Source organism: Pseudomonas sp. UBA4617, assembly GCF_002386445.1.
Classification (GTDB): domain Bacteria; phylum Pseudomonadota; class Gammaproteobacteria; order Pseudomonadales; family Pseudomonadaceae; genus Aquipseudomonas.
In genome coordinates this window covers 58,728-106,161 of sequence record NZ_DGIR01000052.1, presented here as the reverse complement: position 1 = coordinate 106,161, position 47,434 = coordinate 58,728, and the positions used below count along the sequence as shown (strand labels likewise).

Here is a 47,434-nt window from a genome sequence, read left to right as displayed (position 1 = left end):
GTGAACGGAACAATCCGCCGGACTTAACTGACTGGCATTACCACAAGTGGGCTTTTTTTATACTCGCGTTTTCCTCACCCGCTCCGCGTACACCGACAGCGTCTGTTTCAGCACGTCCAGCGTTACCGGCTTGGAAAGACAGCTGTCCATCCCCGACTCCAGACAGCGCTGTTTCTCTTCCGCCAGGGCGTTAGCGGTGACGCCCACCACCGGCAGCGTCAGCCCCAGCTGGCGAATGCGTTGGGTCAGGCGATAGCCATCCATGTTCGGCATGTTCACGTCGCTCAGGACGATGTCGATATGGTTTTTACTCAGCACATTCAGCGCATCCACACCATCGTTCGCGGTCTTGCACTGATAGCCCAGCGAGCCAAGCTGGTCAGCCAGCAGGCGGCGGTTAATCGGATGGTCATCCACCACCAGGATCATCATGTCTTCATTCATCGACTGCACCGATTCCGGTGACGGTAGCGCCGTCGTGCCGTCGGCTGTCTCCATCTCCACACGGTAGATCCGCGCCAGCAGCGCAATCAGTTCGTGCGGCGAGGCCACGCTGTTTACCCATTCACCGTGGGCACGCTCCTGGGCAATGCCAATATGGCGACGGCAGAAGATCACCGCCGCTTTACCCTGCCACGGCTGCGTCAGTTCATCGTCGGTGATGAGCATGTCTTCCGCATCCGGCGTTTGGCCTGTGTAGCGTGCCACGCGAATACCGTGTGTCGTCAGCAGGGATTCCAGATAGGCATACAGCGAGGCATTATTGACCGCTAACCAACAGCGTTTATCACTTAATCCCTCTACCAGCACGTTGGCCGGAGACTGCGCGGCATACAGCGGAATGCGAATGGTGAACTGACTACCCATACCGGGTTCGGTATCCACCGAGATATCGCCATCCATCATGCTGATCAGTTTTTCACAGATCGCCAGCCCCAGACCGGTGCCCTGGAAGTTGCGCTGAACCCCGGTCCCCACCTGGAAGAACGGATCGAAGAGTTTGACCACCTCTTTGGCCGGAATACCGACCCCGGTGTCGCGCACGCGAATGCTCAGATAGTCCCCTGCCCTGGAGACATGCATCACAATGCAGCCCATGTCGGTAAACTTAATGGCGTTGCTGAGCAGGTTGGAGATCACCTGCTGCAGGCGCATCGGATCGCCCTGCAGCGATACCGGCACGTCCGGCTCAATAAAGCAGTACAGCCCCAACTGCTTACGTACCACCAGCGGCAGGTAGTTGGCACTGATATGGTTCATCACCTCGCGCGGTGAGAATTCGCGCGGCTCAATTTTCAGCTGCTCGGACTCAATTTTGGAGAAGTCGAGAATATCGCTGATGATTTTCAACAGCAGGCTGGAGGAGTTATTCATCGCCGTCACCAGACGGTCTACGCCCCGGGGCAGCTCTTTGGTCTGCAGCAGATCGAGGTTACCGATAATGCCGTACAGCGGGGTGCGCAGCTCGTGGCTGACCGTCGCAAGGAACATCGATTTCGACTGGCTGGCCTGTTCAGCCGACTGGGCCATATCCTGCAACGACTCTTCCATTTTGACGCGCGCGGAGACATCCACCAGCACGCAGATGGCGACGTTCTCGTTGCGATAGCGCGAGTGCACAAAGCTAATCTGCAAATTGGTGTTGTTGCTGGTGAGCACGTCGACAAAGTTGACCTGCTGTCCGCAGATAATCTGCGTCAGCCGCTGCCGATCCTCGTGGGTCAGCATATTGAGATAGTTATGCGCCAGCTCGTTACTGAGGATGTTAGTCCCATCCAGGGTGCGCAGAATACAGATCCCCACCGGCGCAGAGGCGACAATCTTGCGGTTGAACTGCTCATGCTCCTCGAGGCGCTGAGCATCGATCTCCGCCGGGATAAATATTTTGCGCTCGTACATCCGCGCCAGGGTAAACAGCGCAATCCCCACCAGCACGTTGAGTAGCACCGAGTTGAGGATCAGCATGCGGATACGTTCCAGGACCAGATCCACCGGAACGGAATAGACGATGCTCAGGGACGATGGCGGCAGGCTCTTTTTCAGCACCAGATCGCGGAAACCGGAGGTATAGCCAAACCATGAACGCTCCTGCATCCAGCGAGGGTCGACCTTGAGACGTGTTTCTGGCCCCGCCAGCGAGATAAGGCTGTGGCCATTTTCATCGAGAATGGTTACGCCCATCGGCAGATTGCCGGGGGTGAAAAAGTTCTCCATGCGGATAGTCTGTTCAGTGCCGAGCATCGCCTGCAGGCGGTTTGCCAGATAGACCGGCGTCATGGCATAGAAGTAACCTACCCCTGGACGCGGCCCCTGGCCAATCCAGAACAGGTTGTTGCCGCGCTCATCCTGCGGTGCGTTGCGGTATTTGGTGATCCGTTCGCGCAGGCTTTTCAGGGCGTTTTCGCGATCGACCGGCACGTCACGCAGGCCAAAATTGGCCATACAGAGATTTTCGCTGCCAATCAGAAAGACCCGGTTCAGATCGTACGCTGCCGAGAAGTTATCGCGCCAGTAGCGCATAAACCAGGCCAGTGACGCCAGCGAACCCCGCCATGCCGGCCCCATAACAGAACAGTCAGAATCGGGGAACAGCGGCTCAAAGTTGGGCACCTCGGTTTTACTGTCGCGTCCGCGGGTGGCCAGTACGCCGTTTTCTGCCGTCAGCCGGTTCTCCGCGATGTACTTGAGTTCCTTCATGACGTCTGCGGTGCGCTGAATGTAGCGCTGGGACTGTTCGTAGCTAAGGTTGAACTCCTGGCGGATCTCCGACTCCTTCTGGTGCAGCGCATTGACGATGTAAAACACCGAAAACAGGGCGATCAACACCCAAATCAGGAGCGCCAGCGCCCGGAACAGATAGCGAGAAACTTTCAGCGTGGTTCGAAAGGAGACGAGGTATTTCAAGGGGGCGAGGCTCCGCCATCAGGGTCAAAAGGAATGGGCTTTAAGGTAGCGGTAAACGCGCATAGTCGCAATGTTCGGTTGTCTGCAATTGCGTGTACCGGCAAAAGAAAAGGGCCGGAGACCGGCCCTTTATCGTCAGGAGACATTACTCTTCAGCGTCATCCGCTGCATCGTCGTCAGTATCCGCTTCCGGTGCGATCTCATCGTCACCTTCTGCTACGCTGCCGTCGATGGAGTCGAGCTCTTCGTCATCCACTGGCTCAGCGACGCGCTGCAGACCCACCACGTTCTCATCTTCCGCGGTACGGATGAGGATCACGCCCTGGGTGTTACGGCCTACCACGCTGATCTCGGACACGCGAGTACGCACCAGCGTACCGGCATCGGTGATCATCATGATCTGGTCGGTATCATCAACCTGAACCGCGCCAACCACGGAGCCGTTACGCTCAGTCACTTTGATCGAGATAACGCCCTGGGTGCCGCGGGACTTGGTTGGATACTCGTCCTGGGCGGTACGTTTACCGTAGCCGTTCTGCGTAACGGTCAGGATTGCGCCTTCGCCGCGCGGAACAATCAGGGAGACAACGCTGTCTTCGCCCGCCAGTTTGATGCCGCGAACACCGGTCGCAGTACGACCCATGGCGCGCACTGCGCTCTCTTTGAAGCGCACCACTTTACCGGCGGCAGAGAACAGCATCACTTCGTCGGAACCGGAGGTCAGATCCACACCAATCAGTTCGTCGCCTTCGTTCAGGTTGACGGCGATAATGCCGGCAGAACGTGGACGGCTGAACTCGGTCAGGGCGGTCTTCTTCACCGTACCGCTGGCGGTTGCCATAAAGACGTTCACGCCTTCTGCGTACTCACGAACCGGCAGAATGGCGGTGATACGCTCGTTCTGCTCCAGCGGCAGCAGGTTGACGATTGGACGTCCACGTGCGCCACGGCTCGCTTCCGGCAGCTGATAGACCTTCATCCAGTACAGACGGCCCCGGCTTGAGAAGCAGAGGATGGTGTCGTGGGTGTTGGCCACCAGCAGGCGGTCGATAAAGTCTTCTTCTTTAATACGTGCCGCTGACTTGCCCTTACCGCCACGACGCTGTGCTTCGTAGTCGGTTAACGGCTGGTACTTCACGTAGCCCTGGTGAGACAGGGTCACAACAACGTCTTCCTGGTTGATCAGGTCTTCGATGTTGATATCAGCGGTATTGGCCGTGATTTCAGTGCGACGCTCATCGCCGAACTGATCGCGAACCAGCGCCAGCTCTTCGCGGATCACTTCCATCAGACGATCGGCGCTGCCGAGGATATGCAGCAGCTCGGCAATCTGTTCCAGCAGCTCTTTGTACTCGTCGAGCAGTTTTTCGTGCTCAAGGCCGGTCAGTTTCTGCAGACGCAGATCCAGAATCGCCTGAGCCTGCTGCTCGGTCAGATAGTACTGGCCATCACGCACGCCGAACTCAGGTTCCAGCCACTCTGGACGCGCAGCGTCATCGCCCGCACGTTCCAGCATTGCTGAGACATTACCCAGCGCCCATGGCTGAGCCACTAACGCCGCTTTCGCTTCCGCAGGGGTTGGCGCACGGCGAATTAACTCGATGATCGGATCGATGTTCGCCAGCGCAACGGCCAGCGCTTCAAGGATGTGCGCACGATCGCGGGCTTTACGCAGTTCGAAAATGGTACGGCGAGTCACCACTTCACGGCGGTGACGCACGAACGCGCTCAGAATGTCTTTCAGGTTCATGATCTTCGGCTGACCATGGTGCAGCGCAACCATGTTGATCCCGAAGGAGACCTGAAGCTGAGTCAGGGAGTAGAGGTTGTTCAGTACCACTTCCCCTACCGCGTCACGTTTGATTTCAATCACGATACGCATGCCGTCTTTGTCAGACTCATCACGCAGCGCGCTGATACCTTCAATGCGTTTCTCTTTTACCAGCTCGGCAATCTTCTCGATCAGGCGCGCTTTGTTCACCTGATACGGTATTTCGTGGACGATGATGGTCTCACGGCCGGTTTTGGCGTCGGCTTCGACTTCTGCGCGGGCACGAATATAGATCTTGCCGCGACCGGTACGGTACGCTTCTTCAATGCCGCGACGGCCATTAATGATGGCGGCGGTCGGGAAGTCCGGGCCGGGGATGTGTTCCATCAGCCCTTCAATGCTGATGTCTTCATCGTCGATATAGGCCAGGCAACCGTTGATCACTTCCGTGATGTTGTGCGGCGGAATGTTAGTCGCCATACCTACTGCGATACCGGACGCACCGTTTACCAGCAGGTTAGGGATCTTGGTTGGCATCACATCAGGAATGCGCTCGGTGCCGTCGTAGTTATCGACGAAATCAACGGTCTCTTTTTCCAGGTCGGCCATCAGCTCGTGGGCGATTTTCGACATACGGATTTCCGTATAACGCATCGCCGCCGCGGAGTCACCATCGACCGAACCAAAGTTACCCTGACCATCTACCAGCATGTAACGCAAGGAGAATGGCTGCGCCATACGGACGATAGTGTCGTACACGGCGGTATCACCATGCGGGTGATATTTACCGATTACGTCACCAACGACACGGGCAGATTTTTTGTAGGCTTTATTCCAGTCATTGCCCAATACGTTCATGGCGTATAGTACGCGACGGTGTACCGGCTTAAGTCCATCGCGGACATCCGGCAGCGCACGGCCAACAATGACCGACATCGCATAATCCAGATAGGAGCTCTTCAGCTCTTCCTCGATGTTAACCGGTGTAATTTCTCTCGCAAGGTCGCTCATCTAACCGCTATCCCTCTACTGTATCCCGGATTCAAAGGTCGGAAATTATAACACACCCGCTTAGGTTTAAACTAATTTGCTTTGTTATCCTGATATACTTCCTCGTCTTTAAATTACGGAGTAAAAGCGTCCATGAATGCGGAAAAATCCCCGGTGGCTCCCAACGTTGACCATGAAGAGATCGCCAAATTCGAAGCCGTCGCCTCGCGCTGGTGGGATCTTGAAGGTGAGTTTAAACCCCTGCACCGCATTAACCCCCTGCGCCTGGGCTATATCGCGGAACGCTCCGGCGGCCTGTTCGGTAAAAAGGTGCTCGATGTAGGCTGCGGCGGCGGTATCCTGGCAGAGAGTATGGCGCGCGAAGGCGCTACAGTGACCGGGCTGGATATGGGCTTCGAGCCGCTACAGGTGGCGCGACTGCATGCGCTGGAAAGCGGTATTCAGGTGGAGTACGTGCAGGAAACGGTTGAGGAACACGCCGCGAAGTTTGCCCAACAGTATGACGTCGTCACCTGCATGGAGATGCTGGAGCACGTGCCCGACCCGCAATCGGTGGTAAAAGCCTGTGCAAAACTCGTTAAACCGGGCGGCCAGGTGTTCTTCTCCACCATCAACCGCAACGGCAAGGCGTGGCTGATGGCCGTGGTCGGCGCAGAATACGTGCTGCGGATGGTGCCAAAAGGCACCCACGATGTGAAAAAATTCATCAAACCGGCAGAGTTATTGAGCTGGGTCGATGGCACCTCCCTGAAAGAGCAGCACATGACCGGTCTGCATTACAATCCTCTGACCGACAAGTTCAAACTGGCGCCAGGCGTGGACGTTAACTACATGCTCCATACCACCGCCAAAAAAGACTAAGGTTATCTACTCTTTTTCTAAGAATGCGCAGCAGTTTGTTGCGCATTTTTGACCACCCGTTGAAGAAATCAGCAGTCGATCAATTTTTCATTTTTTTTTCTACATTATTGACATCACGTCCAGGCCTTACGGTACGAGGACTTACGCTTTTTTACTCTTTCACAACCTCAATTTAACCTCAAAATCAACTCTTGTACTGAAAAGAATCCTTACTAGAATACTCACCATCTTGCGTTATCCTTATCGTAAAACCCCTATATGTAGTATTTATCCACAGAGGTCTGTGGATAAGCGGGGGATATTTTCTTTTTTCACGGACAGGTAAAAACCCACATGAATCAGAGTCTGCTGGTGACAAAGCGCGACGGTGCTACCGAGCGTATCAATCTGGACAAAATCCATCGTGTTCTCGACTGGGCAGCAGAAGGACTGAATAACGTATCCATTTCTCAGGTGGAACTGCGCTCCCATATCCAGTTCTATGACGGCATCAAAACGTCTGATATCCACGAAACCATTATCAAAGCCGCGGCGGATCTGATCTCCCGCGAAGCACCGGATTATCAGTACCTCGCAGCCCGTCTGGCCATTTTCCACCTGCGTAAAAAAGCCTACGGCCAGTTTGAGCCGCCAGCGTTGTTCGATCATGTGGTGAAGATGGTAGAGCTGGGCAAATACGACACGCATCTGCTGGAAGACTACACGGAAGAAGAGTTCAAGCAGATGGACGGGTTTATCGATCACTGGCGTGATATGAACTTCTCCTACGCCGCGGTGAAGCAGCTGGAAGGGAAATACCTGGTCCAGAACCGTGTGACCGGTGAAATCTACGAGAGCGCCCAGTTCCTCTACATTCTGGTGGCCGCCTGCCTGTTCTCTAACTATCCGCGTGCTACCCGTCTGGAATACGTGAAGCGTTTCTACGATGCGGTTTCCACCTTCAAGATTTCTCTGCCGACGCCGATCATGTCCGGCGTGCGCACCCCTACCCGTCAGTTCAGCTCCTGCGTACTGATCGAGTGTGGCGATAGCCTGGACTCCATTAACGCCACCTCCAGCGCCATTGTGAAATACGTTTCCCAACGCGCCGGTATCGGTATTAACGCCGGTCGCATCCGTGCGCTGGGCAGCCCGATTCGCGGCGGTGAAGCGTTCCACACCGGCTGTATTCCGTTCTACAAACACTTCCAGACTGCGGTGAAATCCTGCTCTCAGGGCGGCGTACGCGGTGGCGCAGCCACCCTGTTCTACCCGATGTGGCATCTGGAAGTCGAAAGCCTGCTGGTACTGAAAAACAACCGTGGCGTGGAAGGTAACCGCGTGCGTCACATGGATTACGGCGTTCAGATCAACAAGCTGATGTACACCCGTCTGCTGAAAGGCGGCGACATCACCCTGTTCAGCCCATCCGACGTCCCGGGCCTGTACGACGCCTTCTTTGCCGATCAGGATGAGTTCGAGCGTCTGTACGTTCAGTATGAAAACGACGACAGCATCCGTAAGCAGCGTGTGAAAGCGGTTGAACTGTTCTCCCTGATGATGCAGGAACGTGCTTCCACGGGCCGTATCTACATCCAGAACGTTGACCACTGCAACACCCACAGCCCGTTCGATCCGGTCGTTGCACCAGTGCGCCAGTCTAACCTGTGCCTGGAGATCGCCCTGCCGACCAAACCGCTGGAAGATGTGAACGACGAAAACGGCGAGATCGCCCTGTGTACGCTCTCTGCGTTCAACCTGGGTGCGATTAATAGCCTGGACGAGCTGGAAGAGCTGGCAGTGCTGGCGGTTCGCGCGCTGGATGCGCTGCTGGACTACCAGGATTACCCAATCCCGGCGGCAAAACGCGGGGCAATGGGTCGTCGTACTCTCGGCATTGGCGTGATCAACTACGCTTACTGGCTGGCGAAAAACGGCAAACGTTACTCCGACGGCAGCGCCAATAACCTGACGCACCAGACCTTCGAAGCCATTCAGTACTACCTGCTGAAAGCCTCTAACGAACTGGCCATCGAACAAGGCGCCTGCCCGTGGTTCAACGAAACCACCTACGCCAAAGGCATTCTGCCGATCGACACCTACAAGAAAGATCTGGACGGCATCGTCAGCGAGCCGCTGCACCTCAACTGGGAAGGCCTGCGCGAGTCGATTAAAACCCACGGCCTGCGTAACTCTACGCTCTCTGCCCTGATGCCGTCCGAGACCTCCTCGCAGATCTCCAACGCCACCAACGGCATCGAGCCGCCGCGCGGTCACGTGAGCATCAAAGCGTCGAAAGACGGGATCCTGCGCCAGGTGGTGCCAGACTACGAGCTGCTGAAAAACAACTACGAGCTGCTGTGGGAAATGCCAAACAACGACGGCTACCTGCAACTGGTGGGCATCATGCAGAAGTTTATCGACCAGTCGATCTCTGCGAACACCAACTACGATCCATCACGCTTCCCGTCAGGGAAAGTACCGATGCAGCAGCTGCTGAAAGACCTGCTTACCGCCTATAAATTTGGCGTGAAAACCCTGTACTATCAAAACACCCGTGACGGTGCGGAAGATGCGCAGGACGATCTGGTCCCGTCCATTCAGGATGATGGCTGCGAAAGCGGCGCATGTAAGATCTAAGTAATTTTGCCGGGTAGCGTTACGCTTACCCGGCCTACGTTTTTGTAGGCCCGGCCCGCCGGGCAGTACAATCTCAACAGGACACACTCATGGCATACACCACCTTTTCACAGACGAAAAACGACCAGCTCAAAGAGCCGATGTTCTTCGGCCAGCCGGTCAACGTGGCACGCTACGATCAGCAAAAATATGACATCTTCGAAAAGCTGATTGAAAAGCAACTCTCCTTCTTCTGGCGCCCGGAAGAGGTTGACGTTTCCCGCGACCGTATCGATTTCCAGGCTCTGCCGGAACACGAAAAGCACATCTTCCTCAGCAACCTGAAGTATCAGACACTGCTGGACTCCATCCAGGGCCGTAGCCCGAACGTGGCGCTGCTGCCGCTGATCTCTATCCCGGAGCTGGAAACCTGGGTTGAGACCTGGGCGTTCTCCGAGACGATCCACTCCCGCTCTTATACCCATATCATTCGTAACATCGTCAACGATCCGGCGATTGTGTTCGATGATATCGTCACCAACGATCAGATCCTGAAGCGCGCCGAAGGCATTTCTCACTTCTATGACGACCTGATCGAGATGACCAGCTACTGGCATCTGCTGGGTGAAGGCACGCACACCGTGAACGGCAAAACCGTGACCGTGAACCTGCGTGAGCTGAAGAAAAAGCTCTACCTGTGCCTGATGAGCGTGAACGCGCTGGAAGCGATCCGCTTCTACGTCAGTTTTGCCTGCTCCTTCGCCTTCGCAGAACGCGAGTTGATGGAAGGCAACGCCAAAATCATCCGCCTGATCGCCCGCGATGAAGCCCTGCACCTGACCGGCACCCAGCATATGCTGAACTTGCTGCGCAGCGGCGTGGACGATCCCGAGATGGCCGAAATTGCTGAAGAGTGCAAACAGGAAAGTTACGACCTGTTTGTTCAGGCGGCGCAGCAGGAGAAAGAGTGGGCGGAATACCTGTTCCAGGGCGGCTCCATGATCGGCCTGAACAAAGATATTCTCTGCCAGTACGTGGAGTACATCACCAACATCCGTATGCAGGCGGTTGGTCTCGATCTGCCGTTCCAGACCCGCTCCAACCCGATCCCGTGGATCAACACCTGGCTGGTTTCCGATAACGTTCAGGTGGCGCCGCAGGAAGTGGAAGTGAGTTCCTACCTCGTCGGTCAGATTGACTCCGAAGTCAACACTGACGATTTGAGCGATTTCCAGCTCTGATGAGCCGCGTGACGCTTCGTCTTTCTGGCACAGAGCTCCTGTGCCAGGAAGAGCACCCTTCCCTGCTCGTTGCGCTGGAATCTCACCAGATTGAAGTTGAATACCAGTGCCGTGAAGGTTACTGCGGCTCCTGCCGCTGCCGTCTGGTGATAGGCCAGGTCGACTGGATCACCGAGCCGCTGGCCTTCATTAACGAAGGGGAAATTTTGCCCTGCTGCTGCCGGGCAAAAGGGGATATCGAAATCGAAATGTAAGCGCCCTTATCCCCTCTCCCGTGGGAGAGGGTTAAGGTGATGTCTTCGTCTTACCCGACCAACCAAATCTACTTCCGCTGAATAAACTCGACCGCCTTATCCGGGAAGTCGGTAAACAACCCGTCCACACCCGCCTGGTTATACAGCACGTCGTAAAGCTGATTCACGTCCGTCGCATAGTCCGGCAACTGGTCTGCACGCACCGTGTACGGGTGCACCTGCAGCTTGCTGGCATGGGCGTCTTTTACCATCGCCGTCAGCTTAACGTGACCCGGCGTTGAGCCGTCCGCCACCAGCATGTGGTAATCCGGCCCAATACCGTCCGCGTACTGCGCAATTTGCTGCATTGCTCCCGGTTTAAACATCCAGTCGTAGCTGTAGTTGATCCACTTGCCGTCAGGCTGTTTCTCCTGGGTTTCATTCCAGTCGGTATAGGCAATCAGTTGCACCAGATTGAGGTCCATCCCCATCTTCGGCTCCAGCTCGGTTTTGATGCGCTTCAGTTCAGCGGCATCAAAACACTGGAGATAAACCTTGTCCTCTTTGCGGGTGTAGCCGTACTCCTTTAGCACTGCCAGCGTTTTCGCCGCAATATCTTTGCCTTCCTGATGGTGGAACCACGGCGCTTTGATTTCCGGGTAGATACCGATGTTTTTACCGGTGGAGTGGTTCAGCCCCTGAACAAACTCTATTTCCTCTTCGAAAGTGTGAATGCGGAAGTCAGATTTGCCCATCGGGAAACGTCCCGTATAGACCTGCACCTTCTTGCCGTTTTCGATCTCAAAACCTTCGGTAAATTTCAGCGAACGGATTTCCGCCAGCGTAAAGTCGATGGCGTAATAACGGCCATCTTTACGGGCGCGGTCCGGGAAACGTTCCGCCACATCGGTCACGCGATCCAGATAATGATCATGCAGGACAACCAGTTGGTCGTCCTTCGTCATCACCAGATCCTGCTCCAGATAGTCAGCGCCCTGTGCATAGGCCATCGCTTTTGCCGGAAGCGTGTGCTCCGGCAAATAACCGCTCGCGCCACGGTGGGCGATAACAATTTTATCGGCCGCCAGCGCGGAGCCGGTCATCAGCCCCGCCAGCAGCAGGCCAGTCGCTAATTGAGTCAGTTTCAAAGCCCCTCTCCTTATTGACGACGTGCCAGCACTTCAGCGTGGTGACGTTTTTCCCCGATCATGACCACAATCAGCAGCAGTACCGCCAGGACGCTCCCGCCAATCATCACCATAAACCCGCCGTCCCAGCCGAAGAAGTCAACGGTATAGCCAACAATGGCGCTGGCCGCGACCGAACCGCCCAGATAACCAAACAGACCGGTAAAGCCCGCCGCTGTCCCTGCCGCTTTTTTCGGTGCCAGCTCCAGGGCGTGCAGGCCAATCAGCATTACCGGGCCATAGATCAGGAAGCCGATGACGATCATGCACGCCATGTCTACGGATGGATTACCCGGCGGGTTGAGCCAGTAAACGATGGTCGCAATGGTCACCAGAGTCATAAAGAAGACGCCTGTCGCACCACGGTTGCCCCGGAAGACTTTGTCCGACATCCAGCCGCATAGAAGCGTGCCCGGGATCCCTGCATACTCATACAGGAAGTAGGCCCAGGAAGATTTATCCAGCGCGAAGTGCTTCACCTCTTTCAGATAGGTTGGCGACCAGTCCAGAATGCCGTAGCGCAGCAGATAAACAAACACGTTCGCCACCGCGATGTACCACAGCAGTTTGTTTGGCAGCACATATTTCATGAAGATCTGTTTTGCCGACAGCTCTTCTTCGTGCTGCTCGCTGTAATCATCGGGGTAGTCGTTTTTGTACTCTTCGATCGGCGGCAGGCCACAGGACTGCGGTGTATCACGCATCAGGGCAAAAGCGATAATCGCCACCACGATGGCACCAAAGGCAGGCATATAGAGCGCCGCTTTCCAGTCGTTGAACCAGGCCATACCGAGCAGGAACAGCAGTGGCGGAATACCGCCGCCGACGTTATGCGCGCAGTTCCACACCGACACGATGCCGCCACGCTCTTTCTGCGACCACCAGTGCACCATGGTGCGTCCGCACGGCGGCCAGCCCATCCCCTGGAACCAGCCGCAGAGGAACAGCAGCACAAACATGACCGCAATACTGGAGGTCGCCCAGGGAACGAAGCCCATAAAGAGCATCACCGCTGCCGCCAGAATCAGCCCGGCAGGCAGGAACACGCGCGGATTCGAACGATCCGACACCGACCCCATGATGAACTTGGAAAAACCATAGGCAATGGAGATCCCTGACAACGCGAACCCCAGATCGCCGCGCGAAAAGCCCTGCTCCACCAGATAGGGCATGGCAAGCGCAAAGTTCTTACGCACCAGGTAATAAGCCGCATACCCGAAGAAAATCCCCAGGAAGATTTGCCAGCGCAGGCGGCGATAAAGCGGATCTATTTCTGCCTCTGGCAGACGCGCCTGATGCGGCGCAGGTTTAAAGATACTGAGCATGACAGCCTCCGTGGCCTTAGAGAAAGTGAGCAGGTGGCTCGCACCTGATTCCAGAGGCGGGGATGTTAAGAAATCACAGCGATTGTTACTGTGAATCAACGCACAAATTGTTACAGAAATATGACAGAATGCGCATAAAGACGCATGGAATCGTGTTTCATTTTCGTATCAGGCGCGTTTATGTTCGAAATCAAACAAACCACAACTTTCATGTGGCTAAATGATAGAAAAACGAACATAGAGGAAAGACGATGATGCTTCAGGATCCTCGTTACAGCGATGTGATAATCATTGGCGGTGGCGCAACCGGGGCGGGGATTGCCCGGGACTGTGCGCTGCGGGGCTTAAGCGTGACGCTTCTTGAACGCCATGATATCGCGACAGGGGCGACCGGGCGTAATCACGGCCTGCTCCACAGCGGCGCGCGCTATGCGGTCACGGATGCGGAATCCGCACGGGAGTGTATTGCTGAAAACCAGATCCTCAGGCGCATTGCCCGTCACTGCGTTGAACCAACCAATGGTCTGTTTATTACGCTGCCTGAAGATGATCTTTCGTTTCAACAAACCTTTATTTCCGCCTGTACCGCAGCCGGGATCGCTGCTGAAGCGATTGACCCTGCGCAGGCCCGCCGTATAGAACCCGCCGTAAACCCTGCCCTGATCGGCGCAGTTACGGTCCCGGACGGCACGGTGGATCCCTTCCGGCTGACGGCCGCCAATATGCTGGACGCCCGCGAGCACGGCGCGCGTATCCTGACCGGGCATGAGGTCACCGGGCTGATCCGCGAAGGCAACACCGTTCGCGGCGTGCGGGTATTTGATACGCAATACAAAGAACACAGCGACCTGTTTGCCGCCGTCGTGGTGAACGCGGCGGGGATCTGGGGTCAGCGCATCGCGGAATATGCCGACCTCTCCGTTCGTATGTTTCCGGCAAAAGGTTCCCTGCTGATCCTCGATCACCGCATCAACAACCACGTCATTAACCGCTGCCGTAAACCCTCTGATGCCGATATCCTGGTGCCGGGGGATACCATTTCATTGATTGGCACCACCTCAACCCACGTTGACTACAGCGAAATTGATGTCAACCGGGTGACGGCTGACGAGGTGGATACCCTGCTGCGTGAAGGTGAAAAACTGGCACCTGTCATGGCACAAACCCGTATTCTGCGGGCATATGCCGGCGTTCGCCCGCTGGTGGCCAGCGATGACGATCCGAGTGGACGTAACGTTAGCCGCGGCATTGTGCTGCTCGATCACGCCGAACGTGACGGGATGGAGGGCTTTATCACCATTACCGGCGGCAAGCTGATGACCTATCGCCTGATGGCGCAATGGACCACCGATGCCGTGTGCCGCAAACTGGGCAACACCAACGCGTGCGTCACGGCGGAAAAGCCTCTGCCCGGCTCGCGTGAAGCAACCGAAAAAAACCTGCAAAAAATCATCTCGCTCCCCGCCCCGCTGCGCGGCTCTGCCCTCTATCGCCACGGTGACAGAACACCCGCATGGCTTGGCGGAGGGCGGCTTAGCCGCAGCCTGGTGTGCGAGTGTGAGGCGGTGACCGCCGGGGAAGTTCAATACGCCGTGGAGAATCTGACGGTGAACAATCTGCTGGACTTACGCCGCCGTACCCGCGTCGGCATGGGAACCTGTCAGGGCGAACTGTGCGCCTGCCGGGCAGCAGGACTGTTACAGCGCTTTCATGTCACTACCTCAGGCCAGTCACTGACCCAATTGAGTGAATTTTTAAACGAGCGCTGGAAAGGCATTCAGCCTGTCGCCTGGGGCGATGCCCTGCGCGAAAGCGAGTTTACCCGCTGGGTCTACCAGGGGCTTTGTGGTCTGGAGAAGGAGTCGCAGGATGAAATTTGATACCCTGATTGTCGGCGGTGGCCTTGCGGGTTTGCTCTGCGGCATCAAACTCACGACGCACGGGCTTCGCTGCGCCATCGTTACCCGGGGCCAGAGCGCGCTGCATTTCTCGTCCGGCTCGCTGGATCTGTTAGGGCCGATGACCTTTGACGATTTGCCGCCAGCGCACCCCTACCGCCTGACGGGCGTCGAAAACGTTTTACGCTACGCCAGGGAAGCGGAAACGCTGCTGGCACGCAGCGGCGCAGGCTTACAGGGCAACGCGCAGCAAAATCATCAGCGTGTGACCCCGCTTGGCACCCTGCGATCTGCCTGGCTCAGCCCGGAAGAGGTCCCCGTCGCCCCCTTCGACGCGAAGCGTGTGCTGGTGGTCGGGATCAGCGGTTTTCTTGATTTCCAGCCGCACCTGGCCGCCGCCTCGCTGAGCCAGCGGGGGATTAACGTCGATGCCGATGAGATCGACCTTCCTGAACTCGACGTACTGCGTGACAACCCCAGCGAGTTTCGTGCGGTGAATATTGCCCGCCTGCTGGATCATGAAGATAAATGGCCGCAACTGTATGAGGCACTCCGGCCGCTCGGCGAAACCTGCGATGCCCTGTTTATGCCTGCCTGTTTCGGCTTAACGGACAATCGCCTCTGGTGCTGGCTGTCCGATCGCTTGCCCTGCTCTCTGGGTTTACTGCCGACGCTTCCTCCTTCGGTGCCGGGCATTCGTCTGCATAACCAGCTCCAGCGGCAATTTATTGCCCAGGGTGGCGTATGGATGGCAGGCGACGAGGTCAAAAAAATCACGCTGGCGCAGGACGCGGTAAGCGAAATCTGGACCCGTAACCACGGCGATATTCCGTTGCGCGCCCGCCATACGGTGCTCGCCAGCGGCAGTTTCTTCAGCAACGGCTTGTTGAGCAGCCGGGAAGGCATCCGCGAGGCCATCCTCGGGCTGGATGTTCGTCAAAGCGCCTCGCGTGCAGACTGGTACCAGAGTGATTTCTTCACGCCGCAGCCCTGGCAACAGTTCGGGGTGATCGTCGATGAACGTCTGCGTCCACAACTCTCCGGTACACCCGTTGAAAATCTCTACGCCATCGGCTCGATTCTGGGTGGCTACGATCCTATTGCCCAGGGTTGCGGCGGCGGCGTATGCGCGATAACGGCACTGCATGTCGCCGGGCTGATTATCCACAGCATGGAGGCCGAACAATGAACGACACCCGCTTTGAAAGCTGCATTAAATGCACGGTCTGCACTACGGTCTGCCCGGTCAGCGGCGTAAACCCGCAATACCCGGGGCCGAAGCAGGCCGGTCCAGACGGGGAGCGCCTGCGCCTGAAGGACGGCGCGCTGTACGATGAAGCACTGAAATACTGCATCAACTGCAAGCGCTGCGAAGTGGCTTGCCCGTCAGATGTCAAAATCGGCGATATCATTCAGCGTGCCCGCGCGCGTTATAGCACCCAAAAACCGACGTTGCGTGATGCCATCCTCAGCCATACCGACCTGATGGGCAGGGTTTCAACGCCGTTCGCCCCGCTGGTGAACGCTGCGACCTCGCTGAAACCGGTACGCCAGTTGCTGGACGCCACCCTGAAAATCGACCACCGTCGCAGTCTGCCGAAATATTCTCAGGGGACGTTTCGCGGCTGGTACAAATCCGTGGCGGCGGAACAGGCGCAGTTTAGCGATCAGGTGGCTTTCTTCCACGGCTGCTACGTGAATTACAATCACCCTCAGTTGGGAAAAGATCTGCTCAACGTCCTGAATGCGATGGGCACTGGCGTACAGCTACTGAATAAAGAGAAGTGTTGCGGTGTGCCGCTAATTGCCAACGGCTTCACGGATAAAGCGCGCAAGCAGGCGATCAGCAATGTCGCCGCCTTGCGCGAAGCCATTGTCGGAAAAGGGATCCCGGTGCTCGCCACGTCGTCTACCTGCACCTTCACGCTGCGGGATGAATATCCGCATCTTCTGGATGTGGAGAACACCGACCTGCGCGACCATATTGAACTGGCGACTCGCTTCCTGTGGCGCAAGCTGGACAGTGGACAGACCCTGCCACTGAAACCATTGCCATTGAACGTGGTTTATCACACGCCCTGTCATATGGAAAAAATGGGCTGGTCGCTGTATACGCTGGAATTGCTACGGCTGATACCGGGGCTGACGTTGACGGTGCTGGATTCGCGCTGTTGCGGCATCGCGGGCACCTACGGGTTTAAGCGAGAAAACTACCCTACCTCGCAGGCGATTGGCGCGCCGCTGTTCCGTCAGATTGAAGAGAGCGGCGCAGATATCGTGGTGACGGACTGCGAAACCTGCAAATGGCAGATTGAGATGTCCACCCGCAAACGTTGCGAGCATCCCATTACCTTACTGGCAAAGGCACTGGGCTAGAGGTTGCCGGGGTGTCCGCCCCGGCAGATTCATCACTCGACAAACACCGACTCAACAACGTTAATCCAGCCGTGTTCGCTGGCGACCTCTTTCCCGTTCAGCCAGCGGCGCAGCATGTTGAGCGCCATCATGGCGCACACCTCCTGACGCACCGCCACACTGTGACGGGTGATACTCATTTTCACCCGCAGCGCGTGTGTGCCTTCCGGCGTTGCCAGCGCAAAGTTAAGGTGCTCGTCATCCACGCCACCGATAGCCAGCGCCAGTCCGGCAAAATGTTTCACTCTGCGTTCTGATGCCCAGCGAGCGGTCTGCGCCAGGGTTTCCTGCTGGAACGGCACCACTTCACTGGCCAGCAGCGGCGCGCTGGCGCGTGAAAGCTGTAATGCCAGCAATCCACCGGTAAACTGCTCGCTCAGGGTCACGCTCAACTGGCGGGACTGCAACTCACGGGCGATCTGCGCTGGCAGCCCGTCGGTGCCCTCAAAAATCAGGCTTTCACCCGCGACAAGCTGCACTTCCGGCCACAACGCCAGCATGGCGGCTTTCTCTGTTGCCGGGCCGGTGAGCTTAAGCTCGATAATCGGCATCGAGGAGCGATAGCCCATCGACACGCCCGGCGGGAGTTGCAGGTGATCCAGACTCTGGGCCAGATCGCTTTCAGAGCGGCCAAAAGTGGTCAGGCGCAGACACAGCGGCGGCTCCGGCAGGGTAAAACGCTGACGAAGGCGCGGCAGGATCTGCTGCTCAACCATCACTTTAAATTCAGACGGCACGCCCGGCGTGAAGAACATCAGGCAGCGGTTGAGTTGAATGGCAAACCCGCAGGCGGTGCCAACCGGGTTATCAACCAGTTCGGCACTGGCGGGGATCTCAGCCTGTTTGCGGTTGCTCGGGGCCATGACGCGGCCACGATCGGAGAAAAAGCGCTCCATCTGCGCCAGCCACTCTTCATGCATCACCAGCCCTTCGCCTTTCGCTGTCGCGGCGGCCAGAGCACTAAGATCGTCGCTGGTCGGGCCGAGTCCGCCGTTCACAATCAGCACGTCAGCCTGTTCGCTGCGCTCGCGCAGAATGTTCACCAGTGACTCAAGATTGTCGCCCACCGTATTGCGGCGCGTGAGTGGTAATCCCTGCTCAAAGAATAAATCGGCAAGCCAGGCCGCATTGGTATCAATAATTTGCCCATGCAGCACTTCGTCGCCAGTGGATAACATTTCCACGTTAATCATTGTGTTCTCCCACTTCTATGGTCAAAACACTATAGCGCAATGGTGATGGGTGAAAAGAGAAACTGGCGCAGCAGAGCACTGCGCCGAAATAGATTAGAAGCCCGCGCTCACGCCAACATACGGGCCATCGGCCAGGGCGTTATCGCGATTGCCGTCTTTACCGGCCAGGTTCAGATAACGATAACCGGCTTCAATAGTGATTGGACGCATGATGGTCCAGCGCGCACCGGCGTTGGCTTCTTTATAGCTGTTGATGCCGCTGGAGAGCGAGTCTGGAGAGTAATAGTACTCACCAAACAGGCCGAAGCTGTCGCCAATCTTCCACTGCAGACCGCCGCCCACCGCCGCGGCGTAACCTTCGTCGCCGTTGTTTGGGTTGGTGTAGATCCCTTTTCCGCCGACGGTGGCCAGGAATGGACCGAGAGGAACGTTCAGACCGAGACCGAGGCTGGCGGCATCGCCATCATCGTCGTTATGGGTCCAGCCACCGGTCATCGCCAGACCGGACGTCTCGGTGCCAAGGCCAAAGCCCAGGTGGGTATAGTCCTTACCCGCCGAGCCGTTAAAAGAGATTGCGTTTGCCGCTGCTGACGCAAACATCAGGCCTAAGCCCAGTAATGCCACTTTTTTCATTGTCGTGATCCCGCGCAATGTGATTAGAATTATTCAAAACCGCGAGATTTTAACGTGAGTCGGCCTGCGATCAACGCTGAGGCGAGATAATAAAAAAATTAGATTGTAACGAGTTGATACTTACAGGTTTTAACAATGTTAAATTCGGAAAAAGCGTTACCCTGAGGATGCCAGCGACGTCAGTTTAACGGCACGAATGCGTTGAAGGGCAGCGAAGTTAAAAACGAAACAGGAGCCTGGGCTCCCGTTTTTATCGCAGGATGAATGCCTGCGCCCTGCCCTTTACCCGCAGCCGATCACCGGGAAGAGTCGCAATTCAACCTCGTAACGACTGATGAACCCACTGTTGCAGGGCGCGGCGGGCGATTTTAATTCCGCCATTTTTCAGTTCAGCCGGAAGCATGAGCCAGTGCACCGGCTGCTGAAAGCGCGCCAGCTTATCGCTCACCCAGTGGGGTAGCTGGGCGATATCTGTTCCCGCTTCGCACTCGACGACCGCCACCGGCCGTTGACCAAACTCGACATCATCGAAGGGAACCACATACACCTGGTTTACCTGAGGATGGGTGCCGATCACCCGCTCCAGCTCTTCCGGCTGGATCCCCTCCCCGCCGCTGAAAAAGAGATTATCCATCCGACCCAGGATGGTCAGCCGACCGTCGCACAACGCACCGCGATCGCGGGTGGCGAACCAGCCCTGCGCATTGGTCAGCGGGAGCAATGCGCCGTCTCGCCAGTAACCCGCCGCCATGCTGCGTGCCTTGATCCAGACTTCCCCCTCGACGACCTGTATCTCTCGCCCCGGCAAAGGGACACCGACATCCGGTTCTCCGTCCGCCTCTTTGGCGCAGACGGTGGAGGCAAATTCAGTCAGACCGTAACCGCAGAAGGTCCGAATGCCCTGCTCGCGTGCCTTCTCCGTCAGCGCTACAGGAATGGCCGCCCCGCCGAGAAGGACGGCTTTCAGAGCAACGCGATGCTCGCCATTGATCAGGCGCCACAGCTGAGTTGGTACCAGCGAGGCGTGAGTACAGCCCTGCAATGCCTGCTCCAGCGGCTGTTTCTCACGCACGGTCAGGCGTGCCCCGGCATGCAGCCAGCGCCATAAAATGCCCTGCCCGGAGACATGAAAAAGCGGCAGCGAAAGCAGCCAGTCATCGTTGCCGCTAAACGGCATGAGGGCCAGAACGCCCTGCGCGCTGGCAAGGTGGGCCGAACAGGTATGCACCGCCGCTTTGGGTAAACCGGTCGAGCCGGAGGTAAGCGTCATGGAGGCCAGACGTTCTGGTTGCCATGCAACGCTGTAGTGCCCCTTGTCATCGCGTAAAGCCAGTCCAGGCAGCCCGTCGAACACGCTGGTTAACACCAGCGCAAAACGCAGTGTCATTTGCGGCAATAAGACATCCAGCAGCGGACGCGGCAGCTGAGGATTAACGGGCAGAATGCGCGCCCCGCACTGAAGCAGCGCCAGCCACGCCAGCAGGGTGTGCGGATGATTGTGGGCGAGCAGCATTACGCCGTCACCTTCCTGTACGCCCTGACGATGAAAACCCGTCGCCAGGCGATCTACACGATCGCACAGCTGTTGCCAGGTGAGCGTCTCTTCGTTCAGGCGTAGCGCAGGTTTATCAGCCTGCCGCGCGCACCAGTGCCGCCACGGCCAGTCGGTAAAACTCATAGCAGCGGCTCCAGCGCCTCGACGTCGAGTTGCGGCAGCGTACTGTCAGGCCAGGAGCGGATAAGCTGAGCTTGCATCAGGTTTAGCGTGTCCAGGCCGGGGACAGTGTCTGGCGTCAGCCAGGCTGCGATACGTGCCAGCTGTGTCAGCCCAAGACTGGATTCAATGGAGGAGCTTATCACCGCCGTCAGGCCTGCCGCCTGTGCCGCAGAGACCTGCTGGCGCACTTTCTCCAGGCTGCCGGTCAGGGTCGGTTTGATCACCACGGCGCTGACACCCGGCTCGGCAACAAACGCAAAATCATCCTCGCGCAGGCTTTCATCCCAGGCGATGGCAATCCCTGTCTCCCGGGCAAACGCCAGCGAGTCCGCGCGCGTTTTACAGGGTTCCTCCAGAAAGGCGATACGATCCCGATACGCCGGGTTAACGTACTTCGCAAACTGCTGCGCTTTCAACGGTGTCCAGGCACGGTTGGCATCAAGGCGCAGACGCAGATCCGGGATGGCCTCCAGCAGCAGATTCGCCACCATGCCGTCGCGCACCGCTTCGTACAGCCCCACTTTGATCTTCGCCACTTTTTCGCCCGGCATGGCGGCGAGCACGGCAAAGAGTTCGTCAGGATCCCCGGTACAGAGCGGGGCTGCGCGATAATCGGCTTTCTGCGGCAGCGTACCGTCCAGTTCGGCCAGCGCACAGCTGATGCCAAAATCCACCGCAGGCAGACCGGGCAACTGCGGATCTGCGCCGTCGCGCCAGGCCAGGCACCAGGCCCGCAGCGAGGCTTCCGCCTCCTCCAGCGACTCGCGGCTGAAGCCCGGCAGGGGGGCGATTTCGCCCCACCCTTGCCGATCGCCCTGCTGCAGATGAACGAACAGACCGTCGCGCGTTTTTAACCGCCGTTCGCGCAGAACCACACCCGCGTCCATCGGTACCTGCCAGCGGTAGATCTGTACGCTGCGCATTACGGATTCCGTTTGTATTTGCTGAAGTCCGGCTGGCGCTTCTCGTTGAACGCGTTACGCCCTTCCTGACCCTCTTCGGTCATGTAGAACAGCATGGTGGCATTGCCCGCCAGCTCCTGCAGCCCGGCCTGACCATCGCAGTCGGCGTTCAGTGCCGCCTTCAGGCAGCGCAGCGCCATCGGGCTGTTTTGCAGCATTTCACGACACCAGCGCACGGTCTCTTTTTCCAGATCGGCAATCGGCACCACGGTGTTAACCAGCCCCATATCCAGCGCTTCCTGGGCATTGTACTGACGGCACAGGAACCAGATCTCGCGTGCTTTTTTCTGACCCACGATACGGGCCATGTAGGAGGCACCCCAGCCGCCGTCGAAGGAGCCGACTTTCGGGCCGGTCTGGCCGAAGATGGCATTTTCTGCCGCGATTGTCAGGTCGCACATCATGTGCAGCACGTGACCGCCACCGATGGAGTAGCCAGCCACCATCGCAACAACCGGTTTTGGACAGGTGCGGATCTGGCGCTGGAAGTCGAGCACGTTCAGGTGGTGCACGCCAGAGTCATCCTGGTATCCGCCGTAGTCGCCGCGCACTTTCTGATCGCCCCCGGAACAGAACGCTTTTTCGCCTTCCCCGGTAAGGACAATCACGCCGATATTGTCGTCGTAACGGGCATCTGCCAGCGCCTGGATCATCTCTTTAACGGTGACCGGACGAAACGCGTTACGCACCTCGGGACGGTTGATGGTGATTTTGGCGATCCCGTCCGCCGATTTGTGGTAACGAATGTCGGTGTAACCTTCGGAGCAGTCCTGCCATTCCACCGGTGCGTAGAGCATGTTTTCATCAGGGTAGATCATAGAGTGTCCTTTATGGATAAACGGAATATCTGAGCCAGACGCTCGGCCACCGCAACGGGATTTTCCCGATGGGCGTTATGTCCGGCATGGGAAATTTGATGGCCGATCGCGGGAAGCTCCCGGGCAATCGCCCTGAACTTGTCGTCCCGCTCGCCATACAGATAGAAAAAGGGAACTGCGCACTCAGCGAGCGCAGCCCTTAAATCGGGTTGTTCAGCCAGGGAGGTCGCCTGCAACATGGCGGCCAGGGTCGCGCCGTTGTTACGGCTGCGCAGGGCAACCAGCGCCCGACGCTGCGCGTCAGTTAATGAGGCAAAGACCGGCTGTTGATACCAGTCTGCAAACACCGCCTCTAAGGGTTCATGGCGAAAACGCGCAGCCCAGTGAGCATCAGAGGCGCGGCGCCTTGCCCGTTCGTCATCATCACGCAACCCCGGATGCGCCCCTTCAACAATCAATCCCTGTAGCCCTTTCGGGCGCTGGCAGGCGTGATACATCGCAATGCGGCCGCCGAGGGAGTACCCCACCAGCCAGTACTTTAGTATGTTGTAACTAAGAAGGGTGCGATTCAGCAATGTATGCATGTCGCTGAAATCGTGCACCGCAACGTGCGCCGATTCGCCGTGTCCCGGCAAATCAAGATATAAGCGGGGATAATCACCCAGGCACGCCTCGGGCAACTGCCATTCACGGCGATCGCCGGAAAAGCCGTGCAGGAAAACCAGCCAGGGTTTTCCTGCCGCGCCGGTGCAGTGCGTGCCTTGCAGGATCATAGATGGCTTACCTGCGCCAGCAGGTTTTGCAGCATCTGCGCGCCATCGCTGTCGTTAACCACCACTTCGATAAGCGTGGCGCGAGGTTTGCTCCACGCCGTATTCAGGGCGCTCTCCAACTCCCCCCAGCTTGTAGGGCGCTGATAACGGAGGCTGAACATGGCTGCCGCGTGTTCAAACTGCACGTTTTGCGGCATCAGATAGAAGCGCTCACGCTCACTCTGCGGCGTCGGCAGCAGGGAGAAAATCTGCCCGCCGTTATTGTTGATCACCAGCAGCACAAAGGGCGCCGAAGCCTGACGTAACAAGGCCAGCGCGTTGAGATCGTACAACGCCGACAGATCGCCAACAATCGCCAGCGTCGGGCGTGCGTTGGCACGCTGGACCCCGGCTGCGGTGGAGAGCAGCCCGTCAATGCCGCTGGCGCCACGGTTACTGAACACCGGATAGCCTGCCGGCAGGCGGGAAAAGGCATCAATCAGACGCACCACCAGGCTGTTGCCGACAAACAGCTGCCCCTGCTCGGGCAGATAGTGGCGAATACGGTGCGCCAGCTGCGCCTCGCCAAACGCCTCGCTGTGTTGCGCTGTCAGCTGCCAGGCCTGGCGGGAGAGTTCCGGGATCGCCGTGGCCCAGGGGCCGCGTTTTTCCGCCGGATGCAGTTCCAGCCAGTCGGCGACATTCGAGACCAGCCGACGACCGCAATGGTGCGCCGGATCCAGCCGCCCTTCCCGCGGATCGACCAGCCAGTACTCTTCCGGCGTGCAGGTTGCCTGCCACTGCAGCAGCCGTTTCCCCGTCAGACTGCCGCCCAGCTGGACCACAATCTGCGCCTGCTCCAGTTCGGTAACGGCCTTCGCATTGCCCAGCCACAGATCCGCACACGGCAGCGGCTGCCCGGTCTGGGAGAGTACGTCGCCAATCAGCGGCCAGCCCAGAGTTTGCGCCCACTCTGCCACCTTTTTTCCTTCCGCCGCGCTCATTCTGCCCGCCAGCACCACGCCGCGTTTTTGCCGCCAGAAGAACCAGTCGCGCTGTTCAGGGCTTGAAAGCGCTGCGGGGGCGCGCAGCCAGGGTTTATCGCTCTGCCACCAGTCACCCAGCGCCTGGTGCCAGGCAAGATCGGTATCATCCATTTCGCCATACAGCGGCTCGGCAAACGGACAGTTAATGTGCAGCGCCCCCGCGCGAAGTGCGCCCATGGCGTTATCCACCGTGGAGACCAGCCAGCGGGCGGGAATATCCCGGGTCGGACGCGGCAGGGATAGCGTTTCCGAGGGATGTGAGGCGAAGAGACCCGGCTGACGAATGGCCTGGTTTGCGCCACAGTCGATCAGCTCCGGGGGACGATCCGCCGTTAGCAGCACCAGCTTTTCGCCGGTCAGACCGGCTTCAATCAGCGCCGGATAGAGGTTAGCCACCGCGGTACCGGAAGTTACAATAACCGCCACCGGGGTATTACTGGCTTTGGCCAGCCCCAGCGCCAGATGCCCGAGACCGCGTTCATCAAAATGGGTGTGATGAATAAAAGCACGGTTCTCTGCGGCAGCCAGGGTCAACGGCGTTGAACGCGAGCCGGGTGCGATGCAAACGTGCCTGACGCCATGGCGGGTCAGGGCTTCAAGGATCACCGCCGCCCAGCGCCGGTTAAAGGAACTCACTGACATGGAATTGTCCGGTATCAATATTGCGACTAAGTATAAATAATAGGAAAAGATGTAATTTTGATATGAATCGGGTAAGTACGACTCAGTATTAATCCTTTAGGAGGAGAGAACGCAGTCCGGCAGCTTTATTTTCAATCTCCTGCCACTCCTGTTCAGGGTCGGAACCACTGACGATCCCCGCCCCGGCGTACAAGCGCACGCAGGTCTCCTGCACTCTGGCCGAACGCAATGCCACGCAGAACTCGCTTTGCGCTAACGACAGATAGCCAGCGGACCCGGCATACCACTCCCGATCGAAGGGTTCATTGCGGGCGATAAAATCCCACGCATTTTGGCGCGGCAGACCGGCGACGGCGGCGGTAGGTTGCAGCCGCATCAGGCACTGTTCATCGTCCGGCTGTTGCAATGCAGTCCAGATGCAGCGGCGTAAATGCTGCACCTTACGCAAGCGCACAATTTGCGGCGGCAGCACGTCAAGCACGCCGCCATCACGTTGCAGGCGCTGACAGATATCCTCGACCACCAGCATATTTTCACGCTGATTTTTATCGTCATGCATCAGCCAGTCCCCCATGCGGGCGGCCTGGGCATCATCCGGGTGACTGGCGACCGTACCGGCCAACGCCTCGGTACGCAGCAGGGTTCCACGCCGCCGCCACAGCCGTTCCGGCGACGAACCGAGAAAGGCCCGGGTAGCATCAGGGCGCATTAGAAAGTGGTAGCACTGGAAATTCACCCGACGGCTGGCGGCTATCAGAGCGACAGGGTTGACCGGCAGGTTGAAATGCAGATCCGTTGCCCGGGCCAGCACTACTTTATCGAACTCCCCGCGGGCAATGGCGTCGGTTGCGCGGGTGATTAACGTCAGCCAGCCGGATTTCTCAGGCCGGTGGGTTTCGCTCACCACCGGTTGGTTAAGCGCCTTAACGGGCTGGCTGTCCCTGAGGGAACGCAGGAATTCGTGCGCGTGTTGCGCATCGTTTTTCAGCGAGGTTGCGCTGCAAAGTATCAGGCGCAGCGTCGCGGTTCCGCCGCTGCGCTGCCACAGCAGACGCGGCAGGAACAGGTTGCCCTGGTACGGATCGAAGGCGTTAACCCCCACCACCCGAACGTCTGGGCATTGCGGATAACATTGCAAAAAATGACGGGCATCAGAGAGAGAGGCGAAGTGTTTTGTGGTCCCCAGCGCGGCGTACTCTTCATCACCGTTACGCTGCTGCCAGTAGAACTGAGGAAAACAGTGCTGGGCATTCAGCCAGGCGAGCGGGTCAAACGCATCGTTGAGCGCAAAGGAAACATCGAGGTGATGCAGGCCAGGTACATCAGGAATATCGTCTGCTAACTGGTAGCAAAGGCCTGCCAGCGCGGTGGAAATCGAGTGCACGCGAACTTCTCCCAGCTCAAAGACCTTACATTATACGGGGTACTGGCTGGAAAAAGCAGTACCCACGATTTGGCAGGGAGAAGCGTGCGTGTAGAATTAACGGCGGGCGAGCAGCAGACCGAGCACCAGACCGGCGGCGGCGCCTACTCCGATACCCTGCCACGGTTTTTCACGGACATAATCGTCCGCACGATAGACCGCTTTTTTCGCCCGATAATAGTAAGTGTCCGACGCATGGCTTACGCGCGTTTTCACGTCATGCAGTGCCTGTTCAGCACGCGCCTTTAGCTCAATGTACTTTTGATCGGCCGGATCGCCTGAAGAACGAAGGACTTCTTCCAGCGTTTCACTTAACAGCGTCAGATCATCATCAACGTGCGATTCCGAAGATTGGAAGGACATAGTTTTCTCCTTGTAGTTGCATCAGTTCGCTAACTATAGACAATCCTTGCCGATTCTGCCTGCTACGCTTGTTCTGCCTCTTTCGCCATCCCGATATGCGGAATGCCATCTTCATCGTAGATGTCCGTCACGGGCACAAAGCCAAAACGGGCATAAAACGCCTGCAAATGGGCCTGCGCGCCAAGATATAACGCTTTGTTCGGCCACTGTTTTTCGCAGGAATGCAGGGTGTGCTCCATCAGCGCATATCCGAGCTTTTCGCCCCGCGCTTGCTGGCTGATAATCACCCGCCCAATCACAACGGGAGAAAAATCGTCGTCGCTTTTCAGAATCCTCGCATACGCCACCAGTTGGTTATCTTTCCAGCCGAGGATGTGCCGGTTCTCCCCCACCAGATCGTCGCCATCAATATCCTGGTAAGGGCAGGTTTGTTCCACTACAAAGACTTCGCAGCGAAGCTTGAGTAGCGCGTAAAGCACGGGAACGGTCAGCTCGCTATGGTGCAGATCTTGCCACTGGATCATGGGGGTCTCCTTATCGTGTCGGTAGCCGTTATACTAATGACTTTTCGTCCCTGGCACAGAGGCTGAGTGCATTATGGAGCTGCTTTTTTTAGGAACATCTGCTGGCGTGCCGACCCGGACGCGCAACGTCACCTCAATTTTGCTGGATTTACAGCACCCGACCCGCGGTGGCTTGTGGATGTTTGACTGTGGCGAAGGCACGCAGCACCAGCTGCTCCAGACCGCCAGCCATCCCGGCAAGCTGGATAAAATTTTCATTACCCACCTGCATGGCGATCACCTTTTTGGTCTGCCGGGGCTGCTGTGCAGTCGCTCGATGGCGGGCAATCTCCACCCGCTGACCATTTACGGCCCGCCCGGGATCCGTGAATTTGTCGAAACCAGCCTGCGCATCAGTGGCTCCTGGACCGATTATCCGCTTGAGATTGTCGAGATAAGCGCAGGAGTGGTTTTCAGCGATGATGCCTGGACCGTGACCGCGGCCGCGCTGAATCATCCCGTGGAGTGTTACGGCTATCGCATTGAAGAGCAGGATAAACCCGGCGCCCTGGATGGCGCGGCGCTGATTGCCGCCGGAGTTCCCTTCGGCCCCCTGTTCCAGCAGCTCAAGCGCGGTGAACGCATCACGCTGGACGATGGCCGGACGATCGATGGCGCAGACTATCTCTCGCCGCCCCGCCCGGGCAAGAAACTGGCTATCTTCGGGGATACCGCCCCCTGTGAGAACGCCCTCGCGTTGGCCAGGGGCGTCGATCTGCTGGTGCATGAAGCTACCCTGGAATCGGCGATGGAGGAGAAAGCCAACAGCCGCGGCCACAGTTCAACGCGTCAGGCCGCCATGCTGGCCCGCGAAGCGCAGGTAAAAAAACTGGTGATCACCCACGTCAGCTCGCGCTATGACGCCGGGGGCTGCGCCATGCTGCTGGCCGAGTGCCGCGCCCTGTTTGCCGACAGTGAGCTTGCAGAAGATTTTGCCGTGGTGCGCGTTTAACGCTCTATTTTTCCCCGGGTCTGCCGATAACCCTTAACAGGCAGGTATTTTTCACTCGAGGGTAGAATGGATAATTTCCAGAAAGACATTGATGACAGGGCAAATCTTACTCTGTCGAACCGTTTTGAGCTGTTGCTGTTCCGTCTCGGCACATCGATGAACGAAAATAAATCTGAGCTGTTTGGCATCAACGTCTTTAAGCTTCGCGAGATTGTGCCCATGCCAGCGTTCACCAAACCGGCGGGCATGAAGTCACCCCTGATGGGGATGGTCAATATTCGTGACCAGGTGATCCCGGTTATCGACCTGGCCGCAGTGGCCGGCTGCAAACCGGCGACGGGTCTGAACATTCTGCTGATCACCGAGTATGCCCGCAGCGTGCAGGCCTTTGCCGTCGAGTCGGTCGAAAACATTATGCGACTGGACTGGAAGCAGGTGCATGCGGCTGAAACCGCCGTCAGCGGACGCTATATCACCAGTATTGCCTGCCTGGACGAGAAGACGGATACCAACGATCTGGCGATGGTGCTGGACGTTGAGCAGATCCTGTATGACATCACCCCGGCCAATCATGACCTGCACACGACCGACCTGAAAACCACCCAATTTAATATTAAGCCGGGTGCCGTGGCGATTGTGGCGGAAGACTCCAAAGTGGCGCGTTCGATGCTGGAAAAAGGGCTGCAGGCGATGGCGATCCCGGCGCTGATGCACATCACCGGCAAAGAGGCGTGGGAGAAAATTGGCGTGCTGGCAGCGCAGGCGCAGGCAGAAGGCGTACCGATCACCGATAAGATCGCTCTGGTACTGACCGACCTCGAGATGCCGGAGATGGACGGCTTTACCCTGACGCGCAAAATTAAAACCGACGCCATCCTGAAGGACATTCCGGTGGTGATCCACTCTTCCCTTTCCGGCAACGCCAACGAAGACCATATCCGCAAGGTGAAAGCCGATGGCTACGTGGCGAAGTTCGAGCTGAATGAGCTGTCGTCGGTGATTGAAGAGGTGCTGGAGCGCTCGACGAAGAAGATTGATGGGCCGTTGATTAGTCGTAAGCAGTTGGCCTGATTTGCGTTTTTTTGCCCGGCAGTGCGTCGCTTGCACGGGCAGAGGCAGCAAACAGCAAGCATAAAAAACCCGCTGAGGCGGGTTTTTTCGTTCAGTGCGGGCTGGTGCCCTCACCCCAGCCCTCTCCCACAAGGAGAGGGAGAAGACCATAAAAAAACCCGCCGAGGCGGGTTTTATGTTCAGTGCGGGCTGGTGCCCTCACCCCGGCCCTCTCCCACGAGGAGAGGGAGAAGACCATAAAAAAACCCGCCGAGGCGGGTTTTCGTTCAGTGCGGGCTGTTGCCCTCACCCCAGCCCTCTCCCACAAGGAGAGGGAGAAGACCATAAAAAAACCCGCCGAGGCGGGTTTTTTACTTTTACCTTACATCAGCGGCATCGCGTGCTGCACGATGGTGATCAGCGGCTGCGGATAGATACCGAAGATCAGTACCAGCAGGGCCGAGATCAGCACCACAATACCGCCAGCGCTGTACTGCCAGTTGCCTGGCGCATCGCGGTTGAGCTGCTGAGGTGCGCTCAGGTACAGGCTCACGGCCACGCGCAGATAGTAGTAGAGACCAATCGCGGAGCCGATAACGACACCCGCTGTCAGCCACCACAGACCCGCCTGCACACCCACTGCCAGCACGTAGAACTTACCGATAAAGCCCAGCGTCATCGGGATACCCGCCAGAGAGAGCATCATCACGGTCATCACCGCGGACAGGATCGGACGGTGCCAGAACAGACCACGGTAGGAGAACAGTGAATCTGCGTCCGGGCCACGGTACGGGCTGGACATCAGGCTTACCACGCCGAACGCGCCGAGGCTGCTGAACAGGTAACCGGCCAAGTAGACACCTACGGTCTCCATGGACATCTGGCCGCTCTGCAACGCAATCAGTGCCACCATCAGATAGCCCAGGTGCGAGATGGAGGAGTAACCGAGCAGACGCTTGATGTTGGTCTGGCTCAGCGCCATCAGGTTACCGAAGATGATGGAGACGAAGGCAATGATACCCAGAACCACACGAACCGCTTCGCTCTCGCCTACCGGTGCGTACAGGAACAGGCGCATCACCACACCGAAGATAGCGATTTTGCTCGCTGTCGCCAGGAAGGTGGAGACCGGTGCCGGAGCACCCTGGTAAACGTCTGGCGTCCACAGGTGGAACGGCACCAGAGAGAGTTTAAAGCCGAGGCCCACAATCATCATGCCCAGACCTGCCAGCAGCAGCGGCTCATGCAGCATGCCATCGCCAAGGCTCTTTCCAAGCGCTTCGAAAGAGAGGTTACCGGACTGAGCATAGATCAGCGCAATACCGAACAGCAGGAAGGACGAAGCAGCAGCAGACAGGATCGTATACTTGATACTCGCTTCCAGAGAGCGCTTCTGACGGAAGGCATAACCAATCAGGCCGAACAGCGGCAGAGAGATCAGCTCAATACCGAGGAACAGCGCCGCCAGATGGTTTGCATTCGCCAGCAGAATACCACCCAGGGCGGCAATCAGAACCAGCAGGTAAAACTCTTCTCTGTTGTCGTTGTAACCTTCCAGCCACGGGTAAGCAAAGGTACAGGTTGCCAGGCTGGCTAACAGCACCAGCCCGGTGTACAGCATGGCGAAGCCGTCAACGCGCATCAGCGGCGTGACATCCATCGCACCCGCCTGGCCAACAAACCAGAGGGAGACTAACGCAGCGTTCAGACCCAGAACCGCCAGGGTGGCATTCAGGAAGTGATTGCGTCGCCACGCAATGGAGAGCATCACAACCACCACCGTCAATCCGACGATCAGCAGCGGTAGCAGCGCAATCAGTTGTTGTGGAGTTATTGTCATGGCGATTTACGGCCTTGTAGTAGAAGCAGAATTAACAAACCACTGCTGGATGTTGCCCATCGCGGAGTGCGAGGTATCCAGAATCGGCTGAGGATAGAAGCCCAGCAGCACCAGCAGTACGACCAGCAGCAGGATGATGAACAGCTCGCGCAGCGACATCCCCGGCAGCTCTTTGGCAGCGATTTCACTCTTCGCTTTACCGAAGTAAGCGCGGTGCAGCATCGCCAGTGAGTAAACCGAAGCGAACACCAGACCGAAGGTCGAAATCACGGTGATCATCGGCACCACTTTGAAGCTGCCGAACAGGATCATGAATTCGCCGACAAAGTTACCGGTACCCGGCATCCCGAGAGTGGCAACAGCGAAGAACATCGACATCGCTGGCAGCCATTTCATTTTGCCCCACAGACCGCCCATCTGACGCATGTCACGGGTGTGCAGACGTTCGTACAGCTGGCCGCACAGGATGAAGAGGCCGGCTGCGGACAGACCGTGCGCAATCATCTGGATCACCGCGCCCTGGTACGCCAGCTGGCTGCCGGTGTAGATAGCAATCAGCACGAAGCCCATGTGGGAAACGGAGGTATAGGCGATCAGACGTTTGATGTCGTACTGCGTGAAGGCCATCCACGCGCCGTAGAAGATACCAATTACACCAAGCCACATGGCAATTGGCGCGAACTCTGCGGAGGCGTTCGGGAACAGCGGCAGAGCGAAACGCAGCAGACCGTAGGCCGCGGTTTTCAGCAAGATGCCCGCCAGGTCAACGGAACCCGCCGTTGGTGCCTGGGAGTGCGCATCCGGCAGCCAGCCGTGCAGTGGAACCACCGGCATTTTCACCGCAAACGCGATAAAGAAGCCCAGCATCAGCAGGTATTCAACACCGTGTGACATCGGGGTCTTCAGCAGGTCCTGATAGTTGAAGGTCCAGACACCGGTCGCGTTGTAATGCACGAACACCAGCGCCAGGATGGCAATCAACATCACCAGACCACTCGCCTGGGTGTAAATGAAGAACTTGGTTGCCGCCGTGATACGCGTTTTACCGTCGGACGCCTTATGGCCCCACAGCGCGATCAGGAAGTACATCGGCACCAGCATCATTTCCCAGAAGAAGAAGAACAGGAACATGTCGATGGCAAGGAACACGCCGATAACGCCGCCCAGGATCCACATCAGGTTCAGGTGGAAGAAGCCCTGGTATTTTTCGATTTCTCGCCAGGAGCACAGTACCGCCAGAACGCCGAGCAGACCGGTCAGCACGACCATCAGCAGCGACAGACCATCAATCGCCAGGTGAATGGTAATACCGAAGCGCGGGATCCACGGCAGAATGAATTCAGACTGCCACTGCGGAATACCCGCAGACTGGGTCAGAGAATAGCCGCCCTGCAACCAGAGTTGCAGGCCAAGCGCAAGCGTCAATCCCATGGTGATCAGCGCAATCCAGCGCGGCATCTTCACGCCAAAGCGTTCGGTCTGCCAGCACAGGAAGCCGCCGATGAAGGGAATTAATATTAGCCAGGGTAGTAACATGGCGATTTGCATTCCTTTTTAAGGCCCCCAGCAGGGGCCTGATTTTCAACGAATTCGAATAAATTCACTTAACGATCAACGCAACACCATCAGCAGCGCCAGCACCACAACCGCACCGATGCTCATGGACGCCACATACCAGCGCAGATACCCGTTCTCGCTGAACAGCAGGCCTTTACCTGCAAAGCGGGAGAGGATCGCCGGAGTGTTCATCAGTGAGTTCAGCGGATCGCGTTTAATCAGCCACGCAATGCCGAGGAATGGTTTCACGAAGATCATGTCGTACAGCCAGTCGAAGCCCCACGCGTTGTACCACCAGGTGCCCAGCAGACGGCCCGGCGCACTGTTGGCAACGGCAGTCACCAGCGTACGTTTGCCCAGCCACAGCCATGCAGCAATCAGGATGCCCGCGATAGCGACCACACCGGAGGTGATTTCAAGCGTCAGAACGCGACCGTGCTCAAGCTCGGTGGTGTCCGGCAGTACGCCCTGCAGCGGTGGCACAATCATCGCGCCAACGAAGGTGGACAGCACCAGCAGCACAATCAGCGGCAGGTGGTGGGTGATCCCCTTCCCTGCGTGAGCGTGAATTTGTTCTTTACCGTGGAAGACGATGAAAATCATACGGAAGGTATACAGAGAGGTCATGAATGCACCGACCAGACCCGCAACCATCAGATTGATATGACCATTTGCCATGGCGCCCGCAAGGATTTCGTCCTTACTGAAGAAGCCCGCGGTGATCAGCGGCAGTGCCGCCAGCGCCGCGCCACCAACCAGGAAGCAGACGTAAACCAGCGGAATGGATTTGCGCAGACCGCCCATCTTGAAGATATTCTGCTCGTGGTGGCAGGCAAGGATCACCGAACCGGACGAGAGGAACAGCAGCGCTTTAAAGAACGCGTGCGTCATCAGATGGAAAATCGCCGCATCCCACGCCTGTACGCCCAGCGCCAGGAACATGTAGCCAATCTGGCTCATGGTGGAGTAAGCGAGAACGCGTTTAATGTCGGTTTGCACCAGCGCGGCAAAGCCTGCCAGCACCAGCGTCACTGCACCGACGATACCGACCAGGTGCAGGATTTCCGGGGTCATCAGGAACAGACCGTGGGTACGCGCAATCAGGTAAACACCGGCGGTAACCATGGTCGCGGCGTGGATCAGCGCGGAGACAGGAGTTGGACCCGCCATCGCGTCGGCCAGCCATGTTTGCAGAGGCAGCTGTGCGGATTTACCCACAGCACCACCCAGCAGCATCAGCGTTGCCCACCACAGCATGTTGTTGCCTGCTTCGAAGTGCGCTGGCGCCAGTTCCACCATTTCGCGGAAGTTCAGCGTGCCCAGTTCGTTGTAGAGAATGAACAACGCGAAGGCGAGGAAGACGTCACCCACACGGGTCACGACGAACGCTTTCATGGCTGCTGCGCCATTCTTCGGATCGGTGTAGTAGAAACCGATCAGCAGGTAAGAGCAGAGACCCACGCCTTCCCAGCCGAGATACATCAGCAGCAGGTTATCGGCCAGCACCAGAACGACCATGCTGGCGATAAACAGGTTGGTGTAGGCGAAGAAGCGGGAGTAACCCTCTTCACCGCGCATATACCAGGAGGCGAACATGTGGATCAGGAAGCCCACACCGGTCACCACGGAGAGCATGGTCAGGGAGAGACCATCCAGCACCAGGTTGAAACCGATGTTGAAATCACCGACCGACATCCAGGTCCACAGCGGCACGCTGTGAGGCTGACGTCCATTACTGAAGAAGTCGATACCCGCATACGCTGTAACCAGCGCAGCCAGACCAATAGAGCCGATGCCAACGGTAGCAGACAGATTCTCAGACCAGCGGCCGCGAGAAAATGCCAGCAGCAGGAAGCCAATCAGCGGAAAAATAATGGTTAAGGCAAGCATGTTCATCCACGCAACTCACTTACTGAATCGATGTTCAGGTTCTGGCGGCGACGGTGGAGCTGCAGTAACAGCGCCAGGCCAATACTCGCTTCGGCAGCCGCAAGGCTGATGGCGAGAATGTACATCACCTGACCATCGGTCTGGCCCCAGTAGCTCCCGGCGACCACGAAGGCCAGCGCGGCAGCGTTGATCATGATCTCCAGGCCAATCAGCATAAACAGCAGATTGCGGCGGATAACCAGACCGGTTAAGCCCAGCACGAATAAAATCGCTGCGAGGATCAGTCCATGTTGTAAAGGAATCATGCGCGTTCCTCCGTTTTTCTTTTCGCGCTGTCGTCCTTGCGGTTGCTCAGCACTTCACCACTACGCTCTTCGCGGCCCACGTGGAACGCGACAACCAGACCTGCCAGCAGCAGCATCGAGGCCAGTTCAACCGCCAGTACGTATGGCCCAAACAGAGTGATACCCACTGCTTTGGCGCTGATTGGCGTACCGTCGATACCCTGGTCATTGACACCCAGAATGGCGTAGACGATCACCGCCAGCATGATGGCCGACAGAATTGCCGGACCAATCCACACCTGCGGTTTCAGCCACTGACGTTCCTGTTCGATTTCCGAGCCGCCCAGGTTCAGCATCATCACCACGAAGACGAACAGAACCATAATGGCCCCGGCGTAAACGATGATCTCAAGCGCACCCGCAAAGTGTGCGCCCAGCGCAAAGAACACCCCGGAAATGGCCAGCAGCGAAATGATTAAATAGAGCAGCGCATGCACCGGGTTGGTGTGCGTAATCACTCGCAGCGTAGCCAGGATGGCGATCAGGCCACAGATATAAAAAGCGAATTCCATTGCCCCTCTCCTTACGGTAACAGGCTCTTGACGTCGATAGGCTTGGCTTCGTTCTCTGCTTCGCCCTTATCTTTGCCGTCGATTGCCATACCCGCCATCCGGTAGAAGTTATATTCCGGGTATTTGCCCGGACCGGAAATCAGCAGATCCTCTTTTTCGTACACCAGGTCCTGACGCTTGTATTCGCCCAGCTCGAAGTCCGGGGTCAACTGAATCGCCGTGGTCGGGCACGCTTCTTCGCACAGACCGCAGAAGATGCAGCGTGAGAAGTTGATGCGGAAGAACTCCGGGTACCAGCGACCGTCTACCGTCTCGGCTTTTTGCAGAGAGATACAGCCTACCGGACAGGCTACCGCACACAGGTTACAGGCAACGCAGCGCTCTGAGCCGTCTGGATCGCGCGTCAGCACGATACGGCCACGGTAGCGTGGCGGCAGATATACCGGCTCTTCCGGGTACATCCGGGTTTCGCGTTTGGCAAACGCGTGCAGGCCGATCATCCAGATACTGCGTACCTGGGTGCCGAAACCTACCAATAATTCTTTCAAGGTCATGGTCTAAAGCCCCTTATGGCTGCTGCCAGAGAATGACAGCCGCCGTTACCAACAAGTTGACGAGCGTCAGCGGCAGGCACACTTTCCAGCCGAAGGACATTACCTGGTCATAACGCGGACGCGGTAACGCTGCGCGAATCAAAATGAACATCATCATGAAGAACGCGGTTTTCAGCGCGAACCAGATGAACGGCGGTAAGAACGGGCCATGCCAGCCACCAAAGAACAGCGTTACCATCAACGCGGAAATGGTGACGATACCGATGTACTCGCCCACGAAGAACAGACCGAACTTCATACCGGAATATTCAATGTGGTAACCGTCGGCCAGTTCCTGTTCGGCTTCTGGCTGGTCAAACGGGTGACGGTGACACACCGCCACGCCCGCGATAGCAAAGGTAACAAACCCAAAGAACTGCGGGATCACGTTCCAGATATCGGCCTGGTTGTTGACGATGTCGGTCATGTTGAATGAACCGGCCTGCGCCACCACGCCCATCAGGGAAAGACCCAGGAACACTTCGTAGCTCAGGGTCTGCGCAGACGCACGCATCGCACCCAGCAGGGAGTATTTGTTGTTACTGGACCAGCCGGCGAACAGCACCGCGTAGACCGCAAGGCCTGCCATCATCAGGAAGAACAGGATTCCGATGTTCAGATCCGCCACAACCCAGGTCGGGCTAACCGGAACGATAGCAAACGCCAGCAGCAGCGAGGTAAAGGCGATCATTGGTGCCAGAGTAAAGATCACGCGATCCGAGAAGCGCGGAACCCAGTCCTCTTTAAAGAACATCTTGATCATGTCCGCGACCAGCTGGAGTGAACCACCCCAGCCCACGCGGTTCGGTCCGTAACGGTTCTGGAACAGACCGAGCAGACGACGTTCACCGAAGCTCATGAACGCGCCGCAGGTGACGACCACCAGCAAAATAACAACCGCTTTCAGGATGTTCAGCAGGATGTCGATAAGATCAGGCGTTAACCAACTCATGCTTTTGCCTCCTGCAGGTTATCAAGACGCGCGCCCGCCAGCACTGGCGCGATGCCAGGCATACCCATTGGCAGACCCACCTGCCCTGCTGTCAGACCTTCAGAGATAATCAGCGGCAGGCTGATTGTCTGGCCTTCGTAGCTAAAGCTGATGTTAGCGCCTGCGTTCACGCCAAGCTTCGCGGCATCTGCCGGGTTGAGCTTGATGTACGGCTGCGGCATACGGGTCTGGAAGACCGGGGAACGCTGAGACAATTCGTCGCTACCGAACAGATGATAGTATGGCGCAATACGCCAGTTACCCTCTTCCGCCTGGAAGCTTGCCGGAACGGTGGAGAAGAACGCCAGACCGGTTTCGGAGGCTTCAATCAGGCGCACGCCCGGATCGCCGTGACGCAGAGAACCGCCCACTTCAGCCTGGAACTTGTTCCATGCCTGTGGTGAGTTCCAGCCTGGCGCCCATGCGAACGGGATCTGCGAACGCGGAGCAGACGGCTGGTTGTTCCCTTCCATTGAGAAGGCGAACATGGTGTCTTTATCCTGCGGCTGACGCGGTTCGTGCACGCTGATGTTGGCGCGCATGGCGGTACGGCCGCTGTAGCGGTGCGGTTCACGCGCCAGTTTCTGGCCGCGAATACGGAAGCTCGCTTCCGGCGCCGCATCTTTAATGCCAGCCAGCTGCGGCAGTTGTGCCACGGCGGCGTCGATCACGTGGTCGAGCTGGGTCCAGTCCACTTCACGGCTCAGCACGGTGCTGTGCAGGGAGTGCAGCCAGCGCCAGCTTTCCAGCATCACAATGCTGTTGTCGTAGTACGCCGGGTCATAAACCTGGAAGAAGCGCTGGGCACGGCCTTCGTTGTTCACAACGGTACCGTCGCTTTCTGCGAAGCTTGCTGCAGAGAGCACCAGATGCGCTTTGTCCATGATCGCCGTGCGCTGATGGTCGATAACCATCACCAGCGGCGCTTTAGACAGGGCAGCGTCCACGCGGGCAGCAGAAGCATGACGATGGAGGTCGTTTTCCAGCACCACGACAGCGTCTGCAGCACCGGATTCCAGTTCGCTTAACGCCTCTTCCAGCGAGCCGCCGCCGATCATGCCCAGACCGATGCTGTTTACCGCACGGGCGATCATGGTCACGCCAACGTCAGCACCGCGACCTTTCAGGGCTTTAGCCACGTTGGCCGCCGCTTCAATGATCTCTGTGCTACCGGCGTTAGTACCGGAAATAATCAGGGGCTTTTTCGCACCGGCCAACGCCTGCACAATCACGTCAACCTTGTTCTGCAGATCGCGATCCAGGCCTTCAACGGCCGGGGCGCTGTTGTCCAGCGCGTGAGCGATAGCAAAGCCAAGACGCGCCTGATCTTCAACCGGGGCACGGTAGGTCCAGGCCGCGATGTCGTCCAGACGGGTGTTGTCGACGTTAGTGACAAACAGCGGATGCTTGGCGCGCTGACCGATGTTGAGGATCGCCGCGATCTGCCAGTCAGCCACTTTCTGGGCCGCTGCCATTTCACGTGCTTTACCCTTCACCGCCTGACGAACCGCCAGGGCAGCGCGCGCACCGGTCTGGGTTAAATCTTCACCCAATACCAGAACCGCATCATAAGATTCGATTTCGCGCAGCGCAGGGGTATGAATACCGCCTTCACGCAGCACTTTTAGCACCAGTTGCAGACGTTCCTGCTCGCCCTTAGCGATACCGGTGTAAAAGTTTTCCGCGCCTACCAGTTCACGCAGCGCGAAGTTGCTTTCGATGCTGGCGCGCGGGGAGCCGATACCGATCACTTTCTTCGACTGGCGCAGAATATCTGCCGCGCCCTGCATCGCCTGTTCGGCGTTCAGCGTGATCACGTCATCGCCACGGCGCTGAACCGGCTGACGCGGACGGTCTTTCAGGTTCACATAGCCATAGCCGAAACGACCACGGTCGCAGAGGAAGTAGTGATTAACGGTACCGTTGTAGCGGTTTTCGATACGACGCAGTTCACCGTAACGTTCACCCGGGCTGGTGTTACAGCCGAGGGAGCACTGCTGGCAGATGCTCGGCGCAAACTGCATGTCCCACTTACGGTTGTAACGCTCGGAGTGCGTTTTATCCGTGAAGACGCCGGTCGGACAGATTTCGACCAGGTTACCGGAGAATTCGCTCTCCAGTACGCCGTCTTCCGGGCGACCAAAGTAGACGTTGTCGTGTGCGCCATACACGCCCAGATCTTCGCCGTCTGCGTAGTCTTTGTAGTAACGCACGCAGCGGTAGCAGGCGATGCAGCGGTTCATCTCATGGGCGATGAACGGGCCGAGGTCCTGGTTCTGGTGGGTACGCTTGGTGAAACGGTAGCGGCGCTCGTTGTGGCCGGTCATTACCGTCATGTCCTGCAGGTGGCAATGACCGCCTTCCTCGCACACCGGGCAGTCGTGCGGGTGGTTGGTCATCAGCCATTCGACGACGCTGGCGCGGAACGCCTTGGATTCTTCATCGTCGATGGAGATCCAGGTGCCGTCGGAGGCAGGGGTCATGCAGGACATGACGATACGACCACGGGTATCGTTCTCGTCGGTGTACTGCTTGACCGCGCACTGCCGGCAGGCGCCAACGCTACCAAGCGCCGGATGCCAGCAGAAATAAGGGATGTCGAGGCCGAGCGACAGACAGGCCTGTAACAGGTTGTCTGCACCGTTGACTTCGAGCGCTTTGCCGTCTACGTGGATAGTGGCCATTGTTCAAAGTTCTTCGTTGGCCCGCGTGAGCGGGCGTGGCTAATGGAAATCGGTGAGCTTGCGACACGCCACGAGCGACTCGGGCCTGGCGGCAAGCTGGCGAGTGGCACGGACCACTCGGCCAATCATCTTTTTATGCGCCGACCACGATCGGCCCGGCCTGGATTGGCTTGGCCAGGTCTGGGCGCAGGGTGTCGCCAGCGGATGCTGGAGCAACCCCGGCCTCGAACTCGGACCGGAAGTATTTGATGGCACTGCCCAGCGGCTCGACCGCACCCGGTGCGTGAGCACAGAAGGTACGGCCTGGGCCGAGGAAGTTGACCAGGCCCAGCAGCGTCTCGATGTCTTCCGCGCGGCCCTGGCCTTTTTCCAGTGCGCGCAGCATCTTCACGCTCCACGGCAGGCCGTCACGGCAGGGCGTGCACCAGCCGCACGACTCGCGGGCGAAGAATTCTTCCATGTTGCGCAGCAGCGAGACCATGTTGATGCTGTCGTCCACCGCCATTGCCAGGCCGGTACCCATGCGCGTGCCGACCTTGGCGATGCCGCCGGCGTACATCTGCGCGTCGAGGTGCTCGGGCAGCAGGAAGCCGGTACCGGCGCCGCCTGGCTGCCAGCACTTGAGCTTGAAGCCATCGCGCATGCCGCCGGCGTAGTCTTCGAACAGCTCGCGGGCGGTGACGCCGAACGGCAGTTCCCACAGGCCCGGGTTCTTCACCTTGCCGGAGAAGCCCATCAGCTTGGTGCCGTGGTCTTCGCTGCCTTCGCGGGCCAGCGACTTGTACCAGTCGTTGCCATTGGCGACGATGGCCGGCACGTTGCACAGGGTTTCGACGTTGTTGACGCAGGTCGGCTTGCCCCACACGCCCACGGCGGCAGGGAAGGGCGGTTTGGAACGCGGGTTGGCGCGGCGGCCTTCCAGCGAGTTGATCAGCGCGGTTTCTTCACCGCAGATGTAGCGGCCGGCGCCGGTGTGCACGAACAGCTCGAAATCGAAACCGCTGCCGAGGATGTTCTTGCCCAGCAGGCCGGCGGCCTTGGCTTCCTCGATGGCACGGTTGAGGTGCCTGGCGGCGGTGGTGTATTCGCCGCGCAGGAAGATGTAGCCACGGTAGGCCTTCAGGGCGCGGGCGCTGATCAGCATGCCCTCGACCAGCAGATGGGGCTGTTGCTCCATCAGCATGCGGTCCTTCCAGGTGTTCGGCTCCATTTCGTCCGCGTTGCACAGCAGGTAGCGGATGTTCATGGATTCGTCTTTGGGCATCAGGCCCCACTTCACACCAGTGGGGAAGCCTGCGCCACCACGGCCCTTGAGGCCGGAGTCCTTGACGCTCTGCACGATGTCGTCGGCGGACATCTGCGCCAGCGCCTTGCGCGCCGCGGCGTAGCCGTTCTTCGACTCGTATTCGGCCAGCCAGACCGGCTCGCCGTCGTCACGCAGGCGCCAGGTCAGCGGGTGGGTTTCGGCCGTGCGCGCGATGCGGTTGGCCGGGCCGAAGGAAGTAATGGTCATACGTAACCCTCCAGCAGTTTGGAAACGCCAGCCGGCTGCACGTCACCGAAGGTGTCGTCGTCGATCATCAGCGCCGGGGCCTTGTCGCAGTTGCCCAGGCAGCACACCGGCAACAGGGTGAAGCGCCCATCGGCGGTGGTCTGGCCGAGACCGATACCCAGCTCGCTCTGGATCTGGCTGACCACCGACTCGTGGCCACCGATGTAGCAGACCATGCTGTCGCATACACGGATGATGTGACGGCCGACCGGCTGACGGAAGATCTGGCTGTAGAAGGTGGCCACTCCCTCGACGTCGCTGGCCGGGATGCCCAGTACTTCGCCGATGGCGTGGATGGCGCCGTCCGGCACCCAGCCACGTTCCTTCTGGACGATCTTCAGGGCTTCGATGGACGCCGCGCGCGGGTCCTCGTAGTGATGCATTTCGTGCTCGATGGCCGAGCGCTCGGTTTCGCTCAGGGCGAAACGGTCTGTCTGGATAAGCGTGCTGTTCATGCTTAGCGGTCCACGTCAGCCATAACGAAGTCGATACTGCCCAGGTACGCAATGAGGTCGGCGACCATGCTGCCTTTGATCACCGAAGGGATCTGCTGCAGGTGCGGGTAGCTCGGGGTACGGATCCGGGTGCGGTAGCTCATGGTGCCGCCATCGCTCGTCAGGTAGTAACTGTTGATGCCCTTGGTCGCCTCGATCATCTGCAGCGACTCGTTGGCCGGCATGACCGGGCCCCACGAAACCTGCAGGAAGTGCGTGATCAGGGTCTCGATGTGCTGCAGGGTGCGCTCTTTCGGTGGCGGCGTGGTCAGCGGGTGGTCCGCCTTGTACGGGCCTTCCGGCATGTTGCGCAGGCACTGGTCGATGATGCGGATACTCTGGCGCATCTCCTCGACACGGACCATGCAGCGATCGTAGGCATCGCCGTTGTGGGCCAGCGGTACTTCGAACTCGAAGTTCTCGTAGCCGGAGTAGGGGCGGGCTTTGCGCAGGTCGAAGTCGCAACCGGTGGCACGCAGGCCGGCGCCGGTAGTGCCCCAGGCCAGGGCTTCCTTGGTGTTGTACGCGGCAACGCCGATGGTACGGCCCTTGAGGATGCTGTTCTGCAGAGCAGCCTTTTCGTACTCGTCGAGGCGTTTCGGCAGCCATTCGACGAAGTCCTTGACCAGCTTGTCCCAGCCGCGCGGCAGGTCGTGGGCGACGCCACCGATGCGGTACCAGGCCGGGTGCAGGCGGAAACCGGTGATCGCTTCGATCACGGTATAGGCGCGCTGGCGGTCGGTGAAGGTAAAGAACACCGGGGTCATGGCGCCGACGTCCTGGATATAGGTACCCAGGAACAGCAGGTGGCTGGTGATACGGAAGAACTCGGCCAGCATCACGCGGATGGTGTCGACCTTCTGTGGCACCTTGATGCCGGCCAGCTTCTCGACCGCGAGCACGTACGGCAGGTTGTTCATCACCCCGCCGAGGTAGTCGATACGGTCGGTGTAGGGGATGAAGCTATGCCAGGACTGGCGCTCGGCCATCTTCTCGGCACCACGGTGGTGGTAGCCGATGTCCGGCACGCAGTCGATGATCTCTTCGCCGTCCAGCTGCAGGACGATACGGAAGGCACCGTGCGCCGAAGGGTGGTTGGGGCCGAGGTTGAGGAACATGTAGTCCTCGTTGGCGCCCTGGCGTTTCATGCCCCAGGCTTCCGGGTTGAAGCGTGCCGACTCCTCTTCAAGCTGCTGCTTGGCCAGGGTCAGGCTGTAGGGATCGAATTCGGTGGCGCGAGCCGGGTAGTCCTTGCGCAGCGGATGGCCTTCCCAGGTGGGCGGCATCATGATGCGGCTCAGGTGCGGGTGGCCGGCGAAGTCGATGCCGAACATGTCCCAGACTTCGCGCTCGTACCAGTTGGCGTTCGGCCAGATACCGGTCACGGTCGGCAGGTTCAGGTCGCCTTCGCTGAGCGACACCTTGATCATCACATCGCTGTTACGCTCGATCGACAGCAGGTGGTAGAACACGCTGAAGTCGGCGGCTGGCAGGCCGCGGCGCTGGGTGCGCAGGCGTTCGTCGACGCCGTGCAGGTCGTACAGCATGCTGTACGGCTTGGCCACGCCGCGCAGGAAGCTGAGCACCTCCTTGAGCTGTTCGCGCTTGACCCACAGCACGGGCATGCCGGTGCGGGTTTCCTGAGCGACGAATGCTTCGGCGCCAAAACGGTTGTGCAATTCGACGACCACATTCTGGTCGTCTGCCTTGTAGGGCGGAATGAAAATAGCGTTGTCCGCTGTCATGGTCTCGGTCGCTTTGGGTCAACGTTAAGAATGAAGCCAGGCCGCCGGCTCCGGTGGAGCGGGCGGCAGGTCGCTGGATCAGACTTCGTCGGGGCTGCGCAGGTTGGTTACGGCAATGCGCTGCTCACGACGCAGGTCCTTCTGGGCTGGCATCTCGGCACGGTAGATGCCTTGATCACCAACAACCCAGGAAAGCGGGCGTCGTTCTTGGCCGATCGACTCCTGCAGCAGCATCAAGCCTTGCAGGAAAGCCTCAGGGCGCGGCGGGCAGCCGGGCACATAGACGTCCACGGGGAGGAACTTGTCGACCCCCTGAACAACCGAGTAGATGTCGTACATGCCACCGGAGTTGGCACACGAACCCATGGAAATGACCCATTTCGGCTCGAGCATCTGCTCGTACAGGCGCTGGATGATCGGCGCCATTTTGACGAAGCAGGTACCGGCGATGACCATGAAGTCGGCCTGACGCGGCGAGGCCCGGATGACTTCGGCGCCGAAGCGGGCGATGTCGTGGGGTGCCGTGAAGGCCGTGGTCATTTCCACGTAACAGCAGGACAGGCCGAAGTTGTACGGCCAGAGGGAGTTCTTGCGGCCCCAGTTGACCGCGCCACGCAGCACATCTTCGAGCTTGCCCATGAAGATGTTCTTGTGGACCTGGTCCTCCAGCAGTTGATCGGTGACGGTTTCCCGTTCACCAACCGGGTACTGCTCGTTGGGCGCATCCGGATCGATTCTGGTGAGATTGTATTGCATGCCAAAGCCTCATTGTTTCAGCTTCGCTTGCCGCTTGCGGCGACCTTCGGGAGCCCAATCAAGTGCCCCGACGCGCCAAAGGTAGACAAGACCTGCCAACAGAATTGCTATGAAAACGAGTGCTTCGACGAATCCGGTCCAGCCGCTTTCGCGGACGGACACAGACCATGCAAAGAGAAAGAGGGCTTCGATATCGAAGATCACGAACAGCATCGCGACCAGATAGAATTTGGCGGACAGGCGCAGACGGGCGCTGCCGACGGGCAGCATGCCGGATTCGAAGGGTTCGTTCTTGGCACGGCCCCAGGCCTTGCTACCGAGCAGGCTGGACAGGCCGAGCATGAAGGCGCACAGGCCGACGACACCCAGGAGGAAGATGGCAAAGCCCCAGTTGTGGGCGATGAGTCCTGCCGAATCGGACATGCTAGCAATCCTTATACAGAGACCCAGCTCTGCAGTCTGAAATAAGTGTAGAGCGGCGACCTGGTGTCGCACATGCAGTGACCAAATGTCGCAGCTGAATCAATCGGGCTGATTTTATGGGTAAACCCGGTGCAAGTAAAATTTCTGTCGCAAATTTATTCGTAGGATTAAGTACAAATTCCGCTTGTAACCGGCTGAAAGCCTTGAGATTAGGGCATTGCGTGTGGTTTTGTTAATTATGTTTCTTGCGCCGGGTAACGAATTGCAAGTTTCGAAATGATAATTAATATCATTTGATCTGATGCCTGATGTTTTCCCTGTTCTGCGTCTTGTAAAGTTCATCTGGCGATTCCCCCTACTTGTAAATGCCAAAAACGCCTGTTCTAGCAGTTTCCGACACCGTTCGCCCCGCTCTGGGTCAATATTTTATCGATCAAGCAAGCGATCGCCCCCTGGCCGAGCCACTAGGTGAGGATGATCTGGGCGAGCGCGGTGCTATCGTTGGCCCGTGCATATATAGAAGGCAGCGGTCGCTGGTGCGGGAATGATCGGATGCCTTGGGTTGAGCGGGGGCGGTCCTTGCTGCTGTGCTGCTGCAAGCATAGACCTGATTGTGGATTTGGGAGGTGACTCGTTTGGATAGGGGGAGGGCTGGCAGGTGTCTGCCTTTAGGTTTTCAGCGCCTGTGAGATCGAGCGCCGCCCACGCGGCGCTCGATCTACGCAACACCGCAAAAACCAAGGCGGGCACCTCGCCGCCCTGACGCAATCGGGCACAGAACACCTGGCATGTCGGATTTAACCCCTTCCCTGTAGGCCATTTCCTAAACATTCTCCTGCCGCGCATTTTCCGTTGCCGCTGCTGTGGCAGCGCTCTAGTCTCGGCCTGTCGTTGCTCATCAACGATACAGCTTTGACAGGCTGTGAGGGCTTGCCCGCTCCAGCAGGGTCACCACAGCCTTCAAGATTTGCACAGTCCCTGTGGGAGTGGGCGCGCCCAGGCATTCGCAAAAATCCAGGGGACACAACAATGACCACAGAAGACACCCAATTCACCGTCGGCAAAACCACCTTCTACCAAGGCGAAAACGGCACCCACCCGCTGTTTTGCATCGGGCCAGGCATTCCCTGTCGCGACGCCCGCGAGCAATCATCGGAACTGATGGGCTATGTACGCGAGCTGACCATCACTGGCCTGATGGATGAGAAGCCGATGATGATCTGCGCCGGCCACTATTTGAGCGCGATGGCCAAGGCGCTGATGGATGATGCAGAGCTGGGCATGAAGTACTGAGGTACTACCGGCAGGCGCGATTTCTCCTGTGGGAGCGGCCTTGCGTCGCGATTGGTGTGCGAAGTGCCCCCGGGATCGGTGCATCGTCGCAAGATTGCCGGGGCCGCTCTGCGGTCCATTCGCGACACAAGGCCGCCCGAACATGTTTGGCTAGCCTGTTGCCCGCCGGTACATGCAAAAACAAAGGCCCGGGGCTTTCACAAGCCCCGGGCCTTCCTTCAACAACAACCCACTATCAGTGGAACTGTTCTTCCTCTGTCGAACCGGTCAGCGCGGTTACCGACGAAGCCCCACCCTGAATCACGGTGGTCATGTCATCGAAGTAGCCAGTACCCACTTCCTGCTGGTGCGCCACGAAGGTGTAGCCTTTGCTGGCATCGGCAAATTCCTGCTCCTGCAGCTTCACGTAGGCGGTCATGTCGTTGCGGGCGTAGTCGTGCGCCAGGTTGAACATGCCGTGCCACATATTGTGAATGCCGGCCAGGGTGATGAACTGGTGCTTGTAGCCCATGGCCGACAGCTCGCGCTGGAACTTGGCGATGGTCGCGTCGTCCAGGTTCTTCTTCCAGTTGAAGGAAGGCGAGCAGTTGTACGACAGGATCTGGTCCGGGTATTCCTTCTTGATCGCTTCGGCGAAGCGGCGGGCTTCGTCCAGGTCCGGCTTGGCTGTTTCGCACCAGATCAGGTCGGCGTACGGCGCGTAGGCCAGGCCGCGGGAAATGGCCTGGTCGAGGCCGGCGCGTACCTTGTAGAAGCCTTCGCGGGTGCGCTCGCCGACCACGAATGGCTGGTCGTACGGGTCGCAGTCGCTGGTCAGCAGGTCGGCGGCGTTGGCGTCGGTACGGGCCAGGATGATGGTCGGTACCCCCGATACGTCAGCGGCCAGGCGCGCGGCCACCAGCTTTTGCACGGCTTCCTGGGTCGGTACCAGCACCTTGCCACCCATGTGGCCGCATTTCTTCACCGAGGCCAGCTGGTCTTCGAAGTGCACGCCGGCGGCGCCTGCCTCGATCATGTTCTTCATCAGCTCGTAGGCGTTCAGCACGCCGCCGAAACCGGCTTCGGCGTCTGCCACGATCGGCGCGAAGTAATCGATATAGCCGTCGTCGCCCGGGTTCTTGCCGGCTTTCCACTGGATCTGGTCGGCACGACGGAAGGCGTTGTTGATGCGCTTGACCACGGTCGGCACAGAGTCGACCGGG

At 58.2% G+C, this 47,434-nt stretch carries 38 protein-coding genes (1 of these 38 running past the window's edge); 10 read left to right on the top strand and 28 right to left on the bottom strand.

Annotation, left to right across the window (positions count from 1 at the left end; genetic code table 11):
* Positions 1-57: 57 nt before the first annotated feature.
* Both rcsC and gyrA read right to left on the bottom strand, forming a co-directional pair.
* On the bottom strand, positions 58-2,904 hold the full coding sequence (gene rcsC, locus B4L76_RS22250; RefSeq protein WP_059307490.1) for a two-component system sensor histidine kinase RcsC: 2,847 nt from the start codon (positions 2,902-2,904) through the stop codon (positions 58-60).
* A gap of 145 nt (positions 2,905-3,049) precedes the next feature.
* Positions 3,050-5,686: a DNA topoisomerase (ATP-hydrolyzing) subunit A gene (gene gyrA, locus B4L76_RS22245; protein ID WP_059307489.1), complete on the bottom strand. Its 2,637-nt coding sequence runs from the start codon at positions 5,684-5,686 to the stop codon at positions 3,050-3,052.
* A gap of 132 nt (positions 5,687-5,818) precedes the next feature.
* Here gyrA and ubiG point away from each other — a divergent pair, with 132 nt between their 5' ends.
* The 4 genes from ubiG to yfaE all read left to right on the top strand — a co-directional run bounded on the left by ubiG (position 5,819) and on the right by yfaE (position 10,640).
* On the top strand, positions 5,819-6,547 hold the full coding sequence (gene ubiG / locus B4L76_RS22240) for a bifunctional 2-polyprenyl-6-hydroxyphenol methylase/3-demethylubiquinol 3-O-methyltransferase UbiG (RefSeq protein ID WP_077227414.1): 729 nt from the start codon (positions 5,819-5,821) through the stop codon (positions 6,545-6,547).
* 333 nt (positions 6,548-6,880) lie between these two features.
* Entirely contained in the window at positions 6,881-9,166 is a 2,286-nt protein-coding gene (gene nrdA, locus B4L76_RS22235) for a class 1a ribonucleoside-diphosphate reductase subunit alpha (protein ID WP_144836856.1), read from the top strand.
* Positions 9,167-9,255: 89 nt separating this feature from the next.
* Complete coding sequence (gene nrdB / locus B4L76_RS22230; RefSeq protein ID WP_032612723.1) at positions 9,256-10,386, top strand: class Ia ribonucleoside-diphosphate reductase subunit beta; 1,131 nt, start codon at positions 9,256-9,258, stop codon at positions 10,384-10,386.
* Complete coding sequence (gene yfaE / locus B4L76_RS22225) at positions 10,386-10,640, top strand: class I ribonucleotide reductase maintenance protein YfaE (RefSeq protein ID WP_032612725.1); 255 nt, start codon at positions 10,386-10,388, stop codon at positions 10,638-10,640. Before nrdB ends, yfaE begins: the two co-directional genes overlap by 1 nt.
* Before the next feature lie 68 nt (positions 10,641-10,708).
* On the opposite strand, the gene glpQ is transcribed toward yfaE, so the two are convergent.
* Positions 10,709-11,767, bottom strand: a complete 1,059-nt coding sequence (gene glpQ, locus B4L76_RS22220; RefSeq protein WP_204231152.1) for a glycerophosphodiester phosphodiesterase — start codon at positions 11,765-11,767, stop codon at positions 10,709-10,711.
* 11 nt (positions 11,768-11,778) lie between these two features.
* Positions 11,779-13,131, bottom strand: coding sequence for a glycerol-3-phosphate transporter (gene glpT / locus B4L76_RS22215; RefSeq protein ID WP_032612729.1), 1,353 nt, complete (start codon positions 13,129-13,131; stop codon positions 11,779-11,781).
* A 251-nt stretch (positions 13,132-13,382) separates the two neighbouring features.
* On the opposite strand from glpT, the gene glpA reads away from it, so the two are divergent.
* The 3 genes from glpA to glpC are packed head-to-tail and all read left to right on the top strand — an operon-like array spanning position 13,383 to position 17,405.
* The gene (glpA, locus tag B4L76_RS22210; protein ID WP_296235251.1) at positions 13,383-15,011 is read left to right on the top strand and encodes an anaerobic glycerol-3-phosphate dehydrogenase subunit A; all 1,629 of its coding nucleotides are present in this window, start codon (positions 13,383-13,385) and stop codon (positions 15,009-15,011) included.
* Positions 15,001-16,218 (top strand): glycerol-3-phosphate dehydrogenase subunit GlpB, encoded by a 1,218-nt coding sequence (gene glpB / locus B4L76_RS22205; RefSeq protein WP_296235250.1) that lies wholly within the window; start codon positions 15,001-15,003, stop codon positions 16,216-16,218. Before glpA ends, glpB begins: the two co-directional genes overlap by 11 nt.
* Positions 16,215-17,405 (top strand): anaerobic glycerol-3-phosphate dehydrogenase subunit GlpC, encoded by a 1,191-nt coding sequence (glpC, locus tag B4L76_RS22200; protein WP_296235249.1) that lies wholly within the window; start codon positions 16,215-16,217, stop codon positions 17,403-17,405. The genes glpB and glpC overlap by 4 nt, the downstream gene beginning before the upstream one ends.
* A 32-nt stretch (positions 17,406-17,437) precedes the next feature.
* Here the strand turns inward: glpC and B4L76_RS22195 are convergent, their stop codons facing one another.
* The 10 genes from B4L76_RS22195 to B4L76_RS22150 form a co-directional block, all read right to left on the bottom strand.
* A complete protein-coding gene (locus tag B4L76_RS22195; protein WP_296235248.1) occupies positions 17,438-18,637 on the bottom strand; it encodes a nicotinamide mononucleotide deamidase-related protein YfaY in 1,200 nt (399 codons plus the stop codon).
* 93 nt (positions 18,638-18,730) lie between these two features.
* Positions 18,731-19,270, bottom strand: a complete 540-nt coding sequence (locus B4L76_RS22190) for a YfaZ family outer membrane protein (protein ID WP_032612739.1) — start codon at positions 19,268-19,270, stop codon at positions 18,731-18,733.
* Between the two features lie 316 nt (positions 19,271-19,586).
* Positions 19,587-20,948: an o-succinylbenzoate--CoA ligase gene (gene menE, locus B4L76_RS22185; protein ID WP_296235247.1), complete on the bottom strand. Its 1,362-nt coding sequence runs from the start codon at positions 20,946-20,948 to the stop codon at positions 19,587-19,589.
* Positions 20,945-21,910 (bottom strand): o-succinylbenzoate synthase, encoded by a 966-nt coding sequence (menC, locus tag B4L76_RS22180; RefSeq protein ID WP_296235246.1) that lies wholly within the window; start codon positions 21,908-21,910, stop codon positions 20,945-20,947. Before menC ends, menE begins: the two co-directional genes overlap by 4 nt.
* Positions 21,910-22,746 carry a 1,4-dihydroxy-2-naphthoyl-CoA synthase gene (menB, locus tag B4L76_RS22175; protein WP_349679073.1) on the bottom strand — a complete coding sequence of 279 codons (837 nt, stop codon included), beginning with the start codon at positions 22,744-22,746 and terminating at the stop codon, positions 21,910-21,912. The genes menC and menB overlap by 1 nt, the downstream gene beginning before the upstream one ends.
* A gap of 17 nt (positions 22,747-22,763) precedes the next feature.
* Entirely contained in the window at positions 22,764-23,540 is a 777-nt protein-coding gene (gene menH, locus B4L76_RS22170) for a 2-succinyl-6-hydroxy-2,4-cyclohexadiene-1-carboxylate synthase (protein WP_296235245.1), read from the bottom strand.
* On the bottom strand, positions 23,537-25,207 hold the full coding sequence (menD, locus tag B4L76_RS22165; protein WP_296235244.1) for a 2-succinyl-5-enolpyruvyl-6-hydroxy-3-cyclohexene-1-carboxylic-acid synthase: 1,671 nt from the start codon (positions 25,205-25,207) through the stop codon (positions 23,537-23,539). Before menD ends, menH begins: the two co-directional genes overlap by 4 nt.
* A gap of 88 nt (positions 25,208-25,295) precedes the next feature.
* Positions 25,296-26,591 (bottom strand): isochorismate synthase MenF, encoded by a 1,296-nt coding sequence (gene menF, locus B4L76_RS22160; protein ID WP_296235243.1) that lies wholly within the window; start codon positions 26,589-26,591, stop codon positions 25,296-25,298.
* A 96-nt stretch (positions 26,592-26,687) separates the two neighbouring features.
* Positions 26,688-26,993, bottom strand: coding sequence for a stress response protein ElaB (gene elaB / locus B4L76_RS22155; RefSeq protein ID WP_032612753.1), 306 nt, complete (start codon positions 26,991-26,993; stop codon positions 26,688-26,690).
* A 62-nt stretch (positions 26,994-27,055) separates the two neighbouring features.
* A complete protein-coding gene (locus tag B4L76_RS22150; protein WP_103792203.1) occupies positions 27,056-27,517 on the bottom strand; it encodes a GNAT family N-acetyltransferase in 462 nt (153 codons plus the stop codon).
* 73 nt (positions 27,518-27,590) lie between these two features.
* Here B4L76_RS22150 and rnz point away from each other — a divergent pair, with 73 nt between their 5' ends.
* Positions 27,591-28,508, top strand: a complete 918-nt coding sequence (rnz, locus tag B4L76_RS22145; RefSeq protein ID WP_032612757.1) for a ribonuclease Z — start codon at positions 27,591-27,593, stop codon at positions 28,506-28,508.
* A gap of 66 nt (positions 28,509-28,574) precedes the next feature.
* Positions 28,575-29,579 (top strand): chemotaxis protein, encoded by a 1,005-nt coding sequence (locus B4L76_RS22140; RefSeq protein ID WP_032612759.1) that lies wholly within the window; start codon positions 28,575-28,577, stop codon positions 29,577-29,579.
* Positions 29,580-29,940: 361 nt separating this feature from the next.
* On the opposite strand, the gene nuoN is transcribed toward B4L76_RS22140, so the two are convergent.
* From nuoN to B4L76_RS22075, 13 genes are all read right to left on the bottom strand, one after another.
* Positions 29,941-31,398 (bottom strand): NADH-quinone oxidoreductase subunit NuoN, encoded by a 1,458-nt coding sequence (gene nuoN, locus B4L76_RS22135; RefSeq protein WP_032612766.1) that lies wholly within the window; start codon positions 31,396-31,398, stop codon positions 29,941-29,943.
* 6 nt (positions 31,399-31,404) lie between these two features.
* Positions 31,405-32,934, bottom strand: coding sequence for an NADH-quinone oxidoreductase subunit M (gene nuoM, locus B4L76_RS22130; RefSeq protein WP_032612768.1), 1,530 nt, complete (start codon positions 32,932-32,934; stop codon positions 31,405-31,407).
* 75 nt (positions 32,935-33,009) lie between these two features.
* Positions 33,010-34,851, bottom strand: coding sequence for an NADH-quinone oxidoreductase subunit L (gene nuoL / locus B4L76_RS22125; RefSeq protein WP_059307474.1), 1,842 nt, complete (start codon positions 34,849-34,851; stop codon positions 33,010-33,012).
* Positions 34,848-35,150 (bottom strand): NADH-quinone oxidoreductase subunit NuoK, encoded by a 303-nt coding sequence (nuoK, locus tag B4L76_RS22120; protein ID WP_032612773.1) that lies wholly within the window; start codon positions 35,148-35,150, stop codon positions 34,848-34,850. Before nuoK ends, nuoL begins: the two co-directional genes overlap by 4 nt.
* A complete protein-coding gene (gene nuoJ, locus B4L76_RS22115; RefSeq protein WP_032612775.1) occupies positions 35,147-35,701 on the bottom strand; it encodes an NADH-quinone oxidoreductase subunit J in 555 nt (184 codons plus the stop codon). Before nuoJ ends, nuoK begins: the two co-directional genes overlap by 4 nt.
* Positions 35,702-35,712: 11 nt before the next feature.
* The gene (gene nuoI / locus B4L76_RS22110; RefSeq protein WP_003861491.1) at positions 35,713-36,255 is read right to left on the bottom strand and encodes an NADH-quinone oxidoreductase subunit NuoI; all 543 of its coding nucleotides are present in this window, start codon (positions 36,253-36,255) and stop codon (positions 35,713-35,715) included.
* Between the two features lie 13 nt (positions 36,256-36,268).
* Positions 36,269-37,246, bottom strand: coding sequence for an NADH-quinone oxidoreductase subunit NuoH (gene nuoH, locus B4L76_RS22105; protein WP_032612777.1), 978 nt, complete (start codon positions 37,244-37,246; stop codon positions 36,269-36,271).
* Positions 37,243-39,969 carry an NADH-quinone oxidoreductase subunit NuoG gene (gene nuoG / locus B4L76_RS22100; RefSeq protein ID WP_296235242.1) on the bottom strand — a complete coding sequence of 909 codons (2,727 nt, stop codon included), beginning with the start codon at positions 39,967-39,969 and terminating at the stop codon, positions 37,243-37,245. Before nuoG ends, nuoH begins: the two co-directional genes overlap by 4 nt.
* Positions 39,970-40,102: 133 nt before the next feature.
* A complete protein-coding gene (nuoF, locus tag B4L76_RS22095; protein ID WP_296235241.1) occupies positions 40,103-41,482 on the bottom strand; it encodes an NADH-quinone oxidoreductase subunit NuoF in 1,380 nt (459 codons plus the stop codon).
* Positions 41,479-41,976: an NADH-quinone oxidoreductase subunit NuoE gene (nuoE, locus tag B4L76_RS22090; protein WP_003251433.1), complete on the bottom strand. Its 498-nt coding sequence runs from the start codon at positions 41,974-41,976 to the stop codon at positions 41,479-41,481. The genes nuoF and nuoE overlap by 4 nt, the downstream gene beginning before the upstream one ends.
* Positions 41,977-41,978: 2 nt before the next feature.
* On the bottom strand, positions 41,979-43,760 hold the full coding sequence (nuoC, locus tag B4L76_RS22085; protein ID WP_296235240.1) for an NADH-quinone oxidoreductase subunit C/D: 1,782 nt from the start codon (positions 43,758-43,760) through the stop codon (positions 41,979-41,981).
* A gap of 78 nt (positions 43,761-43,838) precedes the next feature.
* Entirely contained in the window at positions 43,839-44,516 is a 678-nt protein-coding gene (locus B4L76_RS22080) for a NuoB/complex I 20 kDa subunit family protein (RefSeq protein ID WP_003251429.1), read from the bottom strand.
* A gap of 9 nt (positions 44,517-44,525) precedes the next feature.
* Entirely contained in the window at positions 44,526-44,939 is a 414-nt protein-coding gene (locus B4L76_RS22075; protein WP_003251427.1) for an NADH-quinone oxidoreductase subunit A, read from the bottom strand.
* A 1,029-nt stretch (positions 44,940-45,968) separates the two neighbouring features.
* Between B4L76_RS22075 and B4L76_RS22070 the strand changes: the two genes are divergently transcribed.
* Positions 45,969-46,232, top strand: coding sequence for a DUF3077 domain-containing protein (locus B4L76_RS22070; RefSeq protein WP_296235239.1), 264 nt, complete (start codon positions 45,969-45,971; stop codon positions 46,230-46,232).
* 235 nt (positions 46,233-46,467) lie between these two features.
* Here the strand turns inward: B4L76_RS22070 and aceA are convergent, their stop codons facing one another.
* Positions 46,468-47,434: the 3' portion of an isocitrate lyase gene (gene aceA, locus B4L76_RS22065; RefSeq protein WP_296235238.1), read on the bottom strand. It continues 359 nt past the right edge of the window; only the last 967 of its 1,326 coding nucleotides appear in the window; the start codon falls outside the window, past its right edge — the gene reads right to left on this strand; it ends in the stop codon at positions 46,468-46,470.

What these genes read in the sequence shown, in the direction of transcription:
- gyrA (WP_059307489.1), bottom strand. Translation starts at nt 5,686, where the DNA reads ATGAGCGACCTTGCGAGAGAAATTACACCGGTTAACATCGAGGAAGAG.
- ubiG (WP_077227414.1), top strand. Translation starts at nt 5,819, where the DNA reads ATGAATGCGGAAAAATCCCCGGTGGCTCCCAACGTTGACCATGAAGAG.
- nrdA (WP_144836856.1), top strand. Translation starts at nt 6,881, where the DNA reads ATGAATCAGAGTCTGCTGGTGACAAAGCGCGACGGTGCTACCGAGCGT.
- nrdB (WP_032612723.1), top strand. Translation starts at nt 9,256, where the DNA reads ATGGCATACACCACCTTTTCACAGACGAAAAACGACCAGCTCAAAGAG.
- yfaE (WP_032612725.1), top strand. Translation starts at nt 10,386, where the DNA reads ATGAGCCGCGTGACGCTTCGTCTTTCTGGCACAGAGCTCCTGTGCCAG.
- glpT (WP_032612729.1), bottom strand. Translation starts at nt 13,131, where the DNA reads ATGCTCAGTATCTTTAAACCTGCGCCGCATCAGGCGCGTCTGCCAGAG.
- glpA (WP_296235251.1), top strand. Translation starts at nt 13,383, where the DNA reads ATGATGCTTCAGGATCCTCGTTACAGCGATGTGATAATCATTGGCGGT.
- glpB (WP_296235250.1), top strand. Translation starts at nt 15,001, where the DNA reads ATGAAATTTGATACCCTGATTGTCGGCGGTGGCCTTGCGGGTTTGCTC.
- glpC (WP_296235249.1), top strand. Translation starts at nt 16,215, where the DNA reads ATGAACGACACCCGCTTTGAAAGCTGCATTAAATGCACGGTCTGCACT.
- B4L76_RS22195 (WP_296235248.1), bottom strand. Translation starts at nt 18,637, where the DNA reads ATGATTAACGTGGAAATGTTATCCACTGGCGACGAAGTGCTGCATGGG.
- B4L76_RS22190 (WP_032612739.1), bottom strand. Translation starts at nt 19,270, where the DNA reads ATGAAAAAAGTGGCATTACTGGGCTTAGGCCTGATGTTTGCGTCAGCA.
- menE (WP_296235247.1), bottom strand. Translation starts at nt 20,948, where the DNA reads ATGAGTTTTACCGACTGGCCGTGGCGGCACTGGTGCGCGCGGCAGGCT.
- menC (WP_296235246.1), bottom strand. Translation starts at nt 21,910, where the DNA reads ATGCGCAGCGTACAGATCTACCGCTGGCAGGTACCGATGGACGCGGGT.
- menB (WP_349679073.1), bottom strand. Translation starts at nt 22,746, where the DNA reads ATGCTCTACGCACCGGTGGAATGGCAGGACTGCTCCGAAGGTTACACC.
- menH (WP_296235245.1), bottom strand. Translation starts at nt 23,540, where the DNA reads ATGATCCTGCAAGGCACGCACTGCACCGGCGCGGCAGGAAAACCCTGG.
- menD (WP_296235244.1), bottom strand. Translation starts at nt 25,207, where the DNA reads ATGTCAGTGAGTTCCTTTAACCGGCGCTGGGCGGCGGTGATCCTTGAA.
- elaB (WP_032612753.1), bottom strand. Translation starts at nt 26,993, where the DNA reads ATGTCCTTCCAATCTTCGGAATCGCACGTTGATGATGATCTGACGCTG.
- B4L76_RS22150 (WP_103792203.1), bottom strand. Translation starts at nt 27,517, where the DNA reads ATGATCCAGTGGCAAGATCTGCACCATAGCGAGCTGACCGTTCCCGTG.
- rnz (WP_032612757.1), top strand. Translation starts at nt 27,591, where the DNA reads ATGGAGCTGCTTTTTTTAGGAACATCTGCTGGCGTGCCGACCCGGACG.
- B4L76_RS22140 (WP_032612759.1), top strand. Translation starts at nt 28,575, where the DNA reads ATGGATAATTTCCAGAAAGACATTGATGACAGGGCAAATCTTACTCTG.
- nuoN (WP_032612766.1), bottom strand. Translation starts at nt 31,398, where the DNA reads ATGACAATAACTCCACAACAACTGATTGCGCTGCTACCGCTGCTGATC.
- nuoM (WP_032612768.1), bottom strand. Translation starts at nt 32,934, where the DNA reads ATGTTACTACCCTGGCTAATATTAATTCCCTTCATCGGCGGCTTCCTG.
- nuoL (WP_059307474.1), bottom strand. Translation starts at nt 34,851, where the DNA reads ATGAACATGCTTGCCTTAACCATTATTTTTCCGCTGATTGGCTTCCTG.
- nuoK (WP_032612773.1), bottom strand. Translation starts at nt 35,150, where the DNA reads ATGATTCCTTTACAACATGGACTGATCCTCGCAGCGATTTTATTCGTG.
- nuoJ (WP_032612775.1), bottom strand. Translation starts at nt 35,701, where the DNA reads ATGGAATTCGCTTTTTATATCTGTGGCCTGATCGCCATCCTGGCTACG.
- nuoI (WP_003861491.1), bottom strand. Translation starts at nt 36,255, where the DNA reads ATGACCTTGAAAGAATTATTGGTAGGTTTCGGCACCCAGGTACGCAGT.
- nuoH (WP_032612777.1), bottom strand. Translation starts at nt 37,246, where the DNA reads ATGAGTTGGTTAACGCCTGATCTTATCGACATCCTGCTGAACATCCTG.
- nuoG (WP_296235242.1), bottom strand. Translation starts at nt 39,969, where the DNA reads ATGGCCACTATCCACGTAGACGGCAAAGCGCTCGAAGTCAACGGTGCA.
- nuoF (WP_296235241.1), bottom strand. Translation starts at nt 41,482, where the DNA reads ATGACCATTACTTCCTTCGGCCCGGCCAACCGCATCGCGCGCACGGCC.
- nuoE (WP_003251433.1), bottom strand. Translation starts at nt 41,976, where the DNA reads ATGAACAGCACGCTTATCCAGACAGACCGTTTCGCCCTGAGCGAAACC.
- nuoC (WP_296235240.1), bottom strand. Translation starts at nt 43,760, where the DNA reads ATGACAGCGGACAACGCTATTTTCATTCCGCCCTACAAGGCAGACGAC.
- B4L76_RS22080 (WP_003251429.1), bottom strand. Translation starts at nt 44,516, where the DNA reads ATGCAATACAATCTCACCAGAATCGATCCGGATGCGCCCAACGAGCAG.
- B4L76_RS22075 (WP_003251427.1), bottom strand. Translation starts at nt 44,939, where the DNA reads ATGTCCGATTCGGCAGGACTCATCGCCCACAACTGGGGCTTTGCCATC.
- B4L76_RS22070 (WP_296235239.1), top strand. Translation starts at nt 45,969, where the DNA reads ATGACCACAGAAGACACCCAATTCACCGTCGGCAAAACCACCTTCTAC.